The sequence below is a fragment of the Cellulophaga algicola DSM 14237 genome (genome assembly GCF_000186265.1).
Classification (GTDB): Bacteria; Bacteroidota; Bacteroidia; order Flavobacteriales; family Flavobacteriaceae; genus Cellulophaga; species Cellulophaga algicola.
In genome coordinates, this window is record NC_014934.1 from 115,344 (window position 1) to 173,014 (window position 57,671).

The 57,671-nt window shown below is 33.4% G+C and carries 56 protein-coding genes and 2 pseudogenes (1 of these 58 only partly in view); 50 read left to right on the top strand and 8 right to left on the bottom strand.

Annotation, left to right across the window (positions count from 1 at the left end; genetic code table 11):
• Both CELAL_RS00545 and CELAL_RS00550 read left to right on the top strand, forming a co-directional pair.
• Positions 1 to 985 carry the 3' portion of an acetyl-CoA C-acyltransferase gene (locus CELAL_RS00545; RefSeq protein ID WP_013548961.1) on the top strand. The gene continues 206 nt to the left of window position 1, outside the view, so the window shows 985 of its 1,191 coding nt (coding positions 207-1,191); its start codon lies off the left edge, out of view; its stop codon occupies positions 983 to 985.
• 123 nt (positions 986 to 1,108) lie between these two features.
• Complete coding sequence (locus tag CELAL_RS00550; protein WP_013548962.1) at positions 1,109 to 2,908, top strand: acyl-CoA dehydrogenase family protein; 1,800 nt, start codon at positions 1,109 to 1,111, stop codon at positions 2,906 to 2,908.
• A 225-nt stretch (positions 2,909 to 3,133) separates the two neighbouring features.
• On the opposite strand, the gene CELAL_RS00555 is transcribed toward CELAL_RS00550, so the two are convergent.
• On the bottom strand, positions 3,134 to 4,939 hold the full coding sequence (locus tag CELAL_RS00555; protein ID WP_013548963.1) for a glycoside hydrolase family 15 protein: 1,806 nt from the start codon (positions 4,937 to 4,939) through the stop codon (positions 3,134 to 3,136).
• 104 nt (positions 4,940 to 5,043) lie between these two features.
• On the opposite strand from CELAL_RS00555, the gene CELAL_RS00560 reads away from it, so the two are divergent.
• The 3 genes from CELAL_RS00560 to CELAL_RS00570 are packed head-to-tail and all read left to right on the top strand — an operon-like array spanning position 5,044 to position 9,823.
• On the top strand, positions 5,044 to 7,251 hold the full coding sequence (locus CELAL_RS00560) for a bifunctional alpha,alpha-trehalose-phosphate synthase (UDP-forming)/trehalose-phosphatase (RefSeq protein WP_013548964.1): 2,208 nt from the start codon (positions 5,044 to 5,046) through the stop codon (positions 7,249 to 7,251).
• Positions 7,252 to 7,293: 42 nt separating this feature from the next.
• On the top strand, positions 7,294 to 8,460 hold the full coding sequence (locus CELAL_RS00565) for an MFS transporter (RefSeq protein WP_013548965.1): 1,167 nt from the start codon (positions 7,294 to 7,296) through the stop codon (positions 8,458 to 8,460).
• Positions 8,461 to 8,485: 25 nt separating this feature from the next.
• A complete protein-coding gene (locus CELAL_RS00570; protein WP_041557866.1) occupies positions 8,486 to 9,823 on the top strand; it encodes a M28 family peptidase in 1,338 nt (445 codons plus the stop codon).
• Positions 9,824 to 9,895: 72 nt separating this feature from the next.
• Here the strand turns inward: CELAL_RS00570 and CELAL_RS00575 are convergent, their stop codons facing one another.
• Positions 9,896 to 10,837 (bottom strand): 3-keto-disaccharide hydrolase, encoded by a 942-nt coding sequence (locus CELAL_RS00575; RefSeq protein WP_013548967.1) that lies wholly within the window; start codon positions 10,835 to 10,837, stop codon positions 9,896 to 9,898.
• A 147-nt stretch (positions 10,838 to 10,984) separates the two neighbouring features.
• Here CELAL_RS00575 and CELAL_RS00580 point away from each other — a divergent pair, with 147 nt between their 5' ends.
• On the top strand, positions 10,985 to 12,631 hold the full coding sequence (locus CELAL_RS00580; RefSeq protein WP_013548968.1) for a M1 family metallopeptidase: 1,647 nt from the start codon (positions 10,985 to 10,987) through the stop codon (positions 12,629 to 12,631).
• Between the two features lie 439 nt (positions 12,632 to 13,070).
• Here the strand turns inward: CELAL_RS00580 and CELAL_RS00585 are convergent, their stop codons facing one another.
• Positions 13,071 to 13,634 (bottom strand): DUF6642 family protein, encoded by a 564-nt coding sequence (locus tag CELAL_RS00585; RefSeq protein WP_013548969.1) that lies wholly within the window; start codon positions 13,632 to 13,634, stop codon positions 13,071 to 13,073.
• A 430-nt stretch (positions 13,635 to 14,064) separates the two neighbouring features.
• On the opposite strand from CELAL_RS00585, the gene CELAL_RS00590 reads away from it, so the two are divergent.
• The 3 genes from CELAL_RS00590 to CELAL_RS00600 all read left to right on the top strand — a co-directional run bounded on the left by CELAL_RS00590 (position 14,065) and on the right by CELAL_RS00600 (position 17,373).
• Entirely contained in the window at positions 14,065 to 14,859 is a 795-nt protein-coding gene (locus CELAL_RS00590; RefSeq protein ID WP_013548970.1) for an MOSC domain-containing protein, read from the top strand.
• Between the two features lie 79 nt (positions 14,860 to 14,938).
• Entirely contained in the window at positions 14,939 to 15,769 is an 831-nt protein-coding gene (locus tag CELAL_RS21280) for a PIG-L deacetylase family protein (RefSeq protein ID WP_013548971.1), read from the top strand.
• Between the two features lie 884 nt (positions 15,770 to 16,653).
• Positions 16,654 to 17,373, top strand: coding sequence for a hypothetical protein (locus CELAL_RS00600; RefSeq protein ID WP_013548972.1), 720 nt, complete (start codon positions 16,654 to 16,656; stop codon positions 17,371 to 17,373).
• Positions 17,374 to 17,838: 465 nt separating this feature from the next.
• On the opposite strand, the gene CELAL_RS00605 is transcribed toward CELAL_RS00600, so the two are convergent.
• Entirely contained in the window at positions 17,839 to 18,801 is a 963-nt protein-coding gene (locus CELAL_RS00605) for a lipid A deacylase LpxR family protein (protein WP_013548973.1), read from the bottom strand.
• Between the two features lie 387 nt (positions 18,802 to 19,188).
• Between CELAL_RS00605 and CELAL_RS00610 the strand changes: the two genes are divergently transcribed.
• From CELAL_RS00610 to CELAL_RS22075, 22 genes are all read left to right on the top strand, one after another.
• Complete coding sequence (locus CELAL_RS00610; RefSeq protein ID WP_013548974.1) at positions 19,189 to 19,923, top strand: hypothetical protein; 735 nt, start codon at positions 19,189 to 19,191, stop codon at positions 19,921 to 19,923.
• A 138-nt stretch (positions 19,924 to 20,061) separates the two neighbouring features.
• A complete protein-coding gene (locus CELAL_RS00615; protein ID WP_013548975.1) occupies positions 20,062 to 21,180 on the top strand; it encodes a hypothetical protein in 1,119 nt (372 codons plus the stop codon).
• 98 nt (positions 21,181 to 21,278) lie between these two features.
• A complete protein-coding gene (locus CELAL_RS00620; protein WP_013548976.1) occupies positions 21,279 to 21,944 on the top strand; it encodes a hypothetical protein in 666 nt (221 codons plus the stop codon).
• 121 nt (positions 21,945 to 22,065) lie between these two features.
• Positions 22,066 to 22,911 (top strand): hypothetical protein, encoded by an 846-nt coding sequence (locus CELAL_RS00625; RefSeq protein ID WP_013548977.1) that lies wholly within the window; start codon positions 22,066 to 22,068, stop codon positions 22,909 to 22,911.
• A gap of 39 nt (positions 22,912 to 22,950) precedes the next feature.
• Positions 22,951 to 24,030 carry a hypothetical protein gene (locus CELAL_RS00630; protein ID WP_013548978.1) on the top strand — a complete coding sequence of 360 codons (1,080 nt, stop codon included), beginning with the start codon at positions 22,951 to 22,953 and terminating at the stop codon, positions 24,028 to 24,030.
• Positions 24,031 to 24,107: 77 nt separating this feature from the next.
• Positions 24,108 to 24,599: a nuclear transport factor 2 family protein gene (locus tag CELAL_RS00635; RefSeq protein WP_013548979.1), complete on the top strand. Its 492-nt coding sequence runs from the start codon at positions 24,108 to 24,110 to the stop codon at positions 24,597 to 24,599.
• A 308-nt stretch (positions 24,600 to 24,907) separates the two neighbouring features.
• Positions 24,908 to 25,390: an EF-hand domain-containing protein gene (locus CELAL_RS00640; RefSeq protein WP_013548980.1), complete on the top strand. Its 483-nt coding sequence runs from the start codon at positions 24,908 to 24,910 to the stop codon at positions 25,388 to 25,390.
• Positions 25,391 to 25,505: 115 nt separating this feature from the next.
• Complete coding sequence (locus CELAL_RS00645; RefSeq protein WP_013548981.1) at positions 25,506 to 26,159, top strand: hypothetical protein; 654 nt, start codon at positions 25,506 to 25,508, stop codon at positions 26,157 to 26,159.
• 274 nt (positions 26,160 to 26,433) lie between these two features.
• Positions 26,434 to 26,736 (top strand): DUF2625 family protein, encoded by a 303-nt coding sequence (locus tag CELAL_RS00650; RefSeq protein WP_013548982.1) that lies wholly within the window; start codon positions 26,434 to 26,436, stop codon positions 26,734 to 26,736.
• Between the two features lie 69 nt (positions 26,737 to 26,805).
• Entirely contained in the window at positions 26,806 to 27,297 is a 492-nt protein-coding gene (locus CELAL_RS00655) for a nuclear transport factor 2 family protein (RefSeq protein ID WP_013548983.1), read from the top strand.
• Between the two features lie 108 nt (positions 27,298 to 27,405).
• Entirely contained in the window at positions 27,406 to 28,545 is a 1,140-nt protein-coding gene (locus tag CELAL_RS00660; RefSeq protein ID WP_013548984.1) for a helix-turn-helix domain-containing protein, read from the top strand.
• 82 nt (positions 28,546 to 28,627) lie between these two features.
• Positions 28,628 to 29,404: a hypothetical protein gene (locus CELAL_RS00665; RefSeq protein ID WP_013548985.1), complete on the top strand. Its 777-nt coding sequence runs from the start codon at positions 28,628 to 28,630 to the stop codon at positions 29,402 to 29,404.
• 1 nt (position 29,405) lies between these two features.
• Complete coding sequence (locus CELAL_RS00670; RefSeq protein ID WP_013548986.1) at positions 29,406 to 30,440, top strand: S41 family peptidase; 1,035 nt, start codon at positions 29,406 to 29,408, stop codon at positions 30,438 to 30,440.
• Positions 30,441 to 30,609: 169 nt separating this feature from the next.
• Entirely contained in the window at positions 30,610 to 31,626 is a 1,017-nt protein-coding gene (locus tag CELAL_RS00675) for an LLM class flavin-dependent oxidoreductase (RefSeq protein ID WP_013548987.1), read from the top strand.
• A 345-nt stretch (positions 31,627 to 31,971) separates the two neighbouring features.
• The gene (locus tag CELAL_RS00680) at positions 31,972 to 32,553 is read left to right on the top strand and encodes a suppressor of fused domain protein (RefSeq protein ID WP_013548988.1); all 582 of its coding nucleotides are present in this window, start codon (positions 31,972 to 31,974) and stop codon (positions 32,551 to 32,553) included.
• A 35-nt stretch (positions 32,554 to 32,588) separates the two neighbouring features.
• A complete protein-coding gene (locus CELAL_RS00685) occupies positions 32,589 to 32,786 on the top strand; it encodes a hypothetical protein (protein ID WP_041557365.1) in 198 nt (65 codons plus the stop codon).
• 162 nt (positions 32,787 to 32,948) lie between these two features.
• Positions 32,949 to 33,176: a hypothetical protein gene (locus CELAL_RS00690; protein ID WP_041557366.1), complete on the top strand. Its 228-nt coding sequence runs from the start codon at positions 32,949 to 32,951 to the stop codon at positions 33,174 to 33,176.
• 52 nt (positions 33,177 to 33,228) lie between these two features.
• Positions 33,229 to 34,437, top strand: coding sequence for an outer membrane protein assembly factor BamB family protein (locus CELAL_RS00695; RefSeq protein WP_013548990.1), 1,209 nt, complete (start codon positions 33,229 to 33,231; stop codon positions 34,435 to 34,437).
• A 396-nt stretch (positions 34,438 to 34,833) separates the two neighbouring features.
• Positions 34,834 to 35,157: a hypothetical protein gene (locus CELAL_RS00700; RefSeq protein ID WP_013548991.1), complete on the top strand. Its 324-nt coding sequence runs from the start codon at positions 34,834 to 34,836 to the stop codon at positions 35,155 to 35,157.
• 549 nt (positions 35,158 to 35,706) lie between these two features.
• Positions 35,707 to 36,288 carry a hypothetical protein gene (locus CELAL_RS00705; protein ID WP_041557370.1) on the top strand — a complete coding sequence of 194 codons (582 nt, stop codon included), beginning with the start codon at positions 35,707 to 35,709 and terminating at the stop codon, positions 36,286 to 36,288.
• An 800-nt stretch (positions 36,289 to 37,088) separates the two neighbouring features.
• On the top strand, positions 37,089 to 37,931 hold the full coding sequence (locus tag CELAL_RS00710) for a hypothetical protein (RefSeq protein WP_148229636.1): 843 nt from the start codon (positions 37,089 to 37,091) through the stop codon (positions 37,929 to 37,931).
• 1,009 nt (positions 37,932 to 38,940) lie between these two features.
• Positions 38,941 to 39,135, top strand: coding sequence for a helix-turn-helix domain-containing protein (locus CELAL_RS22075; protein WP_148229637.1), 195 nt, complete (start codon positions 38,941 to 38,943; stop codon positions 39,133 to 39,135).
• Between the two features lie 149 nt (positions 39,136 to 39,284).
• Here CELAL_RS22075 and CELAL_RS22530 read toward each other — a convergent pair.
• Both CELAL_RS22530 and CELAL_RS22535 read right to left on the bottom strand, forming a co-directional pair.
• Positions 39,285 to 39,521 (bottom strand): annotated as a pseudogene (locus tag CELAL_RS22530) (DUF6515 family protein); the annotation flags it as partial.
• Between the two features lie 15 nt (positions 39,522 to 39,536).
• Positions 39,537 to 39,851, bottom strand: coding sequence for a hypothetical protein (locus tag CELAL_RS22535; RefSeq protein ID WP_013548994.1), 315 nt, complete (start codon positions 39,849 to 39,851; stop codon positions 39,537 to 39,539).
• A gap of 77 nt (positions 39,852 to 39,928) precedes the next feature.
• On the opposite strand from CELAL_RS22535, the gene CELAL_RS00725 reads away from it, so the two are divergent.
• Together CELAL_RS00725 and CELAL_RS00730 are read left to right on the top strand one after the other, a co-directional pair.
• Positions 39,929 to 40,822: an IS1595-like element ISCal1 family transposase gene (locus tag CELAL_RS00725; protein WP_013548995.1), complete on the top strand. Its 894-nt coding sequence runs from the start codon at positions 39,929 to 39,931 to the stop codon at positions 40,820 to 40,822.
• 156 nt (positions 40,823 to 40,978) lie between these two features.
• Positions 40,979 to 41,269 (top strand): hypothetical protein, encoded by a 291-nt coding sequence (locus tag CELAL_RS00730; protein WP_013548996.1) that lies wholly within the window; start codon positions 40,979 to 40,981, stop codon positions 41,267 to 41,269.
• A gap of 432 nt (positions 41,270 to 41,701) precedes the next feature.
• Here CELAL_RS00730 and CELAL_RS00735 read toward each other — a convergent pair whose 3' ends face one another.
• Positions 41,702 to 42,430, bottom strand: coding sequence for a hypothetical protein (locus CELAL_RS00735; RefSeq protein ID WP_013548997.1), 729 nt, complete (start codon positions 42,428 to 42,430; stop codon positions 41,702 to 41,704).
• A gap of 371 nt (positions 42,431 to 42,801) precedes the next feature.
• A pseudogene (locus CELAL_RS00740) lies at positions 42,802 to 43,227 on the bottom strand (transposase); the annotation flags it as partial.
• A gap of 267 nt (positions 43,228 to 43,494) precedes the next feature.
• Between CELAL_RS00740 and CELAL_RS00745 the strand changes: the two are divergent.
• From CELAL_RS00745 to CELAL_RS00825, 17 genes are all read left to right on the top strand, one after another.
• Positions 43,495 to 45,108 carry a glycoside hydrolase family protein gene (locus tag CELAL_RS00745; protein ID WP_013548999.1) on the top strand — a complete coding sequence of 538 codons (1,614 nt, stop codon included), beginning with the start codon at positions 43,495 to 43,497 and terminating at the stop codon, positions 45,106 to 45,108.
• A 157-nt stretch (positions 45,109 to 45,265) separates the two neighbouring features.
• Positions 45,266 to 45,787 carry a hypothetical protein gene (locus CELAL_RS00750; RefSeq protein ID WP_013549000.1) on the top strand — a complete coding sequence of 174 codons (522 nt, stop codon included), beginning with the start codon at positions 45,266 to 45,268 and terminating at the stop codon, positions 45,785 to 45,787.
• Between the two features lie 98 nt (positions 45,788 to 45,885).
• Positions 45,886 to 46,623, top strand: a complete 738-nt coding sequence (locus CELAL_RS00755) for a hypothetical protein (protein WP_013549001.1) — start codon at positions 45,886 to 45,888, stop codon at positions 46,621 to 46,623.
• A 24-nt stretch (positions 46,624 to 46,647) separates the two neighbouring features.
• The gene (locus CELAL_RS00760) at positions 46,648 to 47,136 is read left to right on the top strand and encodes a hypothetical protein (protein WP_013549002.1); all 489 of its coding nucleotides are present in this window, start codon (positions 46,648 to 46,650) and stop codon (positions 47,134 to 47,136) included.
• A 192-nt stretch (positions 47,137 to 47,328) separates the two neighbouring features.
• Complete coding sequence (locus CELAL_RS00765; protein ID WP_013549003.1) at positions 47,329 to 47,877, top strand: GNAT family N-acetyltransferase; 549 nt, start codon at positions 47,329 to 47,331, stop codon at positions 47,875 to 47,877.
• Positions 47,878 to 47,941: 64 nt separating this feature from the next.
• A complete protein-coding gene (locus tag CELAL_RS00770) occupies positions 47,942 to 49,147 on the top strand; it encodes a hypothetical protein (protein ID WP_013549004.1) in 1,206 nt (401 codons plus the stop codon).
• Positions 49,148 to 49,230: 83 nt separating this feature from the next.
• Positions 49,231 to 50,040 carry a tetratricopeptide repeat protein gene (locus CELAL_RS00775; protein ID WP_013549005.1) on the top strand — a complete coding sequence of 270 codons (810 nt, stop codon included), beginning with the start codon at positions 49,231 to 49,233 and terminating at the stop codon, positions 50,038 to 50,040.
• A gap of 80 nt (positions 50,041 to 50,120) precedes the next feature.
• The gene (locus tag CELAL_RS00780; RefSeq protein ID WP_013549006.1) at positions 50,121 to 50,642 is read left to right on the top strand and encodes a hypothetical protein; all 522 of its coding nucleotides are present in this window, start codon (positions 50,121 to 50,123) and stop codon (positions 50,640 to 50,642) included.
• Positions 50,643 to 50,832: 190 nt separating this feature from the next.
• Positions 50,833 to 51,489 (top strand): hypothetical protein, encoded by a 657-nt coding sequence (locus CELAL_RS00785; protein ID WP_013549007.1) that lies wholly within the window; start codon positions 50,833 to 50,835, stop codon positions 51,487 to 51,489.
• A gap of 141 nt (positions 51,490 to 51,630) precedes the next feature.
• Positions 51,631 to 51,876 (top strand): hypothetical protein, encoded by a 246-nt coding sequence (locus CELAL_RS00790; protein WP_013549008.1) that lies wholly within the window; start codon positions 51,631 to 51,633, stop codon positions 51,874 to 51,876.
• A gap of 66 nt (positions 51,877 to 51,942) precedes the next feature.
• Positions 51,943 to 52,221 carry an RDD family protein gene (locus CELAL_RS22815; protein WP_041557379.1) on the top strand — a complete coding sequence of 93 codons (279 nt, stop codon included), beginning with the start codon at positions 51,943 to 51,945 and terminating at the stop codon, positions 52,219 to 52,221.
• Positions 52,222 to 52,598: 377 nt separating this feature from the next.
• Positions 52,599 to 53,261: a 3,4-dihydroxy-2-butanone-4-phosphate synthase gene (gene ribB / locus CELAL_RS00800; protein ID WP_013549009.1), complete on the top strand. Its 663-nt coding sequence runs from the start codon at positions 52,599 to 52,601 to the stop codon at positions 53,259 to 53,261.
• Positions 53,262 to 53,837: a Crp/Fnr family transcriptional regulator gene (locus tag CELAL_RS00805; RefSeq protein WP_013549010.1), complete on the top strand. Its 576-nt coding sequence runs from the start codon at positions 53,262 to 53,264 to the stop codon at positions 53,835 to 53,837.
• A 411-nt stretch (positions 53,838 to 54,248) separates the two neighbouring features.
• Positions 54,249 to 54,650 (top strand): hypothetical protein, encoded by a 402-nt coding sequence (locus CELAL_RS00810; protein ID WP_041557381.1) that lies wholly within the window; start codon positions 54,249 to 54,251, stop codon positions 54,648 to 54,650.
• 30 nt (positions 54,651 to 54,680) lie between these two features.
• Positions 54,681 to 55,388 carry an NACHT domain-containing protein gene (locus CELAL_RS00815; protein ID WP_041557383.1) on the top strand — a complete coding sequence of 236 codons (708 nt, stop codon included), beginning with the start codon at positions 54,681 to 54,683 and terminating at the stop codon, positions 55,386 to 55,388.
• Positions 55,389 to 55,594: 206 nt separating this feature from the next.
• On the top strand, positions 55,595 to 56,128 hold the full coding sequence (locus CELAL_RS00820; RefSeq protein ID WP_013549011.1) for a hypothetical protein: 534 nt from the start codon (positions 55,595 to 55,597) through the stop codon (positions 56,126 to 56,128).
• An 815-nt stretch (positions 56,129 to 56,943) separates the two neighbouring features.
• Positions 56,944 to 57,462: a hypothetical protein gene (locus tag CELAL_RS00825; protein WP_245529670.1), complete on the top strand. Its 519-nt coding sequence runs from the start codon at positions 56,944 to 56,946 to the stop codon at positions 57,460 to 57,462.
• The last annotated feature ends 209 nt before the right edge of the window (positions 57,463 to 57,671 follow it).

A 57,671-nucleotide genomic window follows, 5' to 3' on the forward strand; every position in this document is an offset into this window, starting at 1 on the left:
GCGTTTAATTTCTTTAATGGGATTAGATATTGTTGATGTTCCTGGGGTTACCGTTAACCGTTTTTGTTCTTCTGGTATTGAAACTATCGGTATTGCAACAGCAAAAATACAAGCCGGAATGGCAGATTGTATTATCGCGGGTGGTGCAGAAAGTATGAGTTCTGTTCCTATGACAGGAAATAAGCCAGAATTAAATTATGACTTAGTAAAATCTGGTCATGAAGATTATTACTGGGGAATGGGTAATACAGCAGAAGCCGTTGCCAATCAATTTAAAGTATCTCGTGAAGATCAGGATGAGTTTGCCTACAACTCACATATGAAAGCTTTGAAAGCACAAGCAGAAGATCGTTTTCAAGATCAAATTGTTCCTATAGATGTAGAACAAATTTATGTAGATGAAAACGGTAAAAAAGCTACAAAAAAATATACGGTTACAAAAGATGAAGGCCCTAGAAAAGGAACTAGCAAAGAAGCCCTAGCAGGTTTAAGAGCTGTTTTTGCTGCTGGTGGTAGTGTTACCGCTGGTAACTCTTCTCAAATGAGTGATGGTGCTGCATTTGTACTTGTTATGAGTGAAGAGATGGTAAAAGAATTAAATATTGAACCAATTGCTCGTATGGTAAACTATGCTGCAGCTGGTGTTGAGCCACGTATCATGGGTATAGGTCCTGTAAAAGCAATTCCGAAAGCCTTAAAGCAAGCTGGATTAAAGCAGGAAGATATTGAGTTAATAGAATTGAACGAAGCATTTGCTTCACAATCTCTTGCTGTTATGCGTGAACTTAAATTAAATCAAGATATCGTAAACGTAAATGGTGGCGCAATTGCATTGGGTCATCCACTAGGGTGTACAGGAGCTAAACTTTCCGTACAACTTTTTGACGAAATGCGTAAGAGAAATATGCAAGGAAAATATGGTATGGTAACCATGTGTGTAGGTACTGGGCAAGGTGCTGCAGGAATCTATGAATTCTTAAAATAACAAATCCCATTTTAAGCTTTCTCCTATGGGAGGACCTTTAAAAAAATAAAAATCTTAACTTAAAATAACACATATCTATTCTCTTTCCTTTGGAAAGGGTTAGAGATAAGAAAATTAACAACAATGGCAGAAAAAGAAATACTACGTGGCGGTCAGTTTTTAGTAAAAGAAACGAACTGTGAAGATATCTTTACGCTCGAAGATTTATCGGAAGAGCAAAAAATGATGCGAGATAGCACCAAAGAATTCGTAGATCGCGAACTTTGGGCACACTGGGAACGCTTTGAGAAAAAAGATTACGCATATACGGAAGAAACTATGCGTAAAGCGGGTGAACTTGGCTTATTAAGCGTAGCGGTTCCAGAATCTTACGGAGGAATGGGTATGGGTTTTGTCTCTACCATGTTAGTATGTGATTATATTTCTGGTGCTACAGGTTCTTTTAGTACTGCTTTTGGTGCGCATACTGGTATTGGTACTATGCCAATTACGTTATATGGTACTGAGGAACAAAAACAAAAATACGTTCCTAAATTAGCCTCTGGTGAGTGGTTTGGTGCTTATTGCCTTACTGAACCGGGTGCAGGTTCTGATGCTAACTCTGGTAAGACCAAAGCGGTTTTATCTGAAGACGGCAAACACTATAGTATTTCTGGTCAAAAAATGTGGATTTCAAATGCAGGTTTCTGTAGTGTATTCATAGTTTTTGCTAGAATTGGTGATGATAAAAATATAACAGGATTTATTGTTGAGAATGATCCTAGTAATGGTATTTCTTTAGGTGATGAAGAAAAAAAATTAGGAATTCATTCTTCTTCTACGCGTCAAGTATTCTTTAATGAAACAAAGGTGCCTGTAGAGAATATGCTTTCTGATAGAGGAAACGGATTTAAAATTGCGATGAATGCGCTTAACGTAGGTAGAATTAAATTAGCTGCGGCTTGTTTAGATGCGCAACGTCGTGTTATTGGTGAGGCTACTAAATACGCTAACGAGCGTATTCAGTTTAAAACACCTATCATAAACTTTGGTGCTATAAAAGCTAAAATAGCGAATATGGTTACTAATGTTTATGCTGATGAATCTGCTGCCTATAGAGCTGCTAAAAATATTGAAGACAGAATTGCAATGCGTGAAGCTGCAGGAAACTCTCATCAAGAAGCAGAACTAAAAGGTGTCGAAGAATATGCTATTGAATGTTCTATTTTAAAAGTAGCAGTTTCTGAAGATTGCCAAAGTACAACAGATGAAGGTATTCAGATTTTTGGAGGTATGGGCTTTAGTGCAGATACACCAATGGAATCTGCTTGGAGAGATTCTCGTATTGCTCGTATTTACGAAGGTACCAATGAAATTAACCGTATGTTAGCAGTAGGTATGCTTGTTAAGAAAGCAATGAAAGGTCATGTAGATCTTTTAGGACCTGCAACTAAAGTTGGTGAAGAATTAATGGGAATACCTTCTTTTGATACACCAGATTTTTCTGAGCTTTTTGCTGAAGAAAAAGATTTGGTTGCTAAATTGAAGAAAGTATTTTTAATGGTAGCTGGTTCTGCCGTTCAAAAATATGGTGCTGAATTAGAGAACCACCAACAATTGATGATGTCTGCTTCTGATATATTAATTGAAGTATATATGGCAGAATCTACGATATTAAGAACTGAGAAAAACGTAAAACGATTTGGAGAAGCGGAACAAGCTACACAAATCGCGATGTCTAAATTATATTTATATACTGCTGTAGACACTGTAATCCAAAGAGGAAAAGAAGCTATTGTTTCTTTTGCTGAAGGTGATGAGCAACGTATGATGTTAATGGGCCTTAAGCGTTTTACAAAATATACTAATAATCCTAACGTAGTAGCTTTACGCACACAAATTGCGGATAAAGTAGCTGCAGACAACGGTTATACCTTTGACTAATTCTGATTATTATTTGTTTTAAACACAGAAGGAAGAACCGCTCTTAATTGAGCGGTTTTTTTATTTTATTAGGTTTAGTGCAGTAGAACATCAGTTAACCATAATTTTATAATACCCAACCGTTACCCGTTATTAAATTGAAAAACTAGGGTATAAAAAAACTAGTTTTATCCGTTGTAATTACAACATCAAAAACTAGTGTATAACTTTGTAAATTCAACTCAATTAATCACGCATAGACTCTAATACGTTCTCTTCAGATGCTTTATTAGAAAAGTTTATTGCACATTCTATCAATGCTAAATGTGAATATGCTTGCGGGAAGTTCCCTAACAAACGTTTTGTTTTAAAATCTACATCTTCACTAAACAAGCCTAAGTGATTACTATAACTCAACAATTGCTCAAAATGTTGTAATGCTTTTTCTTCCTGCCCTATTTTGAATAAGCTATTGATAAACCAAAACGTACAAATTGTAAATGATGATGAAGGTTCTCCAAAATCATCTTCATTTTTATACCGGTACAATAAACCATCATTACATAAATCTTTCTCTACAGCTAAAACTGTACTTACGTATTTTGGATCTTTAGCATCAATAAATCCATAAGACTGCATTAATAATACGGAAGCATCCATATCTGAAGAACCATAGGATTGTGTAAAGGCTTGTTTCTCTTCATTCCAAGCATTCTCCATGATATCTTTTTTAATTTTCTGCTCTAATGGTCTCCATTTATCAATTTTATGTTTCTTGTCTAACAACTCTGCCACTTTTATAGCCCTATCAATGGCGGTCCAGCATAAAACCTTAGAAAATGTAAAATGCCTATCTTCTGAACGGAACTCCCAAATACCTTTATCTGGTTCTTGCCAGTGCTTCTCTACAATCCAAACAATGCCTTTAGTAATACCCCAAAGTTCCTCCCCATTTTGGATGTCTATACTAAATTGAGAAATCATTTCATAAATCACATCCATCAGAATTCCATAAATATCATTCTGAACTTGCTCGTAAGCTGCATTACCAATTCTAACAGGTTTAGATCCTTTATACCCACTTAAGTGCTCTAAGGTTTGCTCTGTTAGCTTTTTCTCGCGGTTAATGCCATACATGATCTGTAACTTTTCATCTTTATCAGGAATCAAATCAATAATAAATTGCAAATACCGCTTAGCTACATTTTTATGCCCTAATTGAGAGACCACTTTAATTACCATAGAAGCATCACGAATCCAACAGAATCTGTAATCCCAATTACGAACCTCTCCTATTGTTTCTGGAAGAGATGTTGTTGCCGCAGCTAATACTGCCCCTGTTTTATCATAACTCAACAATTTTAAAGTTAATGCGCTACGTTTAATCTCTTTATCAAACTTCTTATAGGTTGGCGTTTTTTGTGACCAATCCATCCAATAAATACGGGTACGTTCTAAATTTAAAAATACTCTTTCTGTTGTAGGTGTAAATATTTTCTCATTATACGTTAACAGAAAAAACCCATTTTCTTCTACTATAATTTCTTCTCCATTTAGCACTTTTTCTTTATCAAATGAAGTGTATAAGAAAACGGTATCAAACTTTACATCGTGTGTTAAGCTTGCTATAAAATCTTTTTTTATAAACGATTCAGTTTTTCCTTGTGCGTATTCTAATTTTGGGTTGTAAACCACTTTAAATTTTGGTTTCCCTGCTACCAGTTTTATATATCTGATAACCTCTGGCGGTGCAAAAAATGAATCATCATCCTTATGATACCTAGGCATAAAGTCATGAATTTCAAAACAATTTTCTTCGCCTTCTGTAAATTTCGTAATTAATATTGCCGTTTCGGCATCATAAAACTGATGTATCTTATAAGTGTCTTCTACCTCAATACCAAAACTCCCTCCTATTTCTTCATCGAGAAGTTTTGCAAAAACTGATGGTGAATCAAATTCTGGTAAACAACACCAATCCATTGAACCATTCTTAGAAATTAATGCTGCACTCCTACAATTTCCTATTATTCCGTAGTCTAAATTATCCATATCAATAAATTGCTAACTCAAAAGGCTAATAAAATTGCCATTGCCCTTCTTTTTTACGAAATTTAGAGAAATTAATTCTAAAACACAGCAAATAAAACCGAATTATGGGCAAAACTATCATAATCTCAAATAGACTACCGATACAATTACAAATTCATAATGGAAGCATTACTGCAATACCAAGTGTGGGTGGTTTGGCTACAGGAATGAAATCTGTACACTCTGGTGGAGATAGCCTTTGGATTGGGTGGAGCGGTTTAACCGATGAAGAGATTCCTGAAGAATTGGTAGGCGATATTGATGCAGCCTTAGCCAAACACGGATCTTCAAAAGTAAATTTATCACAACAAGAAGTTGATGGTTTTTATTACGGATTTAGTAATAGAACCGTATGGCCTTTATTCCATTACTTTTTAGAATATGCAGAATTTGAAATAGATAGTTGGGAAACCTATAAAAAAGTGAACCAAAAATTTGCAGATGCTATTGTAGAAAAAGCAGCAGATGATGATACTATTTGGGTACATGATTACCAGTTAATGTTAGTACCACAAATGGTTCGTGAAAAATTACCAAACATCTCTATAGGTTTCTTTTTACATATTCCTTTTCCTTCTTTTGAAATATTTAGAACCCTACCTTGGCGTAAAGAAGTACTTGAAGGTTTGTTAGGTTCTGATTTAATTGGCTTCCATACCTACGACTACGAACGCCATTTTTTAAGCTCTGTTCGCCGTATTCTGGGTCTAGATGTTAGTTTTAACGATGTATACCTTGAAGACCGAATTATAAAAGTAGATTCTTTCCCGATGGGAATAGATTATAAAAAGTTTAGCGAAGCGGCCAAGGTGCATAATCAATTGCCTCCAGAAAAGCAATCGGAATTACAGCAACGCCTAAATAATCATAAACAATCTACTCCAGACGCAAAATTCTTACTTTCTATTGACCGTTTAGATTATACAAAAGGTATCGCAAAACGTTTAAACGCTTTTGAGTACTTTTTAACTAAATACCCTCAATACAAAGAAAAGGTGCGTTTAATTATACTTGCGGTGCCTTCACGGAGTAATGTGCCACAATACCAGTTGTTAAAAAGAGAAGTAGATGAACTTGTCGGTAGAATTAATGGAGAATTTTCTACCGTAAGCTGGACCCCTATTTGGTATTTCTACCGATCCATGCCTTTTGAAAATTTAATCGATTTATATACTTCTTGTGATATAGCTTGGTTGACTCCCATCCGTGATGGAATGAACTTAGTCGCTAAAGAATATGTAGCCACAAGAACCGACAAAACAGGGGTATTAATTTTGAGTGAAATGGCAGGAGCTGCGAATGAGATGAATGAATCTCTCTTAATTAATCCTAATAATTTTGAGCAGATTGCAGATACTATTCATCAAGCAATAGAGATGCCTATAGAAGAGCAACAAGAACGGAATGATATTTTACAAAAAAGATTAGAACGCTATAATGTAGAGCGATGGGCGAAAGATTTCATGAGTTCATTAAAAGAACAAAAAGACAATAGCAGTAGCTATGTTTCTAGAAAGCTTTCTTCAAAATTATTGGATAGAATCACAAACGATTATAAAAAAGCCAAAAGAAGGTTGCTATTTATAGATTATGATGGTACCCTAGCTGGCTTTCATAATAATCCGCAAAAAGCGAGCCCAGACGAAGAATTATATGAACTATTAGATGCTATTTCTTCTCAAGAAAATACAGATATGTATTTAATTAGTGGTCGCGATAAAGAAACCTTTACCAAATGGTTTCTACCTAAAAAATACAACATGATTGTAGAACATGGGGTATGGCTTTCGGAAGATGGTGCGGACTTTAGCTTACTAGAGAATGTTAAGAAAGATTGGATGGAAAAGATTCAACCTGTACTAGAATCTTTTGTAGATAGAACTCCTGGTAGTTTTATTGAAGAAAAGAATTACTCTTTAGCATGGCATTACCGCAAGACAGATCCTGATTTTGGTCAAAAGAGAGCAACCGAATTAAATACGGTGCTTACAAGCTTAATTGCCAATGATGATTTAAGTGTTTTGAACGGTAATAAAGTAATGGAGATTAAAAGTAGCAATGTCAATAAAGGACGTGCTGCCTTACGTATGTATGGGAAACATGATTATGATTTCGTATTTGCTATTGGCGATGATTGGACTGATGAATTTATGTTTCAAGAATTACCAGAATCTGCCGTAACCGTAAAAGTGGGACTTCAGAAAACAGCTGCTAAATACTATGTAGATGGCACTAAAGATGTCCGTAAATTATTAAAACGTTTTATTGATTAGTTTTTAAAATTTTAAACGACTAAGGTGATAAAATCATGAGTTTTGAAGCATAAACCGCATATTTTACCCATTTTAATACTAGCACAATTTGCCTGCACCTCTTTATGGTTTGCAGGCAATGCTATTATTGATGATATAGCATTAAAAACTGGTTTGGGTCCAGAGATTATTGGGTATGTATTATCTTCCGTGCAATTTGGGTTTATTACAGGTACCTTAGTATTTGCCTTTTTAATGATCGCCGATCGCTTTTCTCCTTCAAAAATATTTTTTATTTGCGCCCTACTGGCTGCCGCATGTAATTTGAGCCTTTTTACAGAGGTACTTTCTAAATGGCAATTGCTATTTGCACGGTTTGGAACAGGCTTCTTTCTCGCGGGTATTTATCCTATCGGAATGAAAATTGCAGCAGATTATTATGAAAACGGACTTGGGAAAGCTTTAGGTTTTTTGGTAGGTGCCTTAGTTTTAGGAACTTCATTCCCCTATTTGTTAAGCGGATTAGAACTTAATAGTAATTCTGATACCGTCTTAATTATCACTTCCGCTATAGCCATAATTGGTGGCGTGTTAGTCGTTTTATTTGTTCCTAATGGTCCTTTTAGAAAAAAAAGCACCAACATAAAAATAAAAGCAGGAATAGCACTTTTTAAAATTCCGAAATTTAGACAAGCAGCAATTGGTTATTTTGGTCATATGTGGGAGTTGTATGCTTTTTGGGCTTTTACACCTTTAGCCCTGCATACCTATGCATCTGTGACTAATGCTACATTTTCGATTCCGTTACTAACGTTTGCCATTATTGCTTTAGGCGGCCTCTCTTGTGTATTGGGTGGTTATGTCGCAGATAAAATAGGAAGCCATAAAATAGCTTATTACGCCCTATTGGTTTCTGGCGTATTTTGCATTATCTCTCCCCTTTTATTTAAATTGCCTGCCCTGTTATTTTTAATAGGATGGAGTTTTTGGGGTATGGCAGCTACCGCAGATTCGCCTCAATTTTCTAGTTTAATAGCCAATGCAGCTCCCCCAGAATTAAAAGGAACAGGACTAACACTCGTCAATTGTTTTGGTTTCGCCATTAGCATTATCAGTATTCAACTACTCACCCTATTGGCAGAACAAATAAATCCAACATTAATTTTCTTATTTTTAAGCATTGGACCACTCCTTGGTTTAATTTTTATGACTAAGAAAACAGCTTATTAAAAATGAAATGCTAACACTCAAAAAAATGAAAAAAAAATTACTACTTTGTCTCCTTACCGCTTTTGCATCGCTGCCTATTCTAGCACAGACAGACGCTCGAATATATGAGATTATAGCTGCCGTATCTGAAGATCGCATTAAAAATGATGTGAAAACACTGACCGAATTTGGTACTAGAAATACCTTTAGTGATACGCTCTCTAAAACACGTGGAATAGGAGCTGCCAGACGCTGGATTAAATCTCAATTCAATGAAATTTCAAGCAACTGCTCTGATTGCATTGATGTCTTCTATCAGAAAGATTTTGTAACTAAAGAGATGGGTACCCGTATACCTAAAGATGCTTGGGTGGTAAATGTGGTTGCCATACAAAAAGGAACAAAATATCCAAACCGCTATATTATTATGAGTGGCGATATTGATTCTCGTGCTAGTGATACGATGGATTTTACAACTGATGCTCCAGGCGCTAATGATAATGCTAGTGGAATGGCGGGTACCATTGAAGCGGCTCGCGTGCTTTCTAAATATACTTTTGAAAATAGTATTATGTATGTAGGTTTATCAGGAGAAGAACAAGGACTTTTTGGCGGTGGCGGACTCGCAAAATACGCAGTAGAAAAAGGCTGGGATATCATCGGAATATTCAATAATGATATGATTGGTAATATTACTGGGGTTGATGGCGTTGTGAGCAATCGTGATTTTAGAATTTTCTCTGAACCTGTACCAGCTACGGAAACGGATAAAGAACGACAAATGCGTCGTTTTTATGGCGGAGAAGTAGACGGAATCTCGAGACAACTCGCACGGTATATTCACAAAAATGTAAAAACTTATATGCCAGAAATGAACCCAATGATGATCTACAGATTAGATCGTTTTGGGCGTGGCGGACACCATAGGCCATTTAATGATGCTGGTTTTGCAGGCATCCGTATTATGGAAGCTCATGAAAATTATACCCAGCAACACCAAGATCTACGAACAGAAAACGGTATTAATTACGGTGACGTTCTTGAACATGTAAATTTTGGCTATGCTAAAAAATTAACCGCTGTTAATGCAATAAATCTTGCGGCTTTGGCTTGGGCACCTCCTGCTCCAAAAGAAGTAAAAATTGGTGGCATAGTAGCCCCTGCAGCAAAATTTGAATGGAGTAAGGTTGATGGTGCGGTAGGTTATAAAATATACTGGAGAGCTACTACTTCTCCTACTTGGGATCATAGCCGCTATGTTGGCAATGTAACTGAGTTTCTTCTAGAAGGTATTGTTATTGATAATTTCTTCTTCGGAATATCATCTGTAGGTAAAGATGGTTTTGAAAGTCCGGTAGTATTCCCGAATGCTATTCTACGTTAATTATAAAATATAAAAAAGCAAAAAACCACGCCTAGGCGTGGTTTTTTGCTTTCAATTAAAACTGAAAGTGAGTTACTTTAATTCTGGCGTAACTACAATACTCCTAAATTCTACTGGGCCATGATCTCCCTGAATTAACAAAGGGCCTACTTCTGCTTCTTTACTATCTAAGGCTCCACCAGTAATTCCTGGGATTATTTGATCGGTAATAATGGCTTTCCCATTTGCGATAATACTCACTCGGTTTCCGTTTAGGGTAATATCATAAGACTGCCACTCCCCTGCTGGTTTCGCCATCATCTCATTTGGCGTTAGAAACCCATAAATACCTCCAAATAAAATATTAGAAGGTTCTAAGCCTATATTATCTTCAATTTGCACTTCATGACGCCCACGCAAATAAATACCACTATTGCTTCCTGCTGGATATTTAAACTCTACGTGTAACTTAAAATTTAAGAACTTTTCATCAGACACTAAATTAGAGCCAGATTTTGGACTCGTTAAAATTCCGTCTTTCACAATCCATTGATTATCCCCCATAGCGCTCCATCCGTTTAGACTAGTCCCATTGAAAAGTGCTTTTGGTGCTCCCCAGACAATAGCTTCATTATATACCGCCACTTTTGCTGGTGTAGCTGTCCATTTGTATTTTTTTCCATCGGAATACACCATAGTTCCAGAAAGTGTAGTACCCGCTAATGAACCTTCAAACTTCATGTCTTTATCGCCTGGTTCCCATTGTCGTGGAATAACAAAACTAAAGACCTCGTTTTTTACTTTTACTTCGGCTATAGGCCTAGAACTGCCAAAAGCATATACAAACCTTCCTACTAAAGTAGCGCTACCAGATTTTGTAATCTCTAACCAAGAAGGTAGTTCTTTGCCTTCTTGTTGGATAACCATATCCCACCGACCAATAAGCGGACTTTTATCTTGTGCATTTATTCTAGTAGCGACTGAAGAAACCAGTAGCACTAAAAGTAAGGATAGTGTTGAAGTGTAAACTTTCATTTAAAGTTGAGTTTGAGTGAAGGGTAAAGATACTTATTCAAATTTAAATTAAAAAAACCCATGTTCTTTTTCAATCATGTAGGGCAATGCCGACAATTTTTAAAAATTAGCTTAACTTTAGCAGCATAATTATAGCAGCGTAGCACCATGAAACATTTTTTAACAGTATTTTTTTTCCTCCTCCTTAGTCTTTCTAGCCATAGTCAAGGTTTGCTACAAGCTAAAGATTACTTTACCGAACAAGACAGCCTACGCGGTAGTATAACGCCTGAGCGTGCTTGGTGGGATTTAAATTTCTATGATTTAAAAATCACCATTAAGCCAGAAGATAAATTTATATCAGGTAGTAATACCATAAAATATACCGTTTTAGAAGCACAACAAATTCTTCAAATAGATTTGCAACCGCCTTTACAAATAGAAAAAGTAACTCAAGATGGAGAAGAATTAGTACTAAGGTCAAATATAAACGCACATTTCATCACCCTAAAAAAAGAACAGAAAAAAGGAGACAAAAACGAGATTACAGTCTACTATTCGGGAACACCTAGAGCTGCTAAAAATGCACCATGGGACGGCGGTTTCTCTTGGAAAAAAGATAGTAATGGAAAAGATTTTGTTGCTACCTCATGTCAAGGATTAGGGGCTAGCGTTTGGTGGCCTAATAAAGACCACATGTATGATGAAGTAGATAGTATGGCCATTAGTGTTACCGTACCTAAAGGATTAATGGATGTTTCTAATGGACGATTAAAATCTGTTGAAGAAAATGAAACCACTACCACTTATAACTGGATTGTTGCAAACCCAATAAATAATTATGGCGTAAATGTTAATGTAGGTGACTATGTACATTTTGGTGAAAAATACCCGGGAGAAAAGGGTACTTTAGATATGGATTACTATGTCTTGAAAGATAATTTAGAAAAGGCAAAAGAGCATTTTAAAGATGCGCCTAAAATGATGAAAGCTTTTGAACATTGGTTTGGCCCCTACCCATTTTATGAAGATAGTTTTAAATTAGTAGAAGTGCCGTATTTAGGTATGGAACACCAAAGCTCTGTAACTTATGGTAACCAATTTATGAAAGGGTATTTAGGACGTGATTTATCTGGCACTGATTGGGGTTTAAAATTTGATTACATTATTATTCACGAAGCAGGGCACGAGTGGTTTGCTAATAATATTACCTATAAAGATATTGCCGATATGTGGATCCATGAAAGCTTTACCACCTACTCCGAAAATTTATTTATAGACTACTATTATGGCAAAGAAGCCGCTGCAGATTATGTTATTGGTACCAGAAAATTAATACAGAATGACCGGCCTATTATTGGTGCTTATCATGTAAACAATGAAGGAAGTAGTGATATGTACTTTAAAGGTGCCAATGTGTTACATACCTTACGACATGTAGTTAATGATGACGAAAAATGGAGAAGTATTTTGAGAGGTTTAAATAAAGATTTCTACCATAAAACAGTGACTACAGCTCAAATAGAAAATTACATCTCTAAAGCCGCTAAAATAGATTTAAGCGCCTTTTTTGAACAATACTTAAGAACTATAAAGGTTCCTGTATTAGAATACCACTATGATGGCAAAAAATTGAAATACAGGTATACGCATATTGTAACTGGTTTTGCAATACCAGTAAGCGTTTCTAGTGCAGGAAAACAGCTTTGGATTACTCCTACTGCAGAATGGAAAACAAGCATATTAAAAGGCGATATCGCTACATTTAAGGTAGATCGTAATTTCTACATAAACCAAAAAGAGGTTGCCAATTAATAATTTCTTAAAGAACGTAAACATAGCATATTATATAAAAAATGTACTGAGCTATGTTCATTTTTTAAATGTTAGCTGCAAACTCAAATTAACTTTGTGACGAAACGGACTCGTACTTCCTAAGTCCGTTTTGTATCCGTAACTGAACTACTGTATTAAAAAAAAATGGATGAAACTATAAGCTCGGGAAAAATATAGAATGAACTTATAAAAGGGAATAAAATACGACACTTTTTATTTGATTTGATCCTATTTAAAGACGAATACAGCCAAATATGTTATTTCATGAAATTATATTGGGTCTTTAGCCTAACCCTTAAAAACCGTCAAAAAACACCGCACCTCTTTACAATAAAAGGTGTAAAGGAAATAAACATACCGTTTGATGTGTGTGTGTGTAAGCTGATATTAAAAGATACTATTACCTTTAAAACGTGTTCTAATAATACAATCTAAAATCAAGTCCCTTACAGAGGTTATAATGTTTTTGAAACATCATCTCTACGACTTCTTTTAGGTCTTCATTTTCTTGGTACATACTAAAAAACACTCTATCTATAGTACCTATACTAGAAATTTCATTGAGATTAGATCGGTAACCAGAAATAGCGCGTGCTCCAGTAACATCTAAAAAATACTGTGATTCCTCATCTGTTAGGTCTAAACTTTTTTTATTGGCAAAATGTATTACTTTCCCATTCATTTTACCTTCAAAGATTTCTGCGATCTCTTCAATGCTATAATAATAGTCATTCAGTAAGATATTGTTTGACTCTCCTGGCATAACGAGGTAAATAATTTCATAATCTTTAAAGTTATGATCTTCATAAAGCAAGTCGTTTAAGCTCTGCTCTAATCCTTCAATACTATCACAAGTTTTATAAATACTTGTTATGTTTTGTTTTAAAGCAATATCCTCCAAGATTTTCACTACTTCAGTAGTGTTGGGTATATCTATATCTGGAACGGCTTCAAGACAGAAAATAAATTTTTCACTCTCCATAAAAATGTACTTTCAATTTAAATATGACCTGCAAAATTCTTCTATTGTACGGTGTTTAACAAATTAATTATTAAAAAAATATTGTACTATTTTAAGTTTTCTATTTACCTCATCGAAAGCACTAGAAAATAGTTTTTTAAATTCATTAGCATTCCTGTCCAGCAGAGGTTGAATCACTTATACTACTAATCACATTTCTTAAACCATAAATACTAAGTAAAAAATTAGGCCTGAGTTTCGTTCCAGCGCATAACTCGTGAAAATGTTACTTAAAAAAACCCGTAGCAAATAAAATAAAAATGCTACATTTAATAGTTTAGATTTATTTACTACCACTGCCAATTTTTTAAATTTAGCTTTTGAATCAAAAAAAATCACTGCTTCCGTACTACAGATAACCCAGGTGTATCCAGATAATTTATTTCAAATAATGAAAATAGAAGGTTTATATATTTATCCAATTAAGTCTACAAAAGGTCAAAAACTGATTGAAATTACTATACTTAAAATTGGATTTGAAAATGATCGCTATCTAGGAATCGCTAATGCTAAAAATGAAATAATAACAGCGCGAGAAAATGCAGAATTGCTTAACATTAAAACGGAAATAAATAATTATCAACTAAACATTAGTTATAAGAATGAAACTAAAACAATTGCTCTTAACAAAGAATTTCAAGACATTGAGCTTTCACTATTTCATACAAGCGTAGCTGGAAAAATAATAAGCGATGAACTAAATAATTGGTTTACTGCTCTTTTAAATTCAGAAAGCAAACTAGTTAAAATCAATTTAAACAAATTGCGAAAGACCAATGATACAGCGATATCGTTTAATGACGTATACCCTATTCATTTAATATCCAGAGAATCTGTTGCTGCTTTGAATGATAAATTAGAAACCCCTATTGAATCCAATCGTTTTAGACCCAATATCATTATTTCTGGGGTTAAAGCTTTTGAAGAAGAAACTTGGACCCATCTAATTATTGGTGAATGTGAATTTAAAGTCGTTTCTAAAACAGAGAGGTGTTCGCTAATAACCATTAACCCGCATAACGGTGTAAAAGATAAAAAACAAGAACCGCTTAGAACTTTAGCGAAAGCATTTAAAAAGGATGGCAAAGTTAATTTTGGCATATATCTGATTCCAATAAAAACTGGAATTATACGAGATTCTGATACTTTGAAAATAAAAACGGTAGGTAATAAGGAGTATCATTAATACAAGAATTATTACTTAATCTATTCTAGCACATATTTTGGTTTGCCTAAAAAAAGCCTACTCCTCTAAAATTAAAACGATGAAAAAACGATTACGATCCCTTTGCATTTTAAGTATCTGTTTTTCTTGTATGGGTCATACTAACGCACAACAAGAGAACAAGCCTACAACTACTAATGGTAAAACCCTAATGGCGATATTTGCGCATCCAGATGATGAGATTGTTATCTCTCCTCTTCTTTCTAAATATGCTAAAGAAGGTGCAAATATTTATTTAGTACTTGTTACCGATGGATCAAAGGGGGTTACATCTCATGCTGCTATTCCTGCGGGAGATGTATTAGCAAAAGTACGGGCAGAAGAAGCTTTGTGCGTTACAAAAACCTTGGGTATTAATGCTCCTATATTTCTAAATTATACGGATGGTGATTTAGCGTTGAATGAAAACCTGTATTCTTTAGATGAAAAAATTGACAGCCTATTTGTAAAACACCAACCTAATGTGGTAATTACCTTTGGACCCGACGGAGAATATGGGCATTCAGATCATCGTATGGTGAGTAATATTGTTACTGAGGTTTTTCAAAGAGAAGCTTCTGACACACTAGAACAATTACTTTATTATGGTTTTCCTAAAGAAGCTGAAAAAAAGGACCTAACTCTAAATACAAGTTTAGTACAGTGGTTAAGTGAGAATTTAAAAACGACCCAAAAGAGATTTCTTACTTACCGAATATCATTTGATAAGAAAGATTTAAAATTAGGACATAAAGCATCAAACTGCCATAAATCTCAATACACTCCTGAAGCTATAGATGATTTGTTTGCTATGATGGGACAAACAGCTGGTATCATTTACCTAAGACCTTGGAATGGGTCTAAGATACTCAAGGAAACTATTTTTGAATAGAAAATAAAATTTCATTAAATTTAAAACTTCAGTCAATTTCTAATTTTGCGTTTATTTATTACCTGCACTAAAAAATCAAACCAAATTAGTACGCTTAGATTTTTTTTAAAAAAGTAGAAAGACCATGATATTATAGTAAACTTTAAACCGATGTTTAAATTAAGTGGCGGAGCATACTATACCCCTAAATTTGTTGCTGTAGGTTACGTATTAGTTTACGGCAGTTTTCAGAAATATTTAAGGGTTTGTTAATTCATTTTTTTTTAAACGAATCAATTCTGCCCTTGTCCCTTCGGATCTATTTCGCCTCCATATTCGCTACCTTAAATGAACTCACAAAAACTCAAACAGCATTTGATTCTTAATGCTCTTTTCGGTAGTCCCATTATTCCTAACAAGAATCTCGTTAGTACACTAGGGATTTAAAAATTTACCGTCTAGCTTAGACCAATTATAGGAATGGTTTAAACCATACGCTATAAATTTAGCTTTCTTAAAACTTTAGGACCTCAAGATATTAGATTCGTGTACTGTGTATTAAATAAGTAATTAATTGCACAACTAATCACATATAAACTCGTTAAGTGTTATTAGGCACGGTACATCTAAATAAATCAAATTTAAAGGCAGTAGATATTACGACCATATCGCTTAGACACCATTTAAAAAATGAGAATACGATTGAAATATTTATTTGGAAAAGGAACCTTTGTATTTGGCATTTTCTCTATATTCCTATATTTCACAGAAGGTATAGCGTACACCTCCCCCATTGTAATGCTATTTATGATATGTTTGGTAGGCTACTTTTTAATGTCTGCATTAATAAATCAAAAAGATTCAAATAACCATTCCATAAAAAAAATCAAATAAAACTAAAACGTATGACTTACATTGTTCCATTACTTATCATGGTAGCCATCGGCGCTTACTTTCTTTACATGAAAAAAACAGGCAAATTTGATGCGCTTGGAAATAGCTATTTAGAAGCTGAAAAAGAAGCTACAGAAAAGTTTGATGAATTTTTTCAAGAATTTAAAGCAGACGAGCAAACGTTTAAACCTATAGTAACTATTATTGGCGGAGATTTTAGTGCCATTGGTGCCTGTAAAAAACCTAAAAGTATTTTGGGAGCAGCTGCAGACACCGCAAAAACAATGCTAACAGGAGTGGTGGTTGAAAATACTAACCATCATTTATTAGTACTGCAAGATGAAAAACTCCATTATATTGAATACAATTCCAATAGTAAAACGGCATCAACGCATTGGGAGTTTGATAAACGAAGCATTAGTAATCTAGAGTTTGAAAAAGGAAAATTAACCGATAACTTAAAACAATCTATGTCCTTTCAATTACGAGGTGGTGGAGAAAGCGGTGATGCTACTAAAAACAGTGATCTACATAAATTATCTTTTGAAAGTAAAGAGAAAAAGTATTCCTTTTTTGTTTATACTATGATTGGTTTTGGAGCTGGTTTTGAAACAGAAAACCCAATTGGTAATTTGTCCATGAAACAGACTACAGATGATATACTAAGAGGCACTCTTTTACCTTTGAAATTTGGCGAATTATTCTTTGAAAAGATAAAGGCCTTTAAATAAAATTGAGAAACTAGGGGATGAACATTTTTTATCTCCTGGTTTTTAAAAATGATAAAAAACTGATGAAAATTAAGGTTCTAGAAAATAGAAAATTGAGTTTACATACTGATATAGTAACAAAAAAAAGTATAACTAGGTACTAACCAATAACTAATTACTTGAAATTATAAAAATAGGAAAAAAAATATAATGTAATAGCTATTGGAATGTTTGTCATTGCTATTTCTTAGCTATTTTCTCATTATATAGCCTTACCAGATGTAGCTCAAAGATCTTTTTTTGCATTGAAATAGTGTTACTACTGACTGCGCTAATTTTTGGGAATTTCAAAACAGCTCAATAGCATTTTTCGAGAGAATTTACCGCTAAAAAAGAAAATAGATCTAGAATCTCAGCGCTGCTCATTTATACGCAACTTACTCCTACTGCGGTTTAAACGTTTGAAAAAGTGGTATAGATTTCTATTTAAAGGGTAGCTCCTATTTTAATTCCTCCCCATTTATAAGCGTCCGCTTCTTCAAATTCTTTTGTAATTACAGAACGGGTGTATTCAAAATAAAGCGTTTTAGTTTTTAAAACAATTCCATAATTTAATTGCCCTGTAAATCGCTCTATATTCCCCGATGAAATAGTATAAGGGCTCTTCCTATTAAAAACCCCACCTTGTAACGTGGCATCATAGCCAATAACGTTTAAAACTGGTTGTGCATACCCATACATTCTAAAACCTTTTTTTTCTTTGGTAGGCGCAAAAGGAGTATGTATAACTCCAAATGTGGTATTAACTCCAATAGCGCCACTGGTGAAAAGCGTTCCTACTTTAGCAGCCATAGTTGCTTGAAGTGAAAATAAATCTCGATACCTAACAAGCTGTTTTTCATATCCTACTTCATAATTAATTACGATATCATTTTTAATTTGATTTTGCCAACCTAAAGGAATTTTATTTCCGGTAGCTTTATGAATACCTACTTGCATTTTCTTACCAAAAGCACCAGGTCCAATAAGTCCTAAACTAAAGGAAGAAGTGAATCTACTTTTTTTTACCACATTGCTAGCGATCATAAAGCTTTTAAGCGTAATAGCTGCCGCAAACGGTCTGTCTCCAAATTGAATATCAGGAAGTTGAAATTGCTGAGGAGTATACCCGATGTGTTCTACTGCTAGGCCGTAACGGATAGTATCCTCTTTAGGTTTATAAAATAGATAGTTAACCGGATTATTCTCAAAAAAAGGAGCTACCAATTCAAAACTATAGCCTTGAGTATAGTTCTTATCACTAGAAGCGAAAAAATCATTATCATAATTAAATCTAAAGTAGTTCCTACTTTCAATATCCCGGAAGGATACTAAATTGTCTATTTTCTGAGCACTACCATACTGCAGAAATACAACCGAAATGACACAAATAATCAGCATACTTTTCATACAAGTCTATACGAGAAAAAGATGTCCTAGGTTCTGTTTTCAATAAAACTTAGAAGTATTTTCTTTTATTTTCCCCTTTTTACTTTATCTATTATGCGCAACCATATGCCATACCAAGCACTTATAATCTTTCTTAAATTAGACGTGAAAATTAAAATGATAATGCATAGTAGTACATAAGGGGTCTTTAATTTAAATAATCTAAAGACCTAACAGTACTTGTAAAGAAGAAGACTTGATCGTTTTTTTATAGCAATTTACAGCAGCAGCGCTAATTAATTTTTTTTTAAACCTACCTATTCAACCGCTACTCTAGATAAATAACAGAAAAAGGTGAATTTTTCTCTATTGTAGTTTTATCTTGGCATAACTACAAAATATTAAAACATGAAAACATCATTGACTTTACTTTTGATTTTTATTGCAACTACTAGCTCGGGTCAGGTTTACTTAGAAGACGGAAATTTTAATCTGAAAGATTTAGATTTTAATACTTTCGATTCTAAAGAATTCTATTCTAAATCGAGTAAAGCAGAATGGGCCGAGTATCACAAAAAGCGTAAATCTGATGTTTCTCCTATTTATTTTTTTCAATCTGAAGCAGACACGATAAACATAAATGGCAGCAATTTTGAGGTAGAAAACCCTTATGCCATTCAATATAGACAAACAGCCGTTGCCGGTTCTAATACATGGGATGAGCGTTATAATATTGCTTTTTATGACGCTATTGAATTTGATGAATTAAATGTACTTACCGATTTAGAAAATAATTTAATTTTGGTTTCTGTATCTGCAGAAGAAGTTGCTAATCAAAAAATTAGCACGCTAATTAACGCATTGAACCGTGAATACAGTCCTTTTAAATTGGCAGAATCGTCTGTAGGATTTTCTAGGTACAGCAATCGTAAATGGATCCTAGAGGATAAAATAATTTCATTAGTATCTGATGCTAAAATAGATTTTAAAAACGTAGTCTTAAGTGATGAAGCTAAAAAGGATATTTATAAAAACTCAGCAAATTTAAATGCTGTCTACTTATTTATATGCAAGAAAGTGTATTATGACCAAATCAAGAATATGAGTACGCGAATAGGTTTTATGTCAAAATTTGAAGATTAATTACCGTAATTTTAAAAGGAAAGAATTACGGATGCGGTTTTACCGTGTTTTCAAACCATAAAAAAACCTTCATTACGGTGCTACTTTTAGTTTAGAACTAAGTCGTTTTTAAAATCAACCTTTTTCACTCCATAAAAAATGAACTCTATTTCACACCAATTACATCAAAAAGAAAGTGGAAAATTATTAATTTTAACATTAACTAAAACCTCCTTAGTTTCTCAGTCTGGTAAACGTGAGAAATTACGAACTACTCAAAAAGATTTTGACAGTCATGAAGATGCCTTAAAAGCGTTTACGAAAAAAGAATGGAAAGCCTTAAAAAAAGGCTTTAAGTATACAACGCAAGAAGCAGAAATAGGTGAACCCAGTTTACATCGGTATATTGGAGGTGGCTATACTGGGGCTTTATCATTTGAAGCTACCCCTAAGGGAATTTATACCTATAAAAACGATGATGAAAAGGATGTACTTATTTTAATTGATCCCCTTGGAGATACCCTAGAAGAAATAGCATTACCAAAGCAACTAGCTTGGTCTATTGCGTATAGTCCAAAGCGAAATGCTTTAATTCTAGATTTAGATCACTTTATTTATGCGTATGATATTAAAAACAATACGTTTAGGAATTTAGGTAGTAAAAAAAACAGTTTTACGAGCTTTATTGCTGTTGCCATAAATAGCATTGCTTTTGCAACAGATGACAATATATCCATTCAAAATAATCAGGACAAGCTAAGCTACAGTCAAAATTACGATACTGAGGTTATCAATGGAAACATTCCGTTTTGCGGCACCTTATCTAAGGATGGTAAATTATTAGCATTGCACACTAAAGTTGGCGAAATTCAGATAATAGCTGTAAATAGTGGCCTTACCGTACATACTATTAAAGCCGATTTTGAAATGATTGACCAAATGGAATTTAGTAAAGACAATATTTTATTAATTGCACAAGAGCATTATGGTACATGGGGTATGCGCTATTTTGATCTTTCAAATACTAAAGAGCTTAAATTTCCTGCTTTAGAAATCCCGGAATACACCAAAGAAGTAAGGAATTTCTGTTTCAGTCAAGACCAATCAAAGTTGGTTCTGGTTCAAAGAACTAGCGCCTATGTATTTGATTTTAAGGCTAAAAAATTCATTCACAGTTTTCCGCTAGCGCATGTGGTAAAAAGTTGTGAAATTAAATTTATAGAAGATAAGCTTGGTGTACGGACAGATTATGGGTGCTTTAGCCTTTATAAAGTATAAACATATTATTTTAGTATTAACCATTAAGGACTAGAATTTCCCTTGCATAAAACAAGCTGTCCTTATACCTATGATTAAACTGATTAAAAAAATAACTAATGAATAGAATTTTAGGAATCGCACTACTTTTTGCTCTAGGTATGTATAGTAGTCATGCTCAAAAAATGAATAGTATAGCTTTCATTCCCGAAGGTTATGTACTATCTGAAACGTATTATGGTGATCTAAATAAAGACGGACAAGAAGACTGTATGCTCATTATAAAAGGAACGAATGCTGCAAATGTGGTCATCAATAGGTTTGACCAAGAGGTAGATCGTAACCGAAGAGGAATTATAGTTTTATTCAAAAATGAAAATACCTATGAATTAGCGGATAAAAACTATGACTGCTTTTATTCTGAAAATGAAGATGGAGGAGTTTATTATGCTCCAGAACTAGACATAACCACAGAAAGGTCTAACCTTATTATTCATTTTGCTCATGGCAGGTATGGGTATTGGAGGTACATTTTCAGACTTCAAGAATCAGCCTTTAAACTCATTGGGTATGATGCTAGCAGCAATCATGGCCCGAGAATAGATAGAGAAACTAGCATTAATTTTTTAACTAGGAAAAAATTAACTCGAATAAATACCAACCAAGATGCTGAAGGGGGTGATGAAGTTTTTGAGGAAACTTGGGTGAAATTTAAACAAGATCAGCTATTTAAGCTTTCTGAAATTGAACACTTTGAAGACTTTGATATGGGAATAACATACTAAATCTAGGGATATAGAGTTTAATTTTTAGTACTCCATTTTTCTGTACACAGCACCTTAAGTATTTTTTCAACAATCGGAGTACTCCGATTAAAATATTGATTATATAACTAATTGAGCAGAAATGAAACTAATAAAAAAGATATTATTCTTTATCTTCCTTTTAACATCCTTGTTATCTCCAGCCAAGAGTCATAATGATAAGATGCTTAAAAAAGTATTTCCTACACTAGCATCTACTATGAAAATTCAATATAGCAATGTTGTATCAGAAGGAAAAAAAGTACCTGTAAATTCTGGTAGTTTACAAATAACTGGCTATTCAAATATAAATTTTATAGCAGAAGAAGGGGTCTGTTTTGTTTCTAATGATCAATTTTTAGATGTTGTTGCTTTTACATATTATAAAAATATTGAAGTTAATAATGTCATGGCATTACATAATGTAAAAGAAACCTATTGTCATGCGCCCGTTTTTAATATTTCCAATTGTACTTATCTAACGTTTGATTATTATATTGCAGATGGTAGCGGTCGCTATGGGTTTCATATTACTACTAATTCTGAGTCCATAAAAATAGTGAATACGACCATTACCAATTGCAGCACAAGTGCTATATACGCCAGAAATAGCAGTATATTAATGGATAACGTACTCATTACCAAAAACACTTTGAGCAGCAGTATTTTTGACTTGGACAATGTTAAAATTAGTATGAAAAACTCCGCTATCAAGGAAAATACAATAAATTATCAGGAGTATTTTCAAGTACAAAATTCGTCCCTGAAAATGACTAATGTTTTTATGGATATTAGACTAAGCCCCAATAATTTTCATGGAGTTTTATTTCATAACAATACTACAGCTGAAGTAATCTTAAAGAATTCAACTATTAAAATAGAAAATGGCATCAATCTCTATAGCGTTGTTCCACTTACATTAATCGACACAAAAATTAGTATAAATTAGGAGATTTTTGCATATACTAGATAATCAGAACTTAATTCTATGAAACACTACTGCACATTTATTATACTATACTTCATCTCTCAAGCTATCTCTTCTCAAGAGATAAACACTGCAGATTTTACTAGAATATCAGAACAACTAGTACAACAATACCTTGAAACTAACTATTTAGATGATGAAAGTTTGGTTCAAAAAGATAGTTGTATTTATGATAATACCAATAGTTTTGCCCTATCCTGTATTTCTAGTTCTTGGGACCTTGAATGGATCTCTGATTTTAATGGAGATGGAATTAACGACCTCATCATCCAGATTACCGATGAAGGTTTAGGTGGTGGCGGTAATGCCTTTGGATATAGCTTTGAAATAGTAACTCTTGATAAAGAGAAAAACATAAAAGAAAGCTATTCCCTCTTCGGGGGTGGTAAAATGTCTTATGCTCTTTTAAGTATAGACCGTGTTTCCAATGGAAGAATCTATGCTACCTATGAGCAGAACCCTCATGGTTATGGTTTTCAAGAGGTAACTTATGACAACCAAAAACAGCTACCACTAGAATTCTACTTAGAAGGCCAAAATATTTTAGAAAAAAACTATACAAAATGTCCTATAGCAGAAATGAACAAGGATGTTTTCAAAAATGATTTAGATCTGGAAGTAAAAAGAAGATGTTTCATGGACGATTCTTTTAATATAGAGCAAACAGAACAACTGTACTTGAAAGACAATACACACTATTATGCAAGTATAACGGGCTGTGAAGACATCAATCTCTATTTTTCATATACCATTCCTTTTCAAAGTGCTCTTGAGAGCAATACCTCAGCCATTAAAAATGAATGGTTAAAACATATTCGCTTTTTAAAAGAACACACGCGGTACAAATCAGTCTTTACCGAATTACTCACCGAAATTATGCTACTAACCCCCGAGAATATAATTATTGGGGAATATGGCGGAGCAGACCATCCATTTGAGCTTTCTAATGATTGGAAATGCTTTTTATTTGTTTCAGGTAATGATGAACAAGGTAGTTTTATTACCGTAAGATTAGTCAAATCGGCCAACCCAGAACCTTTAGAGTTTTGGGAAGCCCTAGAAAAAAAAAGTGCACTATAATACTATGAATAGCATATAATTAAGGCCTACTGTAACAACTAAACTTTTAATTCGTCTTTTAAAAAACAAGACGACCTATGAGCGCCACCAAATTTTTATTGAGTATGGCACTACCCCTACTCTTTCTTTTATCATGCAAAGCCACCAAAACAGATGGCAATTCTCATACTATTCCTAAATACTCACCTATAGATGCTGCGCTACATCAAAGTATTGCAGCAATGGATGCCACTTTCTTTGAGGCATATAACCAGTGCGATTTAGAAAAACAGGCTTCGATCTATTCCGATACTATAGAATTTTATCATGATAAAGGCGGATTGATGACCTCTAAACAAGGAATTATTGATGGAACAAAAAAGAATATTTGTGGCAAAGTAACTAGAACCTTAGTAGAAGGTAGTATTGAAGTGTACCCCATTAAAGACTATGGTGCTGTTGAAATAGGGTATCATAAATTCTATAACAATCAGGAACCAGATGCCCCATCTATTCCTAGTAAGTTTATAATTATGTGGCAACATACCCATAAGGAGTGGAAGATTACTAAAGTTATAAGCCTCCACTAGAGAAACATTCCTTCCGCTTTATACAACATCAATATTAAAAAAAACATATAACAAACTATATATTTGTTTTTAAATCACAAGGATACATTAACCCATTTTAAGTGTTATCTTTAGTATCCTAACGAATAGAATCGTAAGTTGGGTGCTGTTTATACTATCTAGTATCAGTATAATTTTTTCAATAAATTTACGGTTAAAAGGGTGTCAGTCTTATTCAGGTAATAGCAGCCTGAACCGGCTCTTAATCTTCTCTGGCATTTTTGTTGCTCCTGCCAATTAGAAGGATTAAACTATAAAATAATAGGGCCATGAGAATACTTAAAATTATAGGTTTATCCCTTATTATCATTTCTTTTGGCGCATGCAAAGATCCAAATAACAAGCTAAAAGAAGGCCCTAGAAGTCCTGGACCTAACGGACCTTTAAGTGCTTCTGACTTTAACCGAGATGGTACTGTTACCAAAGCAAAAATGGATGAGTTTATTACTATGGGACCCGAAAGAAAAGTTGGTTTAGTAGCATATTTTGATGAATTTGATACTGATGCAAATGGTATTTTAAGCCCTAAAGAACTCCCCCTAGTAACTCCTCCTTTTGCATTTGATGGTACGGATGCTGATGGAGACGGGAGTGTATCAAAAAACGAAATGAAAACGTATGTAAAAGATAGGCTTTACCGCCAAATGGGTTTAGAGGAGTTTTTTACGCTGATTGATACGGATCATAACTTAGAAATAACCCCTGCAGAGATGGAGGCTGCTCATAAAAACGGACAATTACCACATGAATAACGAGGCATATTGTCTATGAAAGGCTTTTTATTACTTAAAAAACAAATGTTATTTTAAATACTTACTTTCATACGCTAGCGTTTAACCCATAGCAACTGCTTCTTAAAAACAAGTCATGAAAAAATATATTGTCCATTTTCTGATTCAACTCCTAGTAGTTTTTTCCTGTTGCAATGCTCAATCCTCTAAAAGAGAAAAAGAAAAAATGAATAAAGAGGTCAGAGAATTGGTACGTTTAGGTAGAGATTCCATCATCCAACAAGCATTAACAGCTTTAGATAAAAAAGCTAGCCTAGCTAATTTTTCTACAACTAGCCTACAAACCAACGGTAAAGAAGTCTATGTGGTCTTTTCTAACTCAGTGCTCTACTTACCTATGAATTCTATCTTTAAATATATGATGGGCGTTAACCTTATGACGAACACACAGTTTTCTAATACCATTGCAAATCCAGAAGATTTTACAAGCACAGATGCTATTCCTATATACCAAGAAACGGAAGTCGCTAAGAAAAATATCACTTTTGTTCTAGAAGCCATTCCTAATTTAGATGCGTCTGACCTTACTAATTTTAAAGGTACATTGATCATCCGTGAAAAAGAAGATCATTATGCGATTCGTGTAATTTCTGAAATGCAAGAATCTTGGTACAAAATAAATAAGGATGCTGGAATTATGTATGACGAAGGGCATGCACATCTAGAACCCGAACCGTATATAGAAAGTGATGAACCAAAGTTTCAGGAAATACCTTTTAAAAACGAATAGGTTCAATTCTTATTCCTCCTTTTTTTTATCAAACAAACAAGCTTAATGAGCGCCCTTAAGTACCTCTAAAAGGGTTAAACTTTAGGCTTTTTTTTAAAAATGAATTTAAATGTATTAGAAATTTTATATTTACAGTAACAAAGCGTCTAATACCTTGGTAATTGATTCCTTTTTACGTGCTGCAACTCGGCATGTATACCTAAAGTTTTAAGGTATGGCTATTACAAATACAGGTATAGACTTCTTTTAAACAACTACAAAACAACGTATTATAATGAAAACCTTAAGCGAACTTATACACACAGAAGACCCTGGATGGGAATTAATTTCTGAATGGATAAAGGAAGCAACCAACAAGCTAGAAATTCTTCCTAAAAATAAGGAAGAAGCGGATAATGCACTCTACCTAACACAAGTAACTACCAGATCTCCTATGGGAGCAATACTGCATGAAACAGGTGGCATTTTGGTAGATCATGGTTGGATTCGGATTTTAGGCTCCGGTCATATAAAACTAAACAGAACCTTTAGAGTTTTGGGAAGCCCTAGAAAAAAAAAGTGCACTATAATCCTATGAATAGCATATAATTAAGGCCTACTGTAACAACTAAACTTTTAATTCGTCTTTTAAAAAACAAGACGACCTATGAGCACTACCAAATTTTTGTTGAGCATGGCACTACCCCTACTCTTTCTTTTATCTTGCAAAGCCACCAAAACAGATGGCAATTCTCATACTATTCCTAAATACTCTCCTATAGATGCTGCGCTACATCAAAGTATTGCAGCAATGGATGCCACTTTCTTTGAGGCATATAACCAGTGCGATTTAGAAAAACAGGCTTCGATCTATTCCGATACTATAGAGTTTTATGATGATAAAGGCGGATTGATGACCTCTAAACAAGGAATTATTGATGGAACAAAAAAGAATATTTGTGGCAAAGTAACTAGAACCTTAGTAGAAGGTAGTATTGAAGTGTATCCCATTAAAGACTATGGTGCTGTTGAAATAGGGTACCATAAATTCTATAACAATCAGGAACCAGACGCCCCATCTATTCCTAGTAAGTTTATAATTATCTGGCAACATAGCAAGGATTCTTGGAAAATAACTAAGGTAATTAGCTTGCATTAATTCATCATAAAAAATTAAAACAACATGAGTTTCCTATCTTAGACTTTTTTAATCCCCTTACACAAACACATCACCCTAAAAAAAGTATAAAAAATTTATCTCCTTAGAATGAATTTAAATGTGCTAGAAATTCTAGTTTTTGTAAGCTTAATTCAAGGCCTACTCTTTTCTGTAGTTCTTTTAACTCAGAAAACCTTTCGTGTCAAAGCAAATAAATACCTTGCATACAGTACTTTTTTGTTATCTTATATTGGTGTAGTAGAGCTTTTGGTCGCAAAAGATTTGGATGAAAAATATTATTTCATTGATTATTTTGGAGATGATATCCCATGGCTTTTTCTCTTTTATATTCCCATGCTGATTTACTTTTTAAAATCTACCAAAAATAGCTATGCTAAGAGCAAAAAAATTTGGATTCTTACCGGTCCGTTTTTCTTCTTTTGGGTTTTATATGCTATGATTGATTTTCAATTAGATTTTAAGTTTCTAGATTGGGATATAATTACCAACTACTATAGACTGGTGTACGAAACTGAATTTTATACATCTATCTTATTCAATACAAGTTTAATCACCCTTTCTTATTTTATTATCAAAAAAAGTACCATTAGTCCTGATGAAAAAAAATGGTTGAAAAATATATGGGCCTTTAATGCTGCCCTATTGTTCATCTGGGTGATCAATACTTTTATTCCAGAAGATCTATACCCTATTGCACATAGTGATATTACCTATCCTGTGTGGTTAGGAGTTTCTTTTTATGTGTATTGGCTTATATTTAGGGGACTACTGCAATTAAAACTCTCTCAAGATAAATCAGAACTACATGAATTACGCAAAGGTTCTGTATTAGTAACCAAGAAAGTTATCGCTACGGAGAACTCTGAACCTTCCATTGTACCTCAAAACAACTATTTCCAGGAATTTACGGCATTAATGACGGTAGAGAAATTATATAGAAATCCAGAAATAAGTAGAGACCTGATTGCCGAAAAACTAAATCTAAGCCCTGGCTATCTCTCACAAGTAATTAGTGCTGCTGTTGATTCCAATTTCAGTTCTTTAATTAACGATTATCGCATTAGCGATGCCAAACAAATGCTCCTAGATTCAGACTTTGATAAGTACAGCGTTGTTGCCATTGGTTTAGAGGCTGGTTTTAAATCTAAATCTACATTTTACACTGCCTTTAAAAAGCATACAGGATTTACCCCCAATCAGTTTAAAGCGCTGAAGAAAGAGTCCTAATTCATCACATTCTAACTTTTTGGGACTTGTAATGTTTTGGTTGATTGTACTATTGAGCTATCAATCAAAATCTTAAGAACTCATGAAAACAGCGCTTACAGTACTCTTTTTACTCTTCTGTAGACACCCTAGTGTGTTTGCACAAGCCCAAGAATCTTTCCCCACCCATTATATTGGCATAGGAATAGGCTATAGTTTTGATCATATCAGCGATCAGAATTTCTCTCCTTTACACCAGAAAGGACAAGGACTATTTTACAGGGTATTTTATGAACACCGAAAAGAAAATAGTTTAAAAGTAGCCCTTACCTATGGAAATAATTCATTAAAATCTGGCGCTAATGATGACTTCACTAGCGCTCACTATTTTGTCGATGTAGGAATCTCCTACTTAAAAAATTTAGCTGCTTCGGATGCTGTAACAAAATATTATTTAGGTGGTGCCTATGGCCTGAGAATTACCTATTTAGATTGGAAAGACCAAGATGCTTTCAGTTACGTTGCTACAAACGGATTATCGCTTTCTGGAGCAGTAGAAACCAAAATAAACGACAAGCAACGAATAGGAACTACGGTTGCCATTCCTGTAGTACAATTTTTAAGCAGACCACCATACAATGGTATCGACGAGTTTATCATAGCACACCAAGACAACCCCGCGGCTATAATTTTTAATGGAAAATTAGCTTCTTTTAAAACCTATAAAGCCATTAGCTGGAACATTAATTATAGAAAGGAAATTTCACCTCATTTTAATTGGAATGTAAACTATGACTTCAGTCTTCAAACGGTAGACCAAGAACAAGAATACAAAAGCATTTCTAACCGCATTTCTACAAGTGTACTTTATAAATTTTAATATGAAAAAGATCATTCTAATAGGTACTCTAGTACTACTCGTTTCTTGTGCTAAAACTTTTTTACCCAAGGAAGAACCAACCACCAACAGCGCTACTTTTGAACTTTTCTGGAAAGATTTTGACCTGCATTATAGCTTATTTGACGTCCGAAATATAGATTGGGATGCCCTCTACAGCAGCTACCAACCTAGGGTTAATGAAGAACTCTCGGAAACCGAATTTTGGAACCTACTCGCTAGTCTCATTGAAAATTTAGATGATAGCCATACGGTCTTGTATGATGGTAAAGGAAATAGCTACCGCTCTGGCTATGCTTTAAACGAACAATCTATAGCTGAAATTAGTGAAGAATTGATACGTACTACCTATGTAGAAGCGCTAAAAGAAGTTAGCTCTGAAGAGCAATTGGCGTATGGGAAAATAAAAGGCAAAAACATAGGATACATCTATTTAGGAGTAATGGATGGTCAAAATCCCGCTAGTATCCATTCTATCCTAGAAGAGTTTTCAAATGTAGAGGCTATTTTACTAGATGTACGGCAAAATACAGGAGGAGATGATCGGTATGCCGCAGCAATTGCAAAAGCGTTTTCAGATGGGGAACATTTAATTTATTCGGTAGCTACCCGAAATGGCCCTAGCCATGATGATTTTGATGCGCAAAAAAACTATTACACTGCATATGATGCGAGTCAAATATTTTCTAAACCCGTTGTCGTACTCACGGATAGGAAAACTATTAGTGCAGGAGAGATTTTTTTGCTTCATATGAAATCTTTCAAAAATGTAATCCAAATTGGTGATACTACAGCAGGCGATTTTTCTACCGTAAGCAATATGCGCTTTTTACCCAACGGATGGCATTATAGGTATTCTATTCAGAAATTTCTATTGCCTAATGGCGAAAGCTTAGACGGTGTTGGGCATATCCCGGACGTGTACGTAAAGAATACAGTAGAACATATTGCTGCTAAAGAAGATAAGGTAATAGATACCGCCCTAGAATACGTATTAGAAACCTATGGTATTGATTAATTTTAAGCAAAAAACGATAGTTCTAGACACCGTATAGTACTAGGATTATATTTATAGACTCGAGTGTAATTTCTGGTGCTTTGTTGCGACTAATTTTTATGAAATTTTAATTAGATTCAAACCTAAAGAATCTATTACTTTGTAACATTTTTTCGAAAAATTTAAGCATATGTCAACAAAAAATATAGCCTATTCCGTTTTAGATCTAGCCATAGTATCTAAGGGCAACACCTTAAACGAAACTTTTAAAAACTCATTAACCTTAGCACAAAAGGCAGAAGAAGCGGGCTACACTCGCTTTTGGCTCGCAGAGCACCATAATTCTGATCATATTGGTAGTGTTGCCACCGCCGTTTTAATCGGGTATGTAGCAGAGGGTACTAAAACCATTAGAGTAGGTTCTGGTGGTATTATGCTCCCTAATCATTCTCCGCTTATTATCGCAGAGCAATTTGGAACTTTAGGCACACTGTATCCAAACCGTATTGATCTTGGGCTAGGTAGAGCTCCAGGTACAGATCAGGAAACAGCACAAGCCATACGTTCAGACCATCGGCAAGCGGCATTTACCTTTCCGGAAGAGATAGGCCAAATTCAGAACTATTTCTCAGAAGAAAATAGAAATTCTCTTGTACGTGCCACGGTTGCCGAAGGTGTTCCTGTGCCCTTGTATATTTTAGGTTCTAGTACAGACAGCGCACATTTGTCTGCAAAAAAAGGCTTACCCTATGCCTTTGCAAGTCATTTTGCCACTGATAAGCTGTTAGATGCTTTAAAAATTTATCATGAAGAATTTACGCCTTCGTCTTATCTAGCAAAACCCTACACTATGGCAGGGGTTAATATAATTGTAGCAGATACCGACGAGGAAGCCGAAAGAATAGCCACATCGTTATATAAAATTATTATTGGGCTTCTAACGGGGAAGAGGGATTTTATGCAACCTCCTACTGCTATGACGCCAGAATTAAGAGAAATGGCTCAGCACCCATCGGTACAGCAGATGCTTAAATATTCTTTTATAGGAAGCAAAGCAACGGTAAAAAAACAAGTAGCGCAATTTATAGCGACTACTAAGGTTGATGAGCTTATTGCGGTCACTAATATTTACAGTGCTGAAGACCGTATAAAATCGTATCAGTTATTTGCAGAAATCATGCAAGAGCTAAATGCGGAAGGAGCATAAGCTATAAAGAATAACTGTTCCTAGGCCCTCTCTAGGGTAACCTATTCTAAAGTGTTGGTTGTAGCGTTTGCTTTGTCAAATAAACTACAGCCAACACTTTTTTTATGCGCTAATAATTTCAACTCTTGAGAAAAGCAATACTTTAGTTGCCTACCACTGGGGCATATCCCCCTTATAGCTTTCGTTCTGAATGACTAAAAAAAATTTGTTATAGAAAAAAATTCAATTTCTCAGTCTAAATGCAGAACTAATAAAGAAAATAATAGTTATTTTTAGGAGCAGATTTTGCTTCTCGATGTTCACTCATCTAAAAGTTGCTACTTTAAAAAATACAAACTATTATTTATGGCAGAAGAATTACCTGAGAATAAAACTCCTGTTGAAAAATTCATGGATCATCTAGACAGAATTTTTCAGGTTGAACCCGAATACTTTAGAAACGTATCTGAAATAGATGGAATTGCGGGTGTTACAAGTATCGTGTATAAAGATGTTCCTGATAAAGGAATGATCACTGGTATAACCTATGGCCTTTCCCTCGTAAATCATCCTGCTTGGAAATTGGGAAGACCTGAATTAATCATAACGGTTGATTCTAAAGATACAACTTGGGCACAAGTGGCTGGATATTTAGCAAATAGCTTAAGAGGTAATTGTCCTTTTAGTTATAGTAATACCATCAACTTTAGAGAAAAAATATCAGAAGAATCTAATATGGATGCATTTCTTGTTTTTGCGCCATCAACTTTAGATAAAAAAGACTTCACGAATATAGATGTTGGGTTAGATTATACTATTACCATTGCCGGTCTTTATCCAATCTATGCTTCTGAAATAGCTTATATCAACAAAAATGGACTTGAAAAATTTTGGAAACATCCCAATTTTGACATGTATGATGTGAATAGAAAACTAATTTCTGAATAAAAACATCCACCTAAACACTATTGTTAAACGCTAAAATGAAGATAAAATTAATAGCATCAAAAATCAAAGGCTATCTAAAAGAACTAACGATAATTACGGCTGGCGTGCTCATTGCATTACTTATTAGCAATTACAAAGAAAATAGCCAAGCAAGAGCGTATTATAGGACATCTGTAGAAACGGTGAAAAACGAAGTGCAATCTAATTTCTCAAATTTAAAAAGTATTATATAAACACAAAACATATTAATAGATTCCATTAAGAAATATAGTACTGAACCAATTACGATTAGTGATCTTATTATTGAAAAAGGCGGAGGAATACAAGGGATTACGCTGAGTAATTCCGGATTAGAATTTTATAAGAAAAATCAAATTAATTCAATTGATTTTAAAATGATGTCTAGACTCATAGAAATAGAAGCTACTTCAAAACTTATAGAAACTAAAATGGACAAGCTTATGGATTATTTGTATCCCAACCTTTTTGTTGCTTCTGAAGAAAGTAAAAAACTAATTGTCTTACATCTTAAAAACGTACTAAACAGTGAACTTAAATTAGAACAGCTGTATAAAGAATTCATTACTGAATATGATCTCGAAAAAAATAGGTCAAATAATTAAACGTAAACTATAATAACTTAATCTGAATATAACATCAGCTCAAAAACAACCCATGAAAAAACTAATCCTTGTTCTCTTCCTTATCACATACACAAACTATTCTTTCGGTCAAGAAGTTATGGCTGCTATTGAATCAAATGAACCCGATGAATCCAATTTCTCTAACAACACTATTTTAACCGCAGAAGACTGGTTACATAATACGTCACACAAGAAATTAACTTACAATACAGCAGTTAAAGAGTTGTTACTCATAAACAGGTATGATGGTACTTTGGAATGCTACAACTTAAATTTAGACAAGCAATGGTCTTTTACGCCTACAGATACGTTAAGGCTTAGCAACGGTGGCAATCAGTTTTTCTATAAAGATGGCGTGGTATTTACCGCCTATATGACAGGATATATTTATGCCATAAATGCAACAGACGGTACACTATTCTGGGAGGACAAAGTAGGTATGGACCAGGAAGAATTACACTTTACCTCTCAATCTTTAACTCCGGTAAACAACAAATTAGTACTTACCTCTAGAACCAATACTAATGTCTATGCGATAAATGCTTCTAACGGTACATTAGCATGGAACTATAGCTTATCATCACCGCATAGCTATGAACCAAGGTTAATTGTAAATGATATCGTATCCATAAATAATGATCCGCTAATAAATACTTTTGAACTAGCTACAGGCAAAGCTCTATACCAAAAAAATTTTAGTACCAATCTTGGAAAACCAGCCACAGACGGTAATTTAATCATTGTTCCTTTTAGTCGCGGCGATAAAATAGTTGGTCTATTGCCTGAAGCATTTGAGCAACAATGGGAATTTGTGTTTGATGAAGAATACTATAAGGTGGGCGATAAGATTTTTGTAGCGAATAATGCCGTTTATTTTGCTACAGAAACTAATGGAGATGAATCTGGTATCTATTGTTTAAATGCGACAGATGGCAGCTTAACTTGGAAAAAAACAATTGAGGGCGATATCAAACATTTCGAAAAAATAAATGAAACCTTATATGGGTATACCAATGATAAGCTAATTTTTTCTATAGCTATTGAAGATACCGTTTTGAACAAAATAAAGGTCAATCACCAGCCTACCTCGAATATTCAACTACAGAATGGCTCTTTATATTTTTATGCGAAAGAAGGCTTAATTGCCTATAATCTTAAAACTAAAACCGAAGAAATTGCCATTCCCTATGACGGTAAAGAAAGTTATAGTAGTGATACACAACTGCTATTTATTGAGTAAGCCATTGCTAAGTGCTGTCTTTTTAGCGTAGTGTTGTTTTTAGAAAACAGCTTCTATTAAAACATATAATCTTGAAATAAATATTTTTAGCCCTTGAGGTACACCAAATAAACAAGTATTAATGTATCAAAACTCCGTGAATAGCGATAACAAAATACACACGACGCTTACTACTTTACTTAAACAAATAGGACCACAAGGGGTGGCGGAATTTTAGAGGTATCTTCTGTTAAAGATAGCAACATAAATAGGCGATGGTTTAATGACTCGCTAGCAGAAGTTGTAATTCCGCCATATGCAGAGATCCTTACAACAAATGATTCCGTTTATTTTTATGGAAAAACTAGTACCACACGCTATAGTGCAGAAACCAGTAGTACTAACCTAAACTTTGATATGACAAAAGAATTTGAAGTGACCGTAGAAAACATAAAAAACTCTGCTATTTATGAAAATAAACAGCATTGGGAAGAAAGAGGATTAAACCAATCTGATGCCGAAGTAGTTCATATATTACGGACTTCCACCAATGATTTCCTTGATAGACTCGACACAATTGTAAACACTAACACTACCAAAAAATCTAAGCTTACTGCTATTCAGGATATCGTTGATAATCTCCCTTGGGACGATTTGGATACGGAGGAGAAAGAATTTTTAAGCGAAGTTATAGCTCCTGCCATTGAAGCTGCGGGTTTTGATCCTTGGAGTATGATCTAAAAAGAGTAAAATAGTTATAGTTGATCTAGTTGATCCAGTTGACGTTATAAACTCTAATTTAACACCATCCTTACATTTCTTATATGACCAGTACTTCAACAAGCAAAAAAAAAAATAAAGCAATAAAGCTTTCGGCTTGTACGAATATTCTACTATGTATAGTATTTTAGTTTCTAAGAGCAATAAACATAAGCAGTTAAGCGGTAGAGTTCTGTTTTTAAAACTATTTACAGACATAAAACAGAACATTGTAGCGCACCCATTACTTAACTTTCAAAAGAATAGGTACACCACATATACTTAGACACTTTTTTTCAACTCATTTCTTAAAAGCTGGTACAAACAGAAAGTAAATTAAGGTTTCACTAGGGTATAGTTCTACTACCCAATAGTAATAGATATTCAGATAGCTACTACAACTTTTAAAAAAATAGTAAATCCACTTGATTCCTAGAAAAATATAAAAGATATAATGAACATATATTCATTATATCTTAAATTGGCGGTATAATGAACATATGTTCATTATACAATTGTTGTACAATATTTATGAAAAACATTATTATCTATAGTTCATTGTTCTTTTTATTGTCTTGTACGCCAAATCAAAAAAAAGAAACTACAGAAACTCAAGGACAAAAAACTACGATTGTTGACTCTAAACTAAAATTGTCTGACACTCTAATTATTAATAAAGATTTGAGTATTTCCTATTTAAAGATTGGCTCATTAAATTATTCTGAGTTTAGTGAAAAGGATGGGGCAAAATTTACGAAATCTAAACACGGAGGTTTAAGTTGTGGCGAATCTGCACCTTTATGGGATTCAACTATTAGTCTAAAGAATGATACGATTGGAATAAAACTAGAGTTTAGTACTACTTGGGTGGAAAATTTAGAAGAAAAGAAAGAAGAAGTTTTATCACAAATAACCTTAAATAAAACAAAAGCAAAATTTTACAATGGAATAACAATTGGAAAATCAGATTTTACTAAAACAAAAGTGAAATTTGGAGAACCAGAACAAGAAAGTTTAAATTTTTTACGCTATAAGTTTGAAAAAATTAACGTTAGTTTGATTTATAACGAACTTGGTATTTTAGATTATGTTCAAATGAATGCAATAAACTAAAAAACATTGTACAACATTGGTAACCGTTGCACAACTCCATAATTCATAAAATAATGACCTTTATAACCGCTTTTTAAGGCGGTTTCATTTTTCAATCAGTTAAGTAATTAGTTATTTTTAAAGTGCTTATACGTGAGTTTTTTAGAGCATATAAGGTCATTTTTAGAAGAATGAATAGAGACCCCATTCCTGCTCCACTTTTTACGTGTTTTTGAGTGAATTTCAGGTACTCCTGCCTGCCTGCAGGCACGTTTTCAGATTATAGGCTATTGCTGATAGGCGCATCGGTTTTTAAGCTGTAATTCTTTTTATCATCTTTGTTCGAATTTGATTCGATCTCTATCAAAAGGACCTAGGCACTGTTCAGATTCCAAGAAAATTATAGAAGGGCGGGATTTCTATGAAACGATATCACCCTGAGGTGTATCTAGCCGAGAACTTTCTGTCCCTCCTATTTTAGCTTTTGTTACTATCCAAGCTACTACTTTTATAAAATTACTAGCTTAAGAAGAGTAGTTAATCTATGCAACGATATCAATAATCTTGTATCTAGCTCAAACTCTAAATCCCTCTTCTTTATAATCTCTTTTATTTATAAAAAAATGTTATCTTCAAACTAAGAACCAAACATACGAGCCGAGACGTTAGCCGTCATTGTAAAGCGACACTGCAAACATTGAGTAAATAAAAAAATGACATACAAATTGCCTTTTAAAATAACCTTTTCTTTCCTTATTCTGCTATGTGTTACTTGTTATGGACAAAATGAAAAATCGGTAAGAACTGATAGCATATTAACAATGAAAAGCATAATTCCTATAAACTTCTCAGACAGATATACAACTACAGGTGATTTCTTGCCTGATTTTGATGAAAATTGTGATCTCTTGACAGTTACGATTGACAATAAATTGTATATGGTAAAACCTGCAGATTTTGGTGGCTTAATAAGAAATGTAAGAATGATGAGTATGACACCTCCTTGGAATGCTTATGCAAATTATTATAAAAACGGACGACCAGTTTACACGAATAGTCAGCTTGTATTAGATATTGATATTAATAATCTAGATCCAATAATATTTACAAATATAACCCATAACAAGAAGATTTTCGATAACGAGGAAACTTATCAAGCAGAACTGAGCAAAGTTAAGAAAGCTAATTTTGTTAAATATGTTCGGCCTAATAATCCTTGGGGAAAGGTGCATTACAGTAGTTATTTTATTAATTACCCGACCAATGCGTATTTCTTGCATAAAAAAGCATACATACCATTAACCTTTGCAGAACAAGACTATTGGAATTTAAAACTTAAAAACTATAGTCCAAGCGATTATTATACGAATAATGGAAAAGATTTGTTTGAAAACGATATTAAAAACAAAACAATTAGCTACAATGGTTGCGAATTTTATTTTGACTATTCCGAAGATGATGAAAACCTTATAAGTGGTAGCAACACAAAAAATGAGCATCTTTTTCTATCTCCAGTAAGAATATATTATCGTTTAGAAATGGAAGATTGTGAACATAGATTTGATGCAAAAGCTTGGGAATTATTTTATGGCAAACCCACCGATATTTATGTTGAAAGCGAACAAAAAAACAATAAATACATACTGGAATGGTACGATTGGTAAATTGAGAAAACAACGAACGGCTAATCGAGTAGAGGGGTCCTCCCCTAGTTAGGACGGACTGCGCCTCTCACACCACTAAGCGTACGGGTCTCGTACTTAGCGGTTCAGTAATGATGCAGTTTTGTGGTATTCGACTAAACTTATATAACCCCGCATTTTTAATCGTCTTACGATTATTGTAGTTCCCAGTATAGGGCTTTGGGCTACTGCCATCCTCCCATTCTTGTTCGACTCCAAGCGTATGCCTGTTCCTTTGAAATCCCTAACTGTATTAAGTTTTTACGCTTGCGGTCTGGTTTCTTCCAGTGATGCCAAATACAGTAGCGTAACCGATTCCGATGACCTATGCTGACTTCTCTACTATACCAACTCGTGGTTATAGAGACCTCCCCAGGTAATGACATCTTCCCTGCCGGCAGGCAGGTTTCACTCAATCTCTGCCGTATCTACATATATGCACTTTTGGTAATCTTTGGGCGTTACAATGATGTGGTTGCTTACCCGTGCATTTATGCCTTCTGTACGGTTTCTGTTCGTCTGTACCGAGCTTTGTAGTCCTGCTTCCTTCAGTCCTAACCTCACGGTTAGCAACCTTGCAGCTTACTAATGGTTCAAGGCGTTACCCAAGCCCATAAGGGACTTGCACCCTCTAGATTAATTATTTACCTTTCAGTAAACAAAAGATGCCCATGCTGGGCACACACAAAACCTATAAACAATACGGGCTTAGGTCTTAAGCGAAAGGTTTGTGTATTTTTATAAGGTCGCGAAATCTTTGGGATTTCGCTTTGATGGAAAAAGAAAAAACAAAACCAAAAGATTTCGCTATTTGCGTGGAGGAAAGCAAACGCTATTTTTCTCCCATACTATTCATTGCCAAAACGTTGGCAGTAATTTTGCCAATTGACAATTCCTGAAATAGGTTGACAAAAAATTAAACACTTTTAGCAACTTATGGCTCTAACAAAAAAACAACCCTGTCCAAAAAAGGAGTATCAAAAAATTGGTTTTGATCTCAAACTTTCCATCATTGACCAAAATTCCGAACGGTCAGATTTCGGTAAATTACGCTTCCAAATTACATGGAATTTCTCGCTCCTCAATTACCTATTGGATGAAAAAATTGGGTTCCTTTGAACAAAATTCTAAAACAATGAGTAAAAATCAAGAACTTAAGAAACTCAAAGAACGTATCGAAGAATAGTTATCGGGAGTAATTTGAACGCTCTACGGTGCTTAAGAAAGCATACTGACGGCATTACTAGTTATTGGAGTCAAAACACATGAAGGCCCCTTATCGAAATCAATAAGGGGCCTTTATGGTTATGTATTAATAAAACCTTTTATATTAAGTTAATTGACATCAATAAAACCTACCACTTCGTAAGCTCTTGCACCGTTATCTTGTACTTTTTCATAAAGTATGTTTCCATATTCATAATAAGTTTGACCATCAATTGTCACTTTTTCGTAATCACTCGGAAGCTCGTAAACTATAGTTCCAATCTCTGGATCTACTACTTCATAATCGCTACCGCTCTGGATGTAAAACATTCCCTGAGACTGAAAATAGTTATTATTTTTGAAATTAACTTTTACATAATTTTAAGGTAACACTCCTATTTTAAAGCCTACTTTGGGCATTATATTTACGTAATGACCTTGTGAATAAGTGTAATACTTATTGTTTGAATAATAGTAATTTTGTCCATTGTATTTGATGTTAGTTTTGTTGGGTAATGTACGCACAGTGGTTACTTTACTTTTAGGCGTTTTATAAACCACTTTTGATGATGGTACTTTTTTTACCGAAACTTTTTTTGTAGCTACCGTTTTGGAAGTTCTGTTTTGAGCAGTTACTTCTGTAATTCCAGACAATAGAACGATGCTTAATGCGATAGTTTTATAAATATTTTTCATAATAGTTGAATTTAAATTAATGTTTTAGAGGTCAGTAGCTAACTTCGTATCTTGATACTCAGTAAATATATTAAATTATGGATATTTTCAAGGGTCAAAATCTTCTAGAGTTCTCTGATTGCTTCAAAACGGACAATGATTGCAAAGAATATTTAGCAAATATTAAGTCTAAAACCCCTTTTAAATGTTCTAGATGCAATCATATAGCCTGTCAAACACGTGCTGATTTCTCTAGGCAATGTAATATTTGTAGACATACAGAATCCGCAACAGCAGATACATTATTTCACAAGGTAAAGTTTGGTGTTCGCAAAGCATTTTTTATTTGTTTTGAGATGGCTACAAGCACGAAAAGCTTATCTGCAAGTTATATGGGAGTACGTTACGGAGTAACAGAAAAAACAGCTAGACTTTTTATGCTTAAGGTCAGAGAAGCTATGTCTTCGAGTGGGAATAATCCTATGGACGGAGTTGTTCATGTAGATGAATTTGTTTTAGGGGGCAGAGAAGAAACAAAAGTTGGCAGAAGCTACAATGCTAAGAAAAAGAAGGCGGTTACAGCTGTTCAGCTTACAGAAGATGGAAAGGTAAAAAGAATGTATGCTATGAAAATAGATGATTTTTCAGCACAATCCTTACAATATATTTTTGTCAACCATATCAGCCGAAACGCAAAGATTACTACAGATAAATGGAGAGGCTATAGTCCTATTGCAAAGGCTTACGACATCACACAAATAGAAAGTAATGGAGGGTTAAATTTTAAAGCGCTTCATACAATGATACATCAGGTTAAATCTTGGATAAGAACAACTTATTCTTGGGTTAGTGACAATAATTTAAATAGATATTTCAATGAATTTTGTTTTAGAATAAACAGATCTCAAAGTAAAGCTACAATATTCAATAATCTTATTGTTAAAATGGTCAATAATGATAAAATCAATCAAGCTGAATTAATAAGTAATTAACTACTGACCTCTATAATGTTTTTCTAATCATTGGGTTAAAGGTATTTTAATTACATCTTTCTCAAAAAGCAAATAGACGTTGTGACTATTTACATCTATAGACAGTTTGATTTCATAGATTAGATTAATTTTCAAAACTATATAATTGCATGATTATTGAACGGAAAACTTTTAATTGGAAATGAACAATTAATTGGTGATTGTAAAATATTCAAAACAGAATATTTAGGGGCATTAAGTAGTGGAGGTATTGGCTTGATTACAAATGATTGGTCAGATAATAATATTATATATGAATTTCAACCTGATGGAGATTTAATTGTTTATGAAGATTTCCCTGGAGGTAATTCCTCAGTAGGAACTAACCACAGTGCAGGTAAATATAGTTATGAATTAGTATATGATTTTCTTTATGAAAATAGCGAGTCAAAAGTTTTAATCTTATAAATTAATAGAAGGAAATGGGGGTTATTATTTAATAGGAACAACAATTCAGTTGAGAGAAGTTAGTCATGCTTTTGAAAAAGGGAAAGAACCTCTTCACTATTTCGAAAAAAAATAACAACATTTGTTAACATCATATATAGCAAATAGGGCTGGTCTGTTTTAGTTCAAAAGGCCTTTGTTTGTTTATGATGTCGCCAAATCTTTTGATTTCGCTTTATGATAAAAAAGATAAATCAAAATGCAAAAGTTTGGCTTAGTACAAAACCGAAATTAATCGCTTGTTCCCCGCCCTAAATGTCCTATATTTAAGGTTGTGCATAATGCGAAAATCGCACAAAACATCAACATTTGAACTAAAAATGTTAACAACCGAATCACAATAATAACGAATAAAAGTACTTGAATATTTAGACGTTTATGACAGGTAGGTGTTTATTCTGCATCAAACCAAAAATCAACAGTTACCCTTTCTGTTGTTGGACTTGATTGTTGTTCATTTTGGCCTCTCGCTCCTCCACGTCCACCTCCGCTACCATTTCCTCTGCGACCACCACCACTTCTCATTCCTTGGTTTTGACCTTGCTCTCTTTCTTTATTAACAGTACCTTCCATTTTATTGGCAACAACGCCTATAGATAATTTAGAAAAATCACTGTTTTCTTGGGAAGCTATTTTAGCTTTTGGGATTTTAATTGAAAATTCAAATAATTGACTCGAAGCTGTATAGTGGTTTTCAATCGCAATATCTAAATTATTTAAGTCCTTATTAAACTCTTGCTTTTCTTCAAAAGAACCATACTCTGCTTCTGCAGGTAATTTTTCAATCATACTATTTAAGTCAATAGCGTTGACATCAATATTTTCAAGTGAACCTTGCTGAAAAGATCTTGATTCATTACTATAGGGATATTTTACATACACATCCTTTTTTTCTTTTCCCTTAATGTCATAATAAATGGTAAGACCATTTCTAATGATGGACATTGCCGTCTTCTTATCTGTGGTGCTTATATTTAGGTGGATATAATTGCCTGCTTGTGAAACTTTATAAAGAATATTTTTATTGCTTATTTGCGTAGTATCTACTGGGAAACCGCTTTTATTTGATGCAAAAGAAGAGAGACTTGAAAGTGTTAAGAGTACGATTAATAAATGTTTCATTTTTTGTAGATTTTAGAATTGTAATATAAATTTTTAGTAGTATGATGTATAGACTATCAAAATTGATAAAGGTTTAATCATTTATGAAAAAGCCTCGTTCTAAAATCCGATAAATGAAGAATGAAGGTGAAAAACACTATGCACAACAAAGAACTGAGGTGAAAATAAGTAAATTCTTCTCTAATCTAAGACAATGCTATTCTAGGCTCACACATTATAAAACAGATTCTTTGAACCCTCACTATCCCATATGAAAAAAGCACTAAGAACAGCAAGCATTCTTTTGATTATGACTTCACTTTTTTGGGATTGTAAATCCGAAAAAGCAATTTCTGAAACCGAATTTGAGCAAGCCGTTTTTTATGAAATATTCCCTGTTTCCACAAACGCTTATGTAAACGTTCTACTATATCTGGTAATTGTTGATTGTCTTTTCCATCAGCATGATACGCCCGAATATCGGTGATGACATGTCTAGCTGTGTCTACAATTAACTGACTCAAGTAATTTAGCTTCCGAGCCATAACCAATAAAATATCTAACCGCATTGAACAATGGGCTATAAGCTTACGGTCACTAATAATCTTCTCTAAATAGCCAACCAAACACAATTTGAAGAAGACCACAAGGTCTATACTCTTTTGACCACTTTCTCCATAATACTCTTTTGTCTGTTTATAAAGAAAATCCAAATTAAGTACTCCTTTCAATTGACGATAAAAATTACTCTCAGGAACTCTATCACTTAATTGAAAACTATTAAAAAGCTTTTCTTGATATGTTTTTTTGCCTTGCATCCTTAAAGTTAAGAAAGCAATCAATAATTTACTTTAACGCTATGTCAATTAATTGCTAACTTGTGCAACAGGCACAAAACCTATTCGTAATACAGACTTTAGGGGCTAAAACGGAATGGTCTGCGTATATTTATGGTGTCGCTAAATCTTGTAGATTTAGCTTTGATTAAGAAAAACTAATACTAAACCTGCCTCGCCGGCTGGCAGAGCATAAGCTTTAGCTAAGCCGTGTAAGCAAATGTCAACCTAAATACCTCCATTTAAAATATGAACAAAACAAAATTGATTTATTTGATAGTATTTCTACTATCAATTTCTGTTTCAGAGGCTCAATTTATTAAAAAAGAACGACCAGAAGGCTGGGAAAATCTTGTTTACGGCGGACGTTTTATGGATCGGTTTCTTCCTATGCCTAACCTTAAGGGGATGACAAAAAATACTTGGGGTTCAGGAGCCGTGATTCCTCGTGATATAAACAACGGTATAGAAGACAATGAATGGTCTTACTGGGGAGGAAATGCACGTTTATTGGATGATGGAAAATATCATCTATTGGTGTGTAGGTGGGCTGAAAATTCGGATAAAGGCCATATGGAATGGCCTAACTCTATTGTAGTACATGCTATATCAGAAAATTCATTTGGCCCCTATAAGGTTGTTCAAGAAATTGGTAAAGGGCATAATCCAGAATGGTATATAACAAATAATGGTAACTATGTAATTGCTGTTAATGGCGGATATTATGTATCTGATACTATAAATGGCCCTTGGACCTATGCTAAATTTGATTTTAACCAACGAGATCGTAAAATAATAGAAAAACTTTCTAATCTTACTTTTGTTAAACGCGAGGATGGTTCTTTTTTAATGGTTTGTCGTGGTGGAGGTATTTGGGCCAGTAAGGATGGTATTTCAACATGGAATCAATTGACGGATTCAAGTGTGTATCCACCAGTCAAAGGTCATTTTGAAGATCCGTTAATTTGGAAAACAAATGTTCAATATCATCTTATTGTAAATGACTGGTTGGGACGTATTGCTTGGCATATGCGCTCTAAAGACGGCATCAATTGGAAAACAGATGCTGGAGAAGCGTATTTAACCGGTTTTTCTAATTATGATAATGGGATTAGGGAAGATTGGTTTAAATATGAGCGCATAAAAGTATTACAAGATAAGTTTGGTAGAGCCACTCAAGCCCACTTTGCTGTGATAGATACTTTAAAAAAACAGGACCGTTCAAATGACAATCACAGTTCTAAGCAAATTGTGATACCTCTAACTGTGGGGAAACTAATTTCAATTATCGATAAAAAAACAATTAACAGTAAAACAACAAAAATCGCTGTTTTAATAAAGAAAGAAGAAGGGTTTGATCCTAATACTGATATAGATATGCAATCATTAAGGTTCGGAGCGCCAGAAAAAGTAGACTTTGGTATGGGATGCAAAGCGGAAAAAATTGAAAGAGAAGGTGATGATGCTTTAATAACATTTACAGGGGAAGGAAACGGTATTACCGATGATAATTTTGCAGCAAAATTACTAGGTAAAGATAATCAAGGGAATCTTCTTTTTGGCTATTCAAGATTGCCTGGTGTAAGTTATTTAGAAGCTGCTCTTTCTGCACGCAAACCTGTTATAGATTCATTACATAATAGATTAAATGTAGCTGTAGAAAATTTTGGTCAGATTACTTCTCTAGAATCAATTATATATGTTTATAAAAAAAATGGGGAAGAAAATATAGAAATGGGCTATAATGTTATACCCCCTCTTAAACCTTTTGAAAAAACAACAATTAACATTAACACTTTAAAACCCTTATCAACTTTAGATGATCAAAAATATCTCGTAGTTATAAGAAAACGAGAAGAATAAAGTTTCATTCGACACGAAATTAACAAAGGTAATTTATAACAGAATAATTGCTAATTTTCTGCTATACTTGCTACATATTTAAGGTTGTGAGTTATTTGCAAATGGAGTTTCAGTCAAGATTTTATTTAAGCGAATTTATAATAGCAAAATAAAAAATATGAAAATTTTTGAAAGCGATATGTCTGAAGAAGATGCTCAAAAGGTTTCTGGCGCCTATTCTAAAGAAGCAAATAGTTCATTGTTTGGAGTAATATTTCATGTACTAATTTTAATATTTTTTAATTTTCAATTTAAAGAATTGGGATATTATAAATATTTAATTTTACTTATCCCAAGCATCTCAACAATATATCAACTAAAAAAAGCCATAAACATATTTTTTTTTAATCCTATTCGAAAAGACCTTGAACTACAGAGAAAAATAACAATTACTCTAATTATTTCTAAAAAAACAGAGGGATATGAAGATTTTGAATTACCTAATAGTTCTGATTGTATTGAGTTTGAAGAAAACCCTTATTTTTCAAGTTTAGATGTTTCTGGAAATAGTTTTTACAATACTGAGATTGGAGATGAAGTAAATTTTGAATTAAGTAAGTTTGGAAAATGGATAATAGCAGTTTATTCTAAATCTGAAAAAATTGATTATAATACTTATAAGCACAGGAAGAGTAAATAATATAAAGCAGAAAAAAACAAATTATTTTTTAATTCCTGAAACTATTATTCTATACTCATAGATTATAAAACAGATTCTTTGAACCCACACTATCCCATATGAAAAAAGCACTAAGAACAGCAAGTATTCTTTTGATTATGACTACACTTTTTTGGAATTGTAAATCCGAAAAAGCAATTTCTGAAACTGAATTTGAGCAAGCCGTTTTTTATGAAATATTCCCTGAAATTATAGATGCTATTTATGTTGATATAAGAAAGGTTCCTCCCCCTCCACCACCACCTGATTTTCTTGAAAAAAGGGGCTATGACGTAAAAAGCAATCATAGAAAGGCGTACGATCTTTGGGAGAAGTCAGATGAAAACCAGAATAGAAATAATGCTTGGGTCAAGAAAAAAGATTCTTTACATTTAGATGCTAGTCCAACTTATTTAATTATTTATGACACTATAGCCCAATTTGAAGAGGGAGACGTGCAAGAATTAAAAAAACATTTTAAACATCAAAATATAGTTTTACCTTCAAAAGCTATTGCACTTAATCATGGCTATACAATAGATTTAAAGCAATTAAAAACTAACCATGAAAATCTAAAATTTAAGTATCAATCAGAATTCCCAAATGGACGTGAGTTTTGGAGAACTCAATATAATTTTCATACTAGTGGATTGTTAGGGTTTAATCGAATTCTTTTTGATACAACTAAAACTTATGGTGTTTTGAATGGAAGCTTTGGATTAGAATTTTCTAATACGGTTGGATTTAGAATTTTTATTAAGAAGACTGATAATGGTCTATGGACTATAGATGAAGTGATAGAAACTTGGGCATCCTAAAACAGAAACAATTAAAAAAATAGAATGGCACTATTTGATAGATTTAAAAAGAGCAAAAAAATTGAGAAAGCAGCTACAAGCCAGCATTCAGAACAACTAGATGAGTACAAGCGAGATATGATAACGTCCGCAAATTTATGTGTATCCCAAAACTCTAACAGGTTTGCCGGACTAGATTATTCCGTAAAAAGTCTGGAACAAGTAGACAACCTTTTAGAAGAAGCCATTGATTTTTATGACGAAATGGATGAAAAACAAAAGCAAAGTTTGATTAATTCTGTTGGCGCTTATGTTTTTGAAGTTGCTCGTAAGAATTTTGGTGGTCGATATTTTTGGTATGACCATTTAAATCAGCCTATCCTTGTTACAGGTCAACCGGAGTTTGAGGTTTCAATTCTAGCCTTTGAAAAAGTAAAAGGAAGACTTGAAAACGGAAAAGAAGATAATATTCCTTTCTATTTTGCTGGATATGTAGAAAGAGTACACCTTAAAAAATCTGGAATGATTGTGTAAACTACAGCTTATAAAGGGTATTGTAAGCTACAATATTAGCCCCTTTAACATCACGGGTAAACTAAGGAAAACCATAACATTTCTTGCGCTCTAATTACTCTTAATTAAACGAATACGGTATAGACTTCAACCGAAACAAAACTCTTAGTTTTGCTATAAAATAGACTCTAATTGCAACAAAATTGTAATTCTATGGCCCAAAACATTCAAATTAAAGTAGCAAACTCGATGGACTTAGACGGAATTCTAAAGCTCCAATCTCAAAATCAAATCTCTCAAGGGGGAACCTTGTCTGCCGAATTGAGTCGCAATCAAATTAAAGAAATGATGACAGATATGCCTCAGATTGTAGCGTATGTAAATGACATAATGGTAGGTTTTCTTCTCACAACAGCACAGGCTGTTCATAAAAAAAGGCAGGTTCCCATTGTAGAAGCCATGTTTACCTCGTACGCCGGTCTAAAAGCGGACTCCTACATTTATGGTCCCGTTTGCGTTAGCGAGGCACATCGTGGAAAAGGATTAGCGCAACTCATGTTTAACGAGCTTTTATATCAAGTGCCAAATCGGGAAGGAATTCTATTTATTAAGAGTGATAATGTATCTTCATTGCGGGCTCATGAAAAAATGGGCATTAAAAAAGTGAGCAGTTTCAACTTTAATACTGCGGAATTTAATGTATTTTCCTATTTATTTTCTTCTAATGAAGAAAAAAAACACGGCAACAAACACAAGTTATGAGCTAGTAAGTAATACTGTAATCCTAATAACAACTAAACCAAATCTCTAAACTCGAGTGTAACATATGTACAAAGTACTCTTAATAGCCATCGCAATTCTATTTTTAAGTTGGAAGCATGAAAATCCCCAAGAGTTTTCAACTAAACAGACAACAACGATACCACAAAATTCAAAAAAGTTCAAATTTGTAATTGCGGAATCAGGCTTGAATTATAGAAGTGAACCTAATGGAACTATTCTAGGGAAATTTGCTTGGAGAGAAAAAGTTGAATACCTCTATGAAACAGGTGTCAGGCAAAAAATAACCGATAACTATGTAGAGGTCGAAGGAACTTGGGTTGCCGTAAAACAAAAGAACGATACCGTTTTTGTATTTGATTATTTCCTATCCGATACAGCACCTTATTATTCTAAAACAAAGCTGTACTATGCAGAGGCGTATTATAGCTCAATTCTTCAACCTTCCAAGGAAAAAGATATTAGACAAGCCTTTGTAAACGTCTCCGAAAGCTTCTATATGCCTAAAAACTTTATAGAGCGTAAAGATTTACGAAAAGATACGATCCATTTTAAGGATAAACAGCGTAGGGAGTTTCTTAAAAGAATGAATTACTCTGATAAGGATAGCATTTTTATTTATGATTTGAAGTCGGGAATCGTTAAAAAACATTTGGTGGGGAACACACCTATTATGGCTTGCATTAGTATCTACTCACAAGTAAACGAAGCATATAAAACGGAAGATTATGACCAATGGGATTATCAGATAGGTTTTAATTTAGGCAAAACAGCGTATGGAGGCTTTGCTATGATCGGAAAAGAAAATCCTTTTATAGCAAAAGGATTACAACCAATTATTTTTGAAAAAATGAATTCAGCAAATATAGCGCTTAACGCCAAAGCCGGATTGATACCAGAAAACTGGAACACTGATACTATCTCTGCATATGTCTTCAATTATGAAAATACACGCTTCTTTATGAGAAGCACAAGAAGTTATACATGGAATGATCTAAGCATCAAAAATACAGCAACAAAAGAATCTTTTGAAGTTGATATCTCAGAAGGAGAATCGAGCAGTAAAGCGCCACTGCAAATAAAAGGAGAAAAGTATGATTTTGAGGAAAACCTGCAATATGTGGGAAGGCTATTTAAAAACAAACCACCAGTTGTATTTGGCTTTACCTTTAAATCTTTTGGGTGCCCCTCAATTAATTTTATAGCTACTAAAGAATTACCCATCTATATTTTGTGTGACAATAGACATTAAGATGTAGGTAACTAACAGAAAGCTAGTAATTATTTACTGCCTTAGGTTTCTTATATTTAGCATTATCAACTATTAAAAAACCTATGAAAACAATTTATATCCTCTTTTATCTAATTCCAATTCTTACGTTCTGCCAAATACCTGATATTACAGGAATAGCAATAGATACTTCAAATTATTCCTCGGTAAGGTCAAAAATTAAGATGGAGTCCTTAGCTATAAAAAATGACTCAACCAATGTTAAATACTATTATAACAGGGCGAGGTTGTATACTGAAATTCACGATTATAAATCAGCTCTTAAAGATTTTAACAAAAGTGCAAAGCTATACCCTAATGAATACGCGATTTATTATTACCGCGGCGCTGCTTATGATCGTTTAGGAGAATTTGATAAAGCTATTTTAGATTTTAATAAAGTTCTAGAACTAAAACCTGAACTTGAATGGGGTTATGTTGACAGGGGAATGATGTATTTTAAAATTAAAGAGTATGCAAAAGCAGAGATTGATTTTAAAAAAGCTTTAGAGTTAAAACCTAATTGGACGCTACCCTTAACGAATTTAGGAAAAGTCTATGGTGAACAAAATAAATTGGATAAAGCTATTGAATATTATAAAGCCGCAATTAACAGCGATTCTAAAAATTATCTAGCCTATCAAAACCTTGGTTATACTTATTTTTCACAAAAAGAATATGATTTGGCTATTGAAAGTTATTCAAAAGCAATAAACTTATTCCCGAAATATTATAATGCGATAAGAAGTCGTGCAGATGCAAAAAAAGAAAAAGGAGATGTAGATGGATTTTGTAACGATGTAAAACTAGCTGCTGAACTTGGTGATTTAAAGGCTATAAACTATTTAAAAATCAATAATGATTGTAAATTATAATGGTGCACAACCCTATAACAGATACACCAATTAGTGGTTAACCCTCAGGTCATTGTTGCTATACAAAACCGAGAAATAGTATGAAATTAAGAACAGAAATTGAACCCGACATACATAAAGCTGAAACAATATTTCCAAGTGTTTTAAAAAGTATAACCGATTACACGGTATTTGTAGCTAAAAATGGAGACGAAGGAAATATAGAATACCAAAAAGTGGTTACCTATCTATCAGAATTAACTGGTAAAAATATTGAGGAACACGATTATATGATTTGGGAATATTGGGAAGGTGATGGAGAACACAGAGAATCCTTTAAAATAGCTTTATCAGAACCTAATGTAGTTTCTGATATCACCCTACCCGAATTAACTGAAATTATAAAGCGTATAGTACTAATTGAAATTCCTGAATATTTGAAATTAGATTTTATTACAAGAAATGGATTTGAATGGGAACTGTGTGCTTATTATCATCAGTTTCTAAAATTAAATTTTAAAAAATACAGCTACGGGATATTTAACCGACAAAAAAATAAAGATGGAGAATGGTATGAACCAACTATAGAGGAAATCGTAGCTGCACTATGGAATAAAAAATAACTAGGTATAACAAAAACCTGAGTTAAAAACAAAACAGGTATTACCTTAATTCCAAGTATCAAAATTTCAGCTGTGACGTACATTTTTTAAACACAACATCTAAGTCAAGTAAGTTACAGAAACAATAATACCTATGTACGATCTTAGGTTTCTGAAAATAAACATTGCGAGCAAGTAAAAAATAACCACAATGAGAAAATTAATCTTTTTAGTCCTAATTGGCATCTTTTCAGCAACAGGTTATAGTCAAACCAAAAGGGCAAATGAAAAAATAATAGAAAGCGCTAAAAGTGATTCTCAAAATAATAGTTATAAAGACATAAAATCTCTTTTTCGTTGGAGTCCTTTATCCATTTTTGATGAAACTACCGAAGGTTTAGAATCTTCCGAAAAAGAAGAATTACTTAAAAAGGGGGAATCGGCGTATTGGAAACTTATGGAAGCAACTAATACAAAGCTAGTCATAAACCACATTCATAATGGGGACCGGGTTACCCTACGTTTTTTTAAGCATAAAGATAGTTTAGATGGTGTATTATTTGCCGAGGTAGAAAATGGGGCGAATACCAGTTTAAGTTCATGGAACTATGACGAAGAGAGTGAAACCTTGCAAAAAAGTAACTTACTTCATAAGTACACTGCAAATGATTTTGTAAGCAAAGAAGACAAGTTACCGGATTCATATCATGCTGTAGTGCATTATAGTTTTATTGATGAACTAACAATACAGGTATCGCTTTATACTTGGATGGAGAAAGAGTTTGAAAACCGTAAAATTAGTAATGAACTATTTTTAAAGTGGAATGGAGAAAATTTCGTAGAGAAAATTGAAAGAATAGAGCAGTAAAATAATCACATCCATAGCCATCTTGTAAGGCGGTATCTTTTTCTAAATCAGTACCTAGCTGGACAATTTGGTTCTATTATAAACCAAAAAGATAGCGCTTAGCTCCTGCCCTATCTTTCCTATATTTAAACTTGTGTAGTAATGATGAACAATTTTACATTTGAAGCAATAGCCTTTGGAGTCGTACTGCTTGCCTATTTTGTACTACATTTTTTAGCTGAATTTATCATCAAAATAGAATTACAAAAGAAAAAGACAAAAAGAATTTCTGATTGTAAAACGTATAAAACCATAACACGTCGAGGAGAAAATTTTGAATATGAATTCCCTTTAAATCCCAACTTAGATGAGTTTTGGTTAAGACTATCTGCTAAAGTAATTGACTAAGGCACTTATCTAAGCCTATTTTACCTGATTAATAGAATTTTATTCGAAAAAAGTCCGTCTCCATTCTTGCTAGCATTTTTAGCCCTATTCCTTATAAACCCTATATTAGAATCATTGACAGGTAGAACTTTTGGAAAATATATATTTGGAATGAGAGTGATGGATGATTATGGCGAAAACCCATCCTTATTAACTTCATTTATTAAGAATATACTACAACTTTTCAGTATTGTTTTTTATCTATTATCAAGTGCAACAATAGTGGAAGATGAAACGTTTTTTCATAATAAAAAAAAAATTTACCTACACGATTTGGAACAAAGACCAAGAAAAAATAGTAACTGAATTAAAAAGATAAACATGAATTACACGATTAAAGCGGGATTAATCATTTCAACCCTATTCATATTCTTATCTATAATTACAATACAATGTGTTTGGTACAGAAACTAATGTTGCTGTTTTTGTAACTTCTGCCTTTAGCCTTAACCTCTCCCTACTTTTTATGGGATATTAAACTAAAAAAAAGACAGATCAATAGATATTTTATAAACGCTCTTTTATACAATCCTAACGCACAATACTTTAGCTTTTTCCTTGCCTAAAAGACTCCTAAATGTAGCCGTTATACTATTCTTTTAAAAATTATATTTATTGACTTACATCAAATAATTTCTGGAAAGACCATAGTAATTTTGCCCCTGGAATTATAAAAAATAATAATGGAACTTACAGCGGTAAAAACATCAAAAATGCTTGGCAGTGAATGTCAAGAAAAGGTAGAACAAGCTTTAACACATCTAAAAAACGGAAATGGACTTATTTTAACTGATGATAAAAACAGAGAAAATGAAGGTGATTTAATCTTCTCTGCTCATCATATGACCATTACAGATATGGCACTTATGATTAGAAGGTGTAGTGGTATCGTGTGTCTTTGTCTCACCAATGAAAAAGCAGACAGCCTTGAGCTCCCGTATATGGTAAAGACCAACACCAGTAGTTTTCAAACGCCGTTTACTATTTCTATAGAAGCAAAAGAAAGAGTTACTACCGGTGTCTCTGCTAAGGATAGGTTAAAAACTATTCAAGTTGCTAGCGTTAGTAATGCAAAAAGCACCGATTTAGCAAAACCAGGTCATATTTTTCCTCTTAGAGCTAAAAGGAACGGTGTTCTTGAAAGAGAAGGCCATACGGAAGGCAGTGTAGATTTAATGAAACTAGCAGGCTTACAACCTGAGGCTGTCCTGTGTGAGTTAATGAATGATGATGGTACAATGGCCAACACGGACACTATTACAAAATTTGCATATGAGCATAATTTAAAAGTCCTGTCCATTCAGGATATTATTCATTATCGTAAATTTGTAAGAGATTATAAATAAATGGCTAAATACACTGAACTCACTAATTTTATAAAAAAAAATATTGAGATTGAAGAGGAAGAATTAGAAATTGTCTTGTCTTATTTTAAAACAATAAAAAAAAGCAAAAATGAAATATTACTTTCGAATGGCATAAATAGTCAGGTAAGTTATTTCGTAAAAAAAGGATGCTTAAGACTTTATTATATAGATGATGAAGGGAAAGATATTACCCGCTATATTGCTTTTGAAAATCAGTTTGCCACAGAACTAGTTAGTTTTATCACCAATGAACCTGCACAAGAAACTATTCAGGTTATAGAAAACAGTGAGTTACTGTACATTACTCATGATGATTTTAAACATTTGATGCATAGTATTCCCAAATGGAAAGAATTTTATACGATCTATTTGGAAAAAGCCTATGTAAATAATTCAAAGAGGCTCATCTCCTTTACGACGCTAGATGCTTCAGAAAGGTATAAACAGTTATTTAAAATAAACCCTAATATTGTAAGGCGCTTACCCAACAAAATAGTAGCGTCTTACATTAATATATCCCAAGAAACCTTGAGTAGAATAAAATCTAAGATTTGATTTTTTAATACTGAAACATGCCCCTCTACTTTCTAAAAAAATGAATTAGAATAAGCCCAACTTTCTTTATTTTACAACATTATTTTTTTAAAGTTTTTAACTTTTTTATCTCTTCTGCGGTTTTCCGCAAGGCTTTAAATAACATTATGTTCTATATTAGCAACGTAATAATTCCCCCACAAAATTTATTTTCGTATTCAGCAATCCTTATTTATATCTAAGGTTCATCACACATGGGCTATAATGAGAAAATTAAGTACCTGCATCCTTCGGTAACTAGTTGGTTGTAAACTAAGAATTTTCTTGATGCAATGCTTAAGGTTTATTCGTTACGAAATAATATTTATAAAAGATATAATGAACATATGTTCATTATAATATAATTATTAGGCACAATAAAAATGAAAAACTATGGAAGAAAAAATTCTTGAATCTATTGTTGTTGGATTAACAAAAACACTTATTGATGAATCGAAACAATTGTTTGATGAAATTTATGATACTTCATATGATAAAATCAAACAATTTATTGGTAAAGATCTCAAAACCTATTTGACCAAACAAAAAGACAAGTATTCTCATATAAAAACCCTTTTGAGAGGAAATACGCCAGTTTATCTCTACGATGTATACTTTCCATCAAAATTAATATACGAAAATTCAATTGTAAATACGACTTCTACCTCTGAATTATTTAATGCCTTCAACTATATAACAATAATAGGAGACGGTGGAAGTGGTAAAAGCACATTGGTCAAGCATCTATTTTTGAACTCAATTCTAGAGAAATCCAAAATTCCAATTTTAATTTAATTACGATATCTAAATGAAGATTCCGATGAATTGGAAACCTACATTAAAAAAACTATTTCACAGAATAAATTGGCAATCAATGAAGATATTCTGGAAAAGTTACTAGAAAAAGGGAAATTCACATTATTTCTTGATGGGTTTGATGAAGTTGATGAGAAAACAAAAAAAATTCTTGTTAAACAAGTGATGGATTTTGTTAATAAATACAGTGATAATTTTTATTTATTAACATCACGTCCCTATTCCAACATAGAGAACTTACCTTTATTTACAAACCTAAAAATGAAAGAGTTAAGCCTTGAAAATGGAGAAATAAAAGGCTTCGTATACAAACAGCTAGGTGCTGAAAAAGAATTAGCCGAAAAAGCTTACAAGTCCATTGAGCAAGGAGAAGCCAAATACATTCATAGTTTTTTGAAAAACCCTTTATTATTGTCGCTCTATTTATTGACATTTCAAAATGATGCATCAATTCCCGATAGAAAATATATCTTCTATCGAAGAGTGATTAATGCGCTTTTTTCAGAACACGACAGTAAAACAAAACTTGGATATGTTCGAGAAAAACTATGTGGATTAGATCAGGAAAAGTTTGAATTGATTTTAAAATCATTTAGTTTTTTATCTTACTTCGAAAATGAATTTTCCTTTAATCGTGATTACGTAAATTTCAAATTGAAATTGATTAAGGAAAAGAGGAACTTAATTTTGATAATAATAAATTCATTACCGATCTAAAATCAGCTATCTCACTTTGGATTGATGATGATGGACAATTTTCCTTCGCCCATCGCTCCCTGCAAGAGTATTTTACTGCTCTTTTCATAACAGAACTTAAGGACGAAGAGAATTGTCGGGTTTATAAAAAGATTATTTCAAAATTCGAACAAGCTAAATCAGCACCAATTCGTGAGGTAGAGAACTTGCTTCAACTCTTAAAGGAAATGGATGAGTATAATTATCACAAGAATTTTTATTATCCACTATTAATTGATTTGAGAAATGAAATTAATTCAAGTGAATATGAAACGAACAGTAAAAAATATTTAGATTTTTTCCTCAGTGGAATTGTTGAATTTAAAAATAGAAAAAATAAGGAAGGAGAATGGATCTGTTCATATTCACCGTTAAGAAACGAAAGAATAGATAAAGCAATATTTGTTCATATACCTTTTACTAGGAAACTCAATGATTTTTTACGTGAAGCACTCAATGAGGAAAAAATGATTTCAAAATTTAGTCCAAAACTAACTGAGACAGACAAACAGTCATCATCAAACCAGCAAATTCGTCCAACATCACGTTTCCTTAACTTTGAAAAATCAGATTTAGTTGATTTTTATAATTTAATCGACATCAACAATTTAAAACAATTAACTCTAGAATTGTTTGAATTTATCGAACATGAGATTGTCTATTGTGAAAATTATATTGGGAAAATAGATGATACACAAAAAGACTTGGTGGATTTAATTTAGTTAAAAAAGTGCCTAATCGAGTGGATGGCTCCGCCATTAAATGACGGAGTGCACCCCTCACACCACCTAGCGTACGGGTCTCGTACTAGGCGGTTCGCAATCCATCTTTCCAATCGCTCTTTACACCAATTGAAACTATTTCGTACTTTATGAAAAGGCTACAGATTTTCTAGGGAATCGATCACCCATTATCGAAAATCAATGCTCCCTTTCTTATTTCTGAAAGGACTGCGTTCAGTCCTTCCCCACTTGTGAGACCTATGCAGTTTACTGCAACTCGTTTCCTATGAGTACTATGACTTCGGCTGACTTCTCTACTATACCAACACGTGGTTATAGAGACCTCCCCAGGTATTGACATCTTCCCTGCCTGCCGGCAGGCAGGTTTCACTCAATCTCTGCCGTATCTACATATATGCACTTTTGGTAATCTTTGGGCGTTACAATGATGTGGTTGCTTACCCGTGCATTTATGCCTCGTATACGGTTTCTGTTCGTCTGTACCGAGCTTTGTAGTCCTGCTTCCTTCAGTCCTAACCTCACGGTTAGCAACCTTGCAGCTTACTAATGGTTCAAGGCGTTACCCAAGCCCATAAGGGACTTGCACCCTCTAAATGAATTAGCTACCTTTCTGTAGCTAAAAGACGCCCATGCTGGGCACACACAAAATGTATAATGCATACCCTTTGGGATACGCACTATATACAAACGTTAGCAAATATTTAATGAGATTTACTATTATAACTATTAAAATGATGAAAAATAATTATATCTACATTTTAGTTTTCTTTCCTATTTTTTTAATGTCGTGTAACATGAACAACAAAGAAAAATTAATTAAGGAAAAGGAATCTTCAAAATTAATGATTGAAACAGATTTTAATAGTTCAAATCAAAATCAAGAAAATCCTCCAATTGAGCGCACTGATATTTGGGACTCAATTGAAAGATCTGGATATAAACTTACAAATAACTCCCTATTCTCAGAGTATTCTTGTGGAGACGAAACACCTTACTATGATTTAGGAAATTTAAGTGAGAATAAGATTTTAATAATTTCAAATAGTGGTTGCTATGATTCTGAGTGGGTAGATCTCTTAGTTTATAACGACAATAAAATAATTTCTAAGTTATTAATTGAGCAAGAATCTTATGAAATTGATGTTGAAGGTGGGATGAATATAGATTTAACAAATGGTACGAAAACAACTTTTAAACTCTTCTCTAATCATGAGATTGAGCTTACTACTATTGAAATTAAGGATAGTATTATGTCTAGTCCAAAAATAGAAAATTTTAAAATTAATACTTCAGGAAAAATAATGAAACTTTAGAACACATAACTTTACTAAACTAAAATTAATATTTGTTGGCTACTTTAATTGTTGGCTTCCCTAAAAAATAGAACAGTTTATAGTCGCTTTTTAAAAGTCAAGCAACAACGTAATTTTAAGCTGTCGAATAATTAAACTTAAGTTTCATCCTATGATTTCCTGATATAATCACATTAGATTGTTTTAAATTCCGGAATTACTAAATCACA

Excerpts from the sequence above, each read along its gene's own strand:
- CELAL_RS00605 (WP_013548973.1), bottom strand. The coding sequence starts at position 18,801 with ATGAAAAGTATGCTGATTATTTGTGTCATTTCGGTTGTATTTCTGCAG.
- CELAL_RS00660 (WP_013548984.1), top strand. The coding sequence starts at position 27,406 with ATGAATTTAAATGTGCTAGAAATTCTAGTTTTTGTAAGCTTAATTCAA.
- CELAL_RS00705 (WP_041557370.1), top strand. The coding sequence starts at position 35,707 with ATGAAAAACATTATTATCTATAGTTCATTGTTCTTTTTATTGTCTTGT.
- CELAL_RS00600 (WP_013548972.1), top strand. The coding sequence starts at position 16,654 with ATGACTTACATTGTTCCATTACTTATCATGGTAGCCATCGGCGCTTAC.
- CELAL_RS00710 (WP_148229636.1), top strand. The coding sequence starts at position 37,089 with ATGAAAAGCATAATTCCTATAAACTTCTCAGACAGATATACAACTACA.
- CELAL_RS00585 (WP_013548969.1), bottom strand. The coding sequence starts at position 13,634 with ATGGAGAGTGAAAAATTTATTTTCTGTCTTGAAGCCGTTCCAGATATA.
- CELAL_RS00725 (WP_013548995.1), top strand. The coding sequence starts at position 39,929 with ATGGATATTTTCAAGGGTCAAAATCTTCTAGAGTTCTCTGATTGCTTC.
- CELAL_RS00825 (WP_245529670.1), top strand. The coding sequence starts at position 56,944 with ATGAACAACAAAGAAAAATTAATTAAGGAAAAGGAATCTTCAAAATTA.
- CELAL_RS00680 (WP_013548988.1), top strand. The coding sequence starts at position 31,972 with ATGGCAGAAGAATTACCTGAGAATAAAACTCCTGTTGAAAAATTCATG.
- CELAL_RS00735 (WP_013548997.1), bottom strand. The coding sequence starts at position 42,430 with ATGAAACATTTATTAATCGTACTCTTAACACTTTCAAGTCTCTCTTCT.
- CELAL_RS00580 (WP_013548968.1), top strand. The coding sequence starts at position 10,985 with ATGAAACATTTTTTAACAGTATTTTTTTTCCTCCTCCTTAGTCTTTCT.
- CELAL_RS00655 (WP_013548983.1), top strand. The coding sequence starts at position 26,806 with ATGAGCACTACCAAATTTTTGTTGAGCATGGCACTACCCCTACTCTTT.
- CELAL_RS00785 (WP_013549007.1), top strand. The coding sequence starts at position 50,833 with ATGAGAAAATTAATCTTTTTAGTCCTAATTGGCATCTTTTCAGCAACA.
- CELAL_RS00665 (WP_013548985.1), top strand. The coding sequence starts at position 28,628 with ATGAAAACAGCGCTTACAGTACTCTTTTTACTCTTCTGTAGACACCCT.
- CELAL_RS00695 (WP_013548990.1), top strand. The coding sequence starts at position 33,229 with ATGAAAAAACTAATCCTTGTTCTCTTCCTTATCACATACACAAACTAT.
- CELAL_RS00805 (WP_013549010.1), top strand. The coding sequence starts at position 53,262 with ATGGCTAAATACACTGAACTCACTAATTTTATAAAAAAAAATATTGAG.
- CELAL_RS00770 (WP_013549004.1), top strand. The coding sequence starts at position 47,942 with ATGTACAAAGTACTCTTAATAGCCATCGCAATTCTATTTTTAAGTTGG.
- CELAL_RS00750 (WP_013549000.1), top strand. The coding sequence starts at position 45,266 with ATGAAAATTTTTGAAAGCGATATGTCTGAAGAAGATGCTCAAAAGGTT.
- CELAL_RS00685 (WP_041557365.1), top strand. The coding sequence starts at position 32,589 with ATGAAGATAAAATTAATAGCATCAAAAATCAAAGGCTATCTAAAAGAA.
- CELAL_RS00780 (WP_013549006.1), top strand. The coding sequence starts at position 50,121 with ATGAAATTAAGAACAGAAATTGAACCCGACATACATAAAGCTGAAACA.
- CELAL_RS00650 (WP_013548982.1), top strand. The coding sequence starts at position 26,434 with ATGAAAACCTTAAGCGAACTTATACACACAGAAGACCCTGGATGGGAA.
- CELAL_RS00620 (WP_013548976.1), top strand. The coding sequence starts at position 21,279 with ATGAATAGAATTTTAGGAATCGCACTACTTTTTGCTCTAGGTATGTAT.
- CELAL_RS00610 (WP_013548974.1), top strand. The coding sequence starts at position 19,189 with ATGAAAACATCATTGACTTTACTTTTGATTTTTATTGCAACTACTAGC.
- CELAL_RS21280 (WP_013548971.1), top strand. The coding sequence starts at position 14,939 with ATGAAAAAACGATTACGATCCCTTTGCATTTTAAGTATCTGTTTTTCT.
- CELAL_RS00820 (WP_013549011.1), top strand. The coding sequence starts at position 55,595 with ATGGATGAGTATAATTATCACAAGAATTTTTATTATCCACTATTAATT.
- CELAL_RS22535 (WP_013548994.1), bottom strand. The coding sequence starts at position 39,851 with ATGAAAAATATTTATAAAACTATCGCATTAAGCATCGTTCTATTGTCT.
- CELAL_RS00550 (WP_013548962.1), top strand. The coding sequence starts at position 1,109 with ATGGCAGAAAAAGAAATACTACGTGGCGGTCAGTTTTTAGTAAAAGAA.
- CELAL_RS00635 (WP_013548979.1), top strand. The coding sequence starts at position 24,108 with ATGAGCGCCACCAAATTTTTATTGAGTATGGCACTACCCCTACTCTTT.
- CELAL_RS00570 (WP_041557866.1), top strand. The coding sequence starts at position 8,486 with ATGAAAAAAAAATTACTACTTTGTCTCCTTACCGCTTTTGCATCGCTG.
- CELAL_RS00745 (WP_013548999.1), top strand. The coding sequence starts at position 43,495 with ATGAACAAAACAAAATTGATTTATTTGATAGTATTTCTACTATCAATT.
- CELAL_RS00560 (WP_013548964.1), top strand. The coding sequence starts at position 5,044 with ATGGGCAAAACTATCATAATCTCAAATAGACTACCGATACAATTACAA.
- CELAL_RS00760 (WP_013549002.1), top strand. The coding sequence starts at position 46,648 with ATGGCACTATTTGATAGATTTAAAAAGAGCAAAAAAATTGAGAAAGCA.
- CELAL_RS00555 (WP_013548963.1), bottom strand. The coding sequence starts at position 4,939 with ATGGATAATTTAGACTACGGAATAATAGGAAATTGTAGGAGTGCAGCA.
- CELAL_RS00590 (WP_013548970.1), top strand. The coding sequence starts at position 14,065 with ATGAAAATAGAAGGTTTATATATTTATCCAATTAAGTCTACAAAAGGT.
- CELAL_RS00645 (WP_013548981.1), top strand. The coding sequence starts at position 25,506 with ATGAAAAAATATATTGTCCATTTTCTGATTCAACTCCTAGTAGTTTTT.
- CELAL_RS00690 (WP_041557366.1), top strand. The coding sequence starts at position 32,949 with ATGATGTCTAGACTCATAGAAATAGAAGCTACTTCAAAACTTATAGAA.
- CELAL_RS00625 (WP_013548977.1), top strand. The coding sequence starts at position 22,066 with ATGAAACTAATAAAAAAGATATTATTCTTTATCTTCCTTTTAACATCC.
- CELAL_RS00765 (WP_013549003.1), top strand. The coding sequence starts at position 47,329 with ATGGCCCAAAACATTCAAATTAAAGTAGCAAACTCGATGGACTTAGAC.
- CELAL_RS00675 (WP_013548987.1), top strand. The coding sequence starts at position 30,610 with ATGTCAACAAAAAATATAGCCTATTCCGTTTTAGATCTAGCCATAGTA.
- CELAL_RS00630 (WP_013548978.1), top strand. The coding sequence starts at position 22,951 with ATGAAACACTACTGCACATTTATTATACTATACTTCATCTCTCAAGCT.
- CELAL_RS00700 (WP_013548991.1), top strand. The coding sequence starts at position 34,834 with ATGACAAAAGAATTTGAAGTGACCGTAGAAAACATAAAAAACTCTGCT.
- CELAL_RS00615 (WP_013548975.1), top strand. The coding sequence starts at position 20,062 with ATGAACTCTATTTCACACCAATTACATCAAAAAGAAAGTGGAAAATTA.
- CELAL_RS00790 (WP_013549008.1), top strand. The coding sequence starts at position 51,631 with ATGATGAACAATTTTACATTTGAAGCAATAGCCTTTGGAGTCGTACTG.
- CELAL_RS00670 (WP_013548986.1), top strand. The coding sequence starts at position 29,406 with ATGAAAAAGATCATTCTAATAGGTACTCTAGTACTACTCGTTTCTTGT.
- CELAL_RS00810 (WP_041557381.1), top strand. The coding sequence starts at position 54,249 with ATGGAAGAAAAAATTCTTGAATCTATTGTTGTTGGATTAACAAAAACA.
- ribB (WP_013549009.1), top strand. The coding sequence starts at position 52,599 with ATGGAACTTACAGCGGTAAAAACATCAAAAATGCTTGGCAGTGAATGT.
- CELAL_RS00640 (WP_013548980.1), top strand. The coding sequence starts at position 24,908 with ATGAGAATACTTAAAATTATAGGTTTATCCCTTATTATCATTTCTTTT.
- CELAL_RS00755 (WP_013549001.1), top strand. The coding sequence starts at position 45,886 with ATGAAAAAAGCACTAAGAACAGCAAGTATTCTTTTGATTATGACTACA.
- CELAL_RS00575 (WP_013548967.1), bottom strand. The coding sequence starts at position 10,837 with ATGAAAGTTTACACTTCAACACTATCCTTACTTTTAGTGCTACTGGTT.
- CELAL_RS00775 (WP_013549005.1), top strand. The coding sequence starts at position 49,231 with ATGAAAACAATTTATATCCTCTTTTATCTAATTCCAATTCTTACGTTC.